This window comes from Sedimentibacter sp. MB31-C6, assembly GCF_035934735.1.
Taxonomy (GTDB): Bacteria; Bacillota; Clostridia; order Tissierellales; family Sedimentibacteraceae; genus Sedimentibacter.
On record NZ_CP142396.1, the window covers coordinates 1 to 57,671 of the forward strand.

Here is a 57,671-nt window from a genome sequence, read left to right on the forward strand (position 1 = left end):
ATGAAACACGCTAAAAGAGTTTTATTCTTTATTTTTTTTATTACAGTATTATTTATAGCTGTTTTTTTTGGTTATGATTTAAAAACCAATCCATATAAATTTCTAACTAAAAATAATGATTTGGTTGTTGAAGCTGAAGCAAAATATATAATTCCAGGTGGTCAAACTATAGGTGTTGAATTAAAAACAGAAGGTATTTTAGTGGTAGGATTAGCTGATATAGTAAATACTGATAAAGTTTCTACTTCACCAGCAAAATTGGCTGGTATGCAAATTGGAGATAAGATTTTAAGTATTGATTCTATTAGATTTGAAGATGCAGAAGATATTATAAAATATACTGAAAGTAAAGGAATTAAAGATTATTCAATAACATATGAAAGAGAGGGTAAAATATACAATTGTAATATTACACCTGTGCAAATATATAAAAGCAATGAAATAAAGTTTGGATTTTGGGCCAGAGATGATATTGCAGGAATTGGTACGGTAACATTTGTAGATCCTGAAACAGGTAGATTTAGTGCAATTGGACATGGAATAGCTGATGCAGATACAGGTAAATTAATAGACATAAAAACAGGAGTAATTTCAAAAGCAAATATAACAAGTATAAAGTTAGGCAAAAAAGGTGAACCGGGTGAAATTATTGGTTATATATTAAGAGACGAAAAAAGTCTTGGAACCGTAGAAAATAACACAAATTTTGGTGTTTATGGAAATATTAATAAAAATGGTATGAATTATTTTAAAAATGACTTAATTGAAGTTGGATCAAAAGAGGAAATGACTTTAGGTCCAGCAGAAATATATTCCTGCGTTAATAATGAAACTAAAATATATAATATAGAAGTTACTAAAATATTTTATCAAAATAAACCTGATGAAAAAAGTTTTGTGATAAAAATAGTAGATGATGAACTCTTAGGGTTAACTAATGGTATAATTCAAGGAATGAGTGGTTGTCCTGTGGTTCAAAATAATAAAATTGTTGGAGCTGTTACACATGTTTTTATGAATGATCCTACAAAGGGATATGGTATATATATAGAGTGGATTTTTAATGAATTTAATAGTAATGAAAAGCTTGAAATATAAAAAAACGCAGTTTTCTTCAAATATCCGTATATTTTTGTATAGCAATAATATATTATTTATAAAGGAAGTTAAAAATAGTTTTTATTTAGAAAAAATACTATTATAATAGAATTTTTTAAAGGATTTAAATTATTTTTAGAAAAAAAAAGGGTTTTTTATATTTTAAGCGTATAATATAAGTGAGCAATTAATTTATTATTAGGGGGAAAAAATGATAAAAAAGGTTAATGTTGTAATTGCGGACGACAATAAAGAGTTTAGACTTATTTTAAAGGATTTCTTGATGAGCAAAAATATGTTTGATGTTGTAGAAATGGCAGAAGACGGAATAAAAGCCATTGAGGCTGTAGAGGAATATGAGCCAGATATATTAATATTAGACATTATAATGCCTCATCTAGATGGATTGGGGGTGTTAGAAAAACTACACAAAAAGGAATTGAAAAAATATCCGAAAGTAATAGTTTTATCAGCTGTTGGACATGATAAGGTTACACAAAGAGCAATTAATATGGGAGTAGATTATTATATAGTAAAACCATTTAATTTTGAATCATTCGCAGAAAGATTGATTCAGATATCTGAATTTGAAACATCGAGAGTTCAAAGTAAAAATCAAGAAATAGCATATAAGGAAAAAGTTAGTGCAGAAGTTAGTTTAGAAGTTAAAATAACTGAAATTTTGCATGAAGTTGGAGTTCCAGCTCACATTAAAGGTTATCAGTACCTGAGAACATCTATCCTTGATGTAGTTAATAATATTGATTTATTAGGTGCCATAACAAAGGAATTATATCCTATGATTGCTAAAGAATATAATACAACATCTAGTAGAGTTGAAAGAGCAATTCGCCATGCTATAGAAGTTGCTTGGACTAGAGGTAAAATTGAAACTATTAACAACATATTTGGATATACAATTCACAACAATAAAGGTAAACCAACTAATTCAGAGTTTATAGCAATGATAGCTGATAAACTTAGATTAGAACAAAAGGTATCTTAAATTCTAATAAATAAAATTATATGCATACTCCTTGTTTTGACTATAAAACAAGGAGTTTTTAAAAATAATCAATTTGTTAAATAACTTGACAAAAACATTTATTATTATTACAATTAAGCAGATACTATTAAACTATTGAATAAAATTAAATGGAATTGCATATGGATAGGAGGCAATTTTGAATAAAGAAATAACTGTAAAAAGCGAAAAAATTTTTGAAGGAAAAATACTTAACTTAAGAATTGATACAGTTGAACTAGAAAATCAAAAATATGCAAAAAGAGAAATAGTTGAACATAAGGGAGCCTCTGCTATAATTGCATTAACTGAAAAGAATGAGATAATTTTAGTTCGACAATATAGAAAAGCTGTAGAAGACTTTTTATATGAATTGCCGGCAGGCATAATCAACTTAGCAGAAGAACCAGAGGAATGTGCAGCACGAGAACTGAGGGAAGAAACAGGTTTTGAAGCTAAAAAAATTACAAAAGTCTTTGAATTTTATTCTTCACCTGGGTTTTCAAATGAAAAAGTTCATTTGTACATGGCAGAGGATTTAACATATGTATCAACTAAATTTGATGAAGATGAATTTATTGAAATATCAACATTTAGTAAAGAAGAAGCAAGGAAAATGTTAGAGACCAATAGTATTACTGATAGCAAGACTTTATTAGGATTATTATATTGGTTAAATTCATGATAGTACGAATTAAATCTCCTGTACAAGCATATTATTAAGTAAAGCTTTCAGGAGGTTTTTTTTATGAATAGAACATTAAAGAAGTTAATTTTCTCAGAAAAAAAAAGATTATTAACTCTTGTTGTTATTTTTGTAATAGCACTTATGCTTTCTGCATTAATTTTTCTTGTAACAGAGCATGATAATTTTGCAAGTATTAATTATTTAAGCATAAGTAAAATGACGTTAACAGAAATATTTCTAAAAACTTTGAAAAAAAATTTAATTTATTTTATATCTATTATTCTACTTACTTGTATTGGAAAAAGTAATATTATTAATGGTTTATTTGGACTAATTTCAATTTACTACGGATTATCAGTTATATATATGATTAGAGCTATGCAATTTAATAAAGTCTACTTCATATTTATATTTACTGACTATTTTATTTTCTTCCCACTTCTTTTTTATTTTACATATATTTCAAGCTCTGTATCAAAATATACAAAAAAAACAAAAAATGTAGAGACTATTTCACATAAATTTGATATAATTATATCTAGTTACATTAAATTATCATTTATATATATAGGGATTATTATTGCATATAGTTTTAGTTACAGTTATTTTATTTTATTATTAAGTAGATTGTTGGTGAGATAATGAATAATTATATTGAAATTTACAAAAGATATCTAAATTCTAAGAATTTAAGCGTGAATACTGTGAGTTCATATATCTATGATCTGAAAAGTTTTAACAACTATTTAGAAAATAATTATTATATCGAAATTATTAATACAAAAAAAGCACAAATATTAACTTACCTTGTTGATTTACAGAAACAAGGTAAAAGCTCATCAACTATTGCAAGAACAATTTCTGCATTGAAAAATTTTTTTAATTATTTAAAGATGGAGAAAATTATTATTGAAAATCCTGCTATGAGTATACATAGCCCTAAACAAGTTAAGAAAATACCATCTATTTTGTCCGAGAATGAAATAAACATTTTGATGAATCTACCAGATATAAACACTTTTAAAGGAAGTAGAGACAATGCTATATTGGAACTTTTGTATTCATCAGGTATTAAAGTTACAGAATTAATAAACATCAATACTAAAGATGTAAATTTAAATGCAGGAATAATTACTATAAAAGGTGCTAAAGAACGTATACTTCCATTAAGCAAATATTCAAAGAAAGCCATTATTAATTACATAAACAATTTTAGAAATAATAAATGTAAAGAAGATAATGATTTCTTATTTATTAATATATATGGAGGTTCTATTTCTCGTCAAGGAATTTGGAAAACACTGAAATTTTATGAAAAGCAAATGGATTTGAATAAAGAATTATCTCCACAAGTATTGAGAAATTCTTTTGCCGTTCATTTGATTTCCCACGGAGCAGATCTTTGCACTGTACAAGATCTACTTGGTTTAACAAGTTTAGGGGCAACACAGAATTATATGCAAAACATAGAATATAAATCACTTGAAGTTTTTGAAAGAACATTTCCAAGAGCATAGATAAAACATAGATAAGGAGTAGACAAATGATAAAAAGAGTAATTTTAATAGTTTTAGACAGTGTCGGTATAGGAGAATTGCCAGATGCTGCCCAATATGGTGATATCGGTAGCAATACAGTAAAAAATATTTATAAAAATATAGACGGTTTTGCTTTACCTAATTTAGAAAAATTAGGGCTTTTAAATATCGAAGGTCTAAAAGAAATAAAAAAAGCTGATGAATTTGACGCAACAGTTGGCAGATGTAATGAGAAATCAAATGGAAAGGATACAACTACGGGTCATTGGGAAATTAGTGGTATAGTATTAGACAAACCATTCCCTACATACCCTAATGGTTTTCCTGATGAAATAATTAAAGAATTTGAAAGCAAAGTTGGAAGAAAGACAATAGGCAATTATCCAGCTTCTGGCACAGAGATAATTAAAATATTAGGTAAAGAGCATATAGAAACTGGAAAACTTATTGTATATACTTCCGCTGATAGTGTATTTCAAATTGCAGCCCATGAAGATATCGTTCCTTTAGATGAGTTATATAAAATTTGCGAAACAGCTCGTCAATTACTTAAAGAAGAGCACGGTGTCGGAAGAGTTATTGCTAGACCTTTTATAGGAACAGATGGGAACTTTGCCAGAACAAAAAATAGAAAAGATTTTTCCCTAGAACCTCCAAAGGATACAATGCTTGATTATCTTAAAAAGAATAACAAAGAAGTTTATGCTATAGGAAAAATCGAAGACATTTTTGTAAATAGAGGAATTACGCAATCTAATCACACAACAAATAACAATGATGGAATTGAAGCTACTATATCTACAATTAAAAAAGATTTCGAAGGATTAATATTTACAAACCTTGTAGACTTCGATATGATTTATGGTCATAGAAACGATAAAGAAGGTTATGCAGAAGCTTTGAAATATTTTGATAATAAATTACCTGAAATAATTAATGCTTTAAATAAGGATGATATATTGATAATAACAGCTGATCACGGATGTGATCCAACTACTGATAGTACAGATCATTCAAGAGAATATATACCTTTAATAATATATGGAGATAAAATAAAGGATAACAATAATATAGGAACTCTTGATACTTTTGCTTGCATAGGTAAAACTATACTAGACTTTTTTAACATAGAAAATAATTTAGAAGGCTACAGTATCAAGGGAAATATTTCGGACATTTACTAGGAAATAGACTAATACACTAATATTTCGACAAAATCTTATATTGTTCAAGCTCAATACAATCTATTGATTATTTAACAAAAAAACACTTATTAAGTAATATTTACTTAATAAGTATATATAAAAAGAATATGGTTATTATAATTCGTAAAAGGAGGTAATTTTATGAAGAAAAAAATAGCCATATTGTTTTTTTTAGTGGTACATATAATGAGTACCTTGACATTTAATGTGTATGGAGCAGAGGCAGAAAATCTGCAATCTAAATCTGCAATTTTAATAAATGCAGATGATGGTCAAGTGCTTTTTGAGAAAAATAGCAATGATAAAATGGCCCCTGCAAGTATAACAAAAATAATGCTGTTAGTATTAATTTCAGAAAAACTGGACAGCGAAGATTTGAAATTAGAGCAGGAAATGACTATATCAGAAAATGCAGCTGGAATGGGTGGGAGTCAGATATACTTAGAAGCATATGAAGTTCAAACTGTTGAATCTATACTTAAAGCAATATGTATGCGTTCAGCAAATGATGCTTCTGTAGCAATGGCAGAATTCATGTATGGCTCTGTTGAAGGTTGTGTTAAAGCAATGAATGATAAAGCACAGGAGCTCGGTATGACAAATACAAAATTTATAAATGTAACTGGTTTACCCGAAGAAGAACACTTAACAACTGCTCATGATATAGCAATAATGACAAAAGAGTTACTGAAATATAATTATGTAAACGAATATTTGCTAACTTGGATGGATTCAGTTTATGTAGGTAAAGAAAAAGATTCTGAGCAAGTTTTAGTTAATACAAATAGACTTATAAACAATTACGAAGGTCTTATTGGTGGTAAAACTGGTTACACTACAGAAGCTAAATACTGTCTTTCAGCAGCAGCTAAAAGAAATGATACTACTTTAATCGCAGTAGTCCTTGGCTGCGATAATACAAAAATTAGATTTAACGAAGTCTCCCAACTTCTAAATGAAGGTTTTGCTAATTATAAAAATCTATTATTTCATAAAAAAAATGAAATCATTACATCTTCACCTGTTTATTGCGGAAAAGAAGATACATTTAATTTAATTAGTAAAGAAAATATTTATTATTTCACTAATAGTGATTGCAAGATGGAAGATTTTAATTTAGAATATATTATAGATGAAAATTTAAAAGCACCTTTAACAATAGATTCTCCTGTTGGCAAAGCAATACTTACAAAAGACGATCAGATTTTAGGTGAATATGAACTTTACCCAGAAAAAGAAATTGTTAAAGAAGGATTTTTCAAATTTTATTTTAATAATATAGTAAAAAACATCATTGAGTAAGGTTAAAATATTAAAACAGAGGTATTAAAATGGATTATTCCGTTAATTTAAACATGTTCCAAGGTCCTTTTGATCTTTTGTTTCATTTGATTGAAAAAAAAGAAATTGATTTATACGATATACCTATATCAGAAATAACTGAACAATATTTAATTTTTCTTGACCAAATGAGACAATTCAATATGAATATAACAAGTGAATTCATTCTAATGGCATCTACCCTTATCGAAATAAAGTCAAAAATGTTACTGCCTCAAAAAGAGAAAAATGAAGATCCTAGATTAGAACTTGTTAATAAATTATTGGAATATAAAATATTTAAAGAAGTAACAGAAAAATTAAAGGAATATGAAAGTGAAAGTAGCTATTATTTTTCTAAACCAAAGGAAGAAATGGCAATTTCCTCTGATGTGAAAATTGAACAACTTTCATTAAATGAAATTAATATATACGAGTTATATAATATTTATATTTCTTTAATTAAAAATCAAAACTTAAAGATTGAACATGAAAGTAATTTTAAAATATATCGTGAAAATTATAGTGTTAAAGATTGTATAGAAGAATTAACAAACATTATTAAAAAAAATGGTCGTGTTTCATTGTTCAATACTTTTAAGAATAAAGGTATTATTACAAGAGAATATGTAATAACATCCTTTTTAGCAGTATTAGAACTTTCAAATAAACAAGGAATTAAGGTATATCAAAATGATACCTATAGTGATATATTGTTAATTGCTACTTAGAGAGGAAATGTTATGAATTTAAAAAGTGTGATTGAAAGCTTACTATTTGCATGGGGTGAACCATTAAATATTAATGAAATGTCTAGAATATTAAATTCTAAAACTCATGAAATAACCAAAATAATAGATGAAATGATAAATGAATATCATATCGATAAAAATAGAGGATTAATCATTAAAAGGTTCGGCAATTCTTATCAGCTAATCACTAAAAAGGAAAATTTTGAATATATACAAAATTTGCTGCAGACAACGGTTAATAAGAGTTTGTCTACTGCCGCAATGGAGACCTTGTCGATAATTGCATATAAACAACCAGTTACAAAGGTTGAAATTGAACTTATTAGAGGCGTAAAATGCAGTCAAGTTATAAAGGGCCTCTTAGATAAAAATCTTATTAAAGAAGTTGGAAGATTAGATAAACCAGGAAGACCTACAATATACGCTACAACAGATGATTTCTTAAAGCACTTTGGTTTAAAATCGATTGAAGAGCTTCCTGCCTTAAAAGTTGAATTTGAAGGAGATAAAGAAGCAACATAAAACTATGTTGCTTTTATTTTATAAAATGGGAATATTGATTTCTATTATAATATTAATCGGGGGATTGTTTTTTATTTATTTTAATATAAAAATTAATTTTAAAGCTTTTACCACATATTCATATATATGTATTTCTATTGATATAGTAATTCTTAAAAGGAAAATAAATTTTAAGAAAAAGTTATTTTATAATATTCTTATTAGAAAATTATTTAAAAATGAAAAAAAAGATACTATAGAAAGATACAAAAACTATATGAATTATTTGAAATACTCAAAATACATTTATAAAATGTTCATAATCAAAAATATATATATTTATACAGAATGTTTAGATGATTATAATTCTTTTGTAATTGAATTTGATATTGTAAATAATATTTTGAAAAGATCTTTACTTAATGGATAATTCGGGACGCATACAATGCGTCCCCTACAATATGATGGGTAAGATAATTCGGGACGCATACAATGCGTCCCCTACAATATGATGGGTAAAGTTATAATTATGTTCATTTGGGGCATACTGTACTTAATTAAAATAAATATTAGGAAGGACATTTTATGAGTAACGATATTCAAAGTATAATAAAAACAACACTTGACAATATTAATAACTTAACAGAAAATGAAAAGCTTATTAGCAGTAAAATTACATATGATGATACAAATTATCTTGCTATTTCAAAACTAAATATGAATTTTGTAATTGGAGGAAGCGACATTGATAAAAAATTTCGTTCCGTTGATCTTAAACCTTTTGCAGGGGCCGCTTATGTGAATCTACAACTAAACCCTCAAATACTAATTTATGAAACTAAAGAAGATGACATAAGGACCATCAATATTAATAACGAAACTACTGCTGGCGACTTGACGTCGTCTATATTGAACATAATGTCATTCATAAAAGAAGTAAGGGAGAAAAGAGATTGTGAAACAAAAGAGTATTAAAATATTTGTAACTTCATTTATATTGTTTTTTTTATCAAGTAAATTTATTATTGCAGAAGGAGTACCTGATATATGGGCACAATCATTTATAGCTATAGATGCTGATTCAGGTAGAATTATTGTATCTAACAATGCAAATAAAAGGCTTCCTATGGCTAGTACCACGAAGATTATGACAACAATATTATCGATAGATAACATAAATAATGTAAATGAAAAATTTGAAATACCTGAGTCTTGTGTTGGTATTGAAGGTTCGAGTATATATTTAAAGCCTAAGCAAATAGTTTCTTTTATAGATTTATTATATGGAACAATGTTGCGCTCTGGTAATGATGCAGCTTTAGCATTAGCTACAATAACTGGAAAAAATGATGCAGAAAATTTTATAGACATGATGAATGCTAAAGCCAAAGAATTAGGTGCATATAATACAAACTTTGTCAATCCAAATGGTCTCCATGATGACAATCATTATACAACAGCATACGATTTAGCAATAATAAGTCAATATGCTATGAAAAGTGATTTATTCAAAGAGATATCATCAGCAAAAAAATATAAAGCAAATAGTTTAAATACAATTTTATATAATAAAAACAAGGTTGTTCATCAGTATAAATATGGCAATGGTATAAAGATAGGTTATACAAGAGCAGCTGGCAGGTGCTTAGTGGCTTCTGCAGAAAAAAATGATACAGAAATAATTGTAGTTCTTTTAAATGATAATAGCTGGTTTAATGACAGCTATAAAATATTTGATTGGGCTTTTGAAAATTATAATAATTATAGCATAGTTGAGAAAGGACAATATGTAGGAAGTACTAATGAAGGAAAACCTGTTTTTACAGACAGTAATTTTAGCTATTTATTAACTGAAGAAGAAAAAACACAAATTAAATTTAAATCAAATATAACAACACCACATATTATAAATGGTAATAAAACAATTAATTATGGAACATATAACATATATTTAGGAAATGATTTAATTCATACTGGAAATTTGATTAGTAATTAACTAATACGTTCATAGAAAAGATTTGTGCTACTGCACAAATCTTTTCTATGATTATCCATCCTTCATTACTCGATTGATTATATATTTACAATTAATAGAAAATGAAATATAATAGAAGTAAGAAAGTTAACAGGTAGGTATTATGGGAAAAATAAGACTGCAAAAATTTATAGCAAACTGTGGTGTTACATCTAGAAGAAAAGCAGAAGATTTAATTGTAAATGGGAAAGTTAAAGTAAATGGTGTAATTATTACAGAGCTTGGAACAAAAATCAACTCAACAAAAGACATAGTTACAGTAAATAATGATATAATTATGGAAAATAATAATTTCATTTATATTAAATTATACAAGCCTGAAGGCTATATAACTACTGTAAAAGATCAATTTGCCAGAAAAACAGTTATTGACTTAATTTCAATTAATGAAAGAATATATCCAATAGGTAGATTAGATTATAACACATCTGGTCTATTGTTATTAACAAATGATGGGGACTTTGCAAACAAACTTATGCATCCTAAATTTCATATAAATAAGACATATGAAGCAGAGGTAAAAGGATTAATCAAAAAAGAAACAATTGAAAAATTAAAAACTGGTGTTACTATTGATGGATATAAGACAGCACCTGCAATGGTTAAAGTTATAGGAAACTCACATAATAAATCGAATGTTCAAATCATCATTCACGAAGGTAAAAATAGACAGGTTAGAAAAATGTTCAATGCTGTAGGACATAACGTTATTTCATTAAAAAGAACAGCTTTTGGTAAAATTAACCTTGATAATTTATTACCAGGTAAATGGGAATATTTAAGTAATGATGAAATTAACTCCTTCGGATAAAAATTAGAAATCAAATAATAAGGAGGTTTCGTATGGAAAAAAATAAGTACGGCAAAATCGTTGATTTTGTTCATATGCTCATAAATACAAGTTATGGTGGCAAGAAAAATCTTCAACTTGTTGATGCAACCTGTGGTAATGGATTCGATACTTTGTTTTTAAGTAAAATTGCTGGAACAACTGGTCATGTGACTGCATTCGATATACAGAATCAAGCAATAGAAAGAACACAATCCTTATTAGAATCTAGTATAGATTATATTAATTATAAAATAATTAAAGATTCCCACGAAAAAATAAATATATATATAAAAGATAAAATTGATATTGCAATATTTAATCTAGGTTATCTACCTTTTTCTGATAAAAAAATTACTACTAATCCAGATATAACATGCTTAGCTATTAAAAATTTACTTCCACTGTTAAATAATGACGGACGAATCTTTATAACTACATACATATATCATGACAATGGTCAAGAAATAAATGAAATCAATTCTTTTTTAAAAAAATTAAATAAATCAAATTACAATGTAATCAACGTGAAACTCATTAATAAAGAAAACTATCCTCCTGAATTATTTATAATAGAGAAAAATGCATGATAGAAATATTACATATCATGCATTTTTTTATGATATTTATATAATATACAGCTTTGAAAACGTTTTATTACCAAAAAACTGCAGTTAATGAAGTTTATCTTGCATAGTGAAAAATATTTTGAAATTATTCTTGCAAAAAAAAATATCTGCTGTATAATGAACTTGTTAAAACAAATATTTTTGGAGGGTATATATGGCTAATAATAAAAGTCTTGTTCAAAACAAAGACTGGTGCAAGGGATGCGGTGTTTGTGTTGGTTTTTGTCCTAAACAAGTACTTAAGATTGAAAACGAAAAAGCAGTTATCGCTTATCCGGATGCCTGCATTTATTGTGGACAATGTGAATTAAGATGTCCTGACAATGCAATTTATATAATAGGGGGTAATAAAGATGAGTAGCGAAAAAGGATATAAATTACTACAAGGTAATGAAGCTTGCGTTGAAGGAGCTTTAGCTGCAGGAATGAAATTTTTTGCTGGATATCCAATTACACCTTCTACTGAGGTTATGGAATTATCTGCGCAAAAATTACCTCAATACGGTGGAAAATTCATTCAAATGGAAGATGAAATTGCAAGTATGGCAGCTATAATTGGTGCTTCTTTAACTGGATTAAAATCTATGACAGCAACAAGCGGTCCCGGATTTTCTTTGAAACAAGAAAATTTTGGATATGCTGTTATGTCTGAAGTACCATGTGTTGTAGTAAATGTTCAGAGAGGTGGTCCAAGTACAGGCCTTCCTACTTCTCCAGCCCAAGGTGAGATTATGCAAGCAAAGTGGGGTACTCATGGAGACCATCCTGTTATTGCATTAACTCCTGGTTCAGTACAAGAAACTTATGAAATGACAATTGAAGCTTTTAATTTAGCTGAAAAATATAGAACACCAGTTATAATGTTAATGGACGAAACAATTGGACATATGAGAGAAAAATTAATATTTAAAGACCCTTCTGATATAAAAATAGAAAATAGGAAAAAACCAAATTGTAAACCAGAAGAGTATTTAGCTTATAAAGCTGATGAGGATATGATTCCTCCAATGGCAAATTTTGGTGAAGGATACAGATATCATGTAACAGGTCTTACACATGATGAAACAGGATTTCCAACTAATAATAACGAAATATCAGGTGAACTTATTAAACGACTTTCTAATAAAGTTAATAATAACATTGATGATATTGCTTATTATGAAGAATATAAATTAGAAGATGCAGAAATTGTAGTTATAGCATTTGGCGGAGTTTCAAGATCTGCTAAAAGTGCAATAGATGAAATGAGAAGTCAAGGTATGAAAATTGGTTTATTTAGACCAATAACTATATGGCCTTTCCTTGAAACGCAAATAAATTCAGTTGCTGATAAAGCTAAAGAAATTTATGTTGCTGAAATGAACTTAGGTCAATACTTCTATGAAGTTGATAGAGTAGCCGGAAAAAAATGTCCGGTTAAAAAAATCAACAAAGTTAATGGAGAATTAATCACTCCTAAAGAAATAATAGATGCAGTTAAAGGAGGTAAATAATAATGAATACTAATTGCAGCGATATAACACAAAATTATTACCGAGTAGATAAATTACCTCACATCTGGTGCCCTGGATGCGGCCACGGCACATTGGTGAATACTGTTGTCAGAGCAATAGACAAGCTTGGATTAAATAAAGATGAAGTTGTAATTGTTTCAGGTATAGGATGTTCTTCAAGAGCTCCAGGCTATCTAGATTTTAATACTTTACACACAACACATGGAAGAGCATTAGCATTTGCTACTGGTATTAAACATGCTAATCCAAAACTACATGTTATTGTAATAATGGGTGATGGAGATAGTTCTGCTATAGGAGGAAACCACTTAATTCACGCAGCTAGAAGAAACATTGATATTACCACTATAGTATTTAATAATAATATTTATGGTATGACTGGAGGACAGTATTCTCCAACAACACCATATGGTGATTTTGCTACTACAGCTCCGTATGGAAATATTGATAAACCTTTTGATCTTTGCAATCTAGCTAAAGGTGCTGGTGCTACTTATGTAGGAAGAGGAACAGCTTATCATGCACCATTAATGCAAAAACTTATTGAAAACGGCCTACAGAATAAAGGTTTTTCATTTATAGAAGGTATAAGTCTATGCCCAACTTATTATGGAAGAAAGAATAAAAAGGGTGACGTAGTAAATATGCACAACTTCTTAAAAGATAATTGTGTAGATAAAAAAGTGGTAGACAAAGTTCCTGAAAAAGGTGAAAATAAAATAATTATCGGTGAGCTTTATAAAGAACCTAAACCAGAATACACAGAAAGTTACAAGGTAATTATTGACAAATTTCAAGAATAAAAAGGAGAAATTAATATGTTTCAAAAAATAGAAATGAGATTAAGTGGCTCCGGCGGTCAAGGTGTTATACTTGCTGCAATTATATTTGCAGATGCTGCTATTGAAGATGGGTTTAATGCTATACAAACACAGTCATATGGACCTGAGGCAAGAGGAGGCGCAAGCAAAGCAGAAGTTATTATCAGTAATGAAGAAATAAAATATCCAAAAGTAATGAAAGCTAATATATTATTATCATTAACTCAAAAATCTTATGATAAATATGTTGCATCTTTAGACAAAAATGGTATACTAGTAGTTGATGAAAGCATTAATGTTGATGAAAATGTTCCATATAAAATATATAAACTTCCAATATTAGACATTGCTCAAAATAAAATTGGAAATCATATGGTTGCAAACATTGTATCAGTAGGGGTACTGTATTCATTATTAGGTGAAAATACTATTAGCATGGAAACTATGAAACAATCTATTATTAATAGGGTTCCACCTGTAACAGTTGATAAAAACATTAAAGCTTTCGAAGAGGGTATAAAACTTATTCGAGGATAATTTAAATAAACCTATTCTTGGATAATCGGGAATAAAACTTATTTAAGGATGATTTAATGAATAATAATACTGATTTAATTAACTTAATAAAAAGCAACTATTACAAATTCAGTAAAGGCCAGAAACAAATAGCACAATTTATTATTGATCATTATGATAAGGCTGCCTTTATGACAGCTGCTAAAATAGGCGAGACAGTTGATGTAAGTGAATCAACTGTTGTCCGATTTGCGGTCTCAATAGGATATTCTGGGTTTCCAGAACTTCAAAAAGCATTGCAGGTATTAATTAAAAATAAGTTAACAACCGTCCAAAGAATAGGTCTTGAAGAAGATTCAGGCAACGATACTGATAAACAACAAAAAAAAATTATTAAAAACGAACTTACAAATATGCGTAATTTATTAGATAATCTAGATACTGATGCTATTGATAAAGCTGTTGATATTATTTTAAATGCAAACAAGGTATACATACTTGGTCTTAGAACATCCTTTACCTTAGCTAATTATCTTGGATTTTACTTAGATGTAATCCTTGATAATGTTAAGGTACTAAATAACAGTGGTGTAAATTCTCTATATGAAGAAATTATAAGAATTAAGGAATCTGATGTTTTAATTGTTATAAGTTACCCTAGATATTCAAAAAATACTCTAGAAGCAACTGAATTTGTTAAGGAGCATAATGCTAAGATAATTGCAATAACAGATACTGAATCATCACCTCTTTATCCTATATCAGATGTATCCATATTAGCTAAAAGTAGCATGGTTTCATTTATAGATTCATTAGTAGTTCCAATGTGCATACTAAATAATTTAATAATTAGTATAGGAATGCAAGAAAAGGATGAAATTGTAGAATATTACAAAAAGTTGGAACAATTATGGGACAATCATAGTATATACCAACATGATTAAATAATATAAAAAGGACAGATTTCAATATCTATCCTTTTTTGTATTTAATTTTTCAATATATGAATTTAAAAATATTTTTGTTGTTATATTTTTGAATTTGTAATATAATAATAAAGTATTTATGGAATAATATGAAAGGAACATCAAGAATAATGATTATTGCAATAGATGGACCTTCTGGAGCTGGCAAAAGTACTGTTGCAAAGCTTGTAAGCAAAAAACTAGGTTTTGAATATATAGATACTGGAGCCATGTATAGAGCGTTGGCTTATAAAGCTTGTAAAAATAATGTTGAAATTAATGAAAAGAATTCAGAAAAATTAGTTAATAATACTAATATTGATTATTTTAATAATAGTATTTACTTAGATGGAGATAATGTTGATAATTACATAAGGGATGAAAATATATCCAAAGCTGCTTCTAAAATTTCAGCTCTTGAAAATGTTCGTATAAAAATGGTAACCCTTCAGAGAAATATAGCCAAAAATAAAAGTGTAATTTTAGATGGACGAGATATAGGCACCCATGTTTTTCCTAATGCTAATTATAAATTTTTTATAACTGCTTCAGTTGAAGAAAGAGCCAAAAGACGATATAATCAATTAAAGAGTGAAAATTTTAATGTTGATTATGATAATATTTTAGCTGATATATTTAAAAGAGATGAAAATGATACTAATAGAGAAATTTCTCCACTTAGAATAGCTGATGACGCAATTATAATAGACACTACTGATATGAAAATTGAAGATGTTGTAAATTATATCATCAATTTCATTGGAGGAAATACATGTTATATAAAATAATAGTAGTATTACTTAAAATTTTGGTTCATATTATATTCAATTTGAAAATTTATAATTCTGATAAAATTAACAATATAGAAGGAAGAATTATAGTTTGTAGCAATCATATTTCAATAATTGACCCAGTAATTTTAGCTATATCTTTAAGACGACAAGTTCATTTTATGGGTAAAAAAGAATTATTTGAAAATAGGTTGTTATCATATATATTTAAAAAGTTAGGAGCATTTCCAGTAGATAGAGAAGGAGTTTCATTTTCAGCAATAAAGAATTCTCTTAATGTTTTAAAGAACGATGGAATATTAGGAATATATCCTGAAGGAACGAGGGTTTCAGAAGGTTATAACGAAAGTAATGCAAAACCTGGAATAGCGATGATAGCCAATAAATCTAAATCTAAGATAATCCCTGTATATATTAAAGGACCTTATAAATTCAGAGGTAAAATTGAATTATATTTTGGAAATCCAAAGGATTACTTTAATAATACAACAGAAAAAGTAAATTCTGAAAAATATGCTGAAATAGGTAAAGAAATATTAAAGGATATTTATAAATTAGAAAAGACAGGTAAAACAAATGTATATTGAAAAATCAAAGTACACAGGTTTTTGCTCTGGAGTAAAGGTAGCTATTGAAAAAGCAAAAAAAACACTAGATAATGAAAAAAAGCTTTACAGTCTTGGTGAAATCATACATAATAAGGATGTAGTTAATGATTTAGAAAATAAAGGATTAAAGGTTATAGAAAAACCTCCAAAACTAAATGATGCCAAACTATTAATAAGATCTCATGGAGTTGGCAAGAATATTATTGATATATTAAATGAAAACAATATTGAAATAATTGATGCTACCTGTGTAAAAGTGAAAAAAATACATAAAATAGTTGAAGAATTCAAAAACAATCATTACAATATAATAATTGTTGGAGATAAAAACCACCCTGAAGTAATAGGTATATTAGGTTGGTGTAATAATGAGGCGGCGATTATTGACAGCTCAGAAGAATTATTAAATTTAAATATTAATCCTTTAGAAAAGTATTGTCTTGTGTCTCAAACAACATTCAATACAAACATATTTAAAGATATATTAAATACTATTAAAATGAATAATTTTACGAACATTGTTACTTTCAATACTATTTGTGATGCAACAAAAAAAAGACAAGAAGCTTGCTTAGAACTAGCAGCAAAAAGTGACGTAATGTTAATTATTGGAGGAAAAAATAGTTCAAATACAAAGAAACTATATGAATTAAGCAAAAAAGCTTGTATAAATACATTTCATATTGAAAATTATAGGGAAATTCCTTATAAATATATTGATAAAAATACTAAGGTGGGAGTATCAGCAGGAGCATCAACTCCTGACTGGATAATTGAGGAGGTTATTAAAATGTTGGAAAACCTAAATACTAATGAACAGAATGAAAAAGAAGAACAAAGTGTAAATGATGAACAAATTGGAACAATGCATGAATTGTTCGAGAATTATGGCGGAGTTTCAAATATCAGAACTGGCCAAACAGTAAAAGGTACTGTAATTTATGTAAGTCCTGAAGCCATATCTGTGAACATAAATTATAAATCTGATGGAATTATTACAAGAGAAAATTATTCTATTAATGAAATAGAAGATTTAACTCAAGAAATAAAAGAAGGAGATGAAATAGAAGCTTTAGTTATCAAAATGTCAGATCAAGATGGCAATGTTGTTTTAACTAGAAGGCCTATTGAAGAACGTAAAGTTTGGGAAGAGTTAGAAAAATTCAGAATTGAAAATACTATACTTGATACAACAATTATCGAAGCATCTCAATATGGAATTTATGGAAAAGTTAAAGGAATAAAAGGATTTATTCCAAGAAATCAAATTTCTATAAATAGAAATGTAGATCCATCAGAATATGTTGGCAAAAACCTAAAGGTTGTTGTTTTAGAAACTAAAAATAATAAAAGAGGAAGAAAACAAAACCAATTAATACTATCTTCTAAATATATAGAAAAAATTGAGAAAGAAGAAAGAGATAAAAAAGTATGGGAAAACATCCAGGAAGGTGAAGTATACGAAGGAACAGTTAAAAATATTCAAGATTATGGTGCTTTTGTAGAAATAAATGGCATTGATGGATTACTTCACATTACTGAGATTGCATGGACAAGAATTAAACATCCTTCTGATGTTTTAAAAACAGGAGATAAAATCAACGTTAAAGTTAAAAGCGTAGACAAGGAAAACAAAAGATTATCTTTAAGTTACAAGGCAACAGTAAAAAGCCCATGGTCTTCATTCCTTGATAAATATAAAAAAGGTGATGTAGTTGATGGAAAAGTAACAAGAATAGTGGATTTCGGTGCTTTTGTAATGGTAGATGATATTGAATGCTTGTTGCATATAAAAGATTTAGATTGGGCTAGAACTGAAAAAGTAACTGACGTGCTTAATGAAGGTCAAGATGTAACAGCAAAAATATTAAATATATCTAAGAAAGACAAAAAAATAAGTCTTGGGTTAAAGCAACTTGTTGAGCATCCTTTTGATCAATATGCTAAAAATTTAAAAAAGGACGATATAATACAGGTTGAAGTAACACGTATTTTATTAGACGGAGTACATGTAAAAGTAAACGAAAATATAGACTCCTTTATGCCTATAAATAAAGTATCTAATGAAAAATTAAGAACACCTGCTCAAGTTGTAAAAGTTGGTGAAATAAAAGATGCTAAAATATTAGGCATTGACATGAAAAATAAAAAACTTAACTTAACATTTATATTAGAAGACAAGAGTGATGAATTTTCAAATAATGATACCCCTGTATCTTATAAATCTGAAGAAACAAACTTTACAATTGGAGAATCCATAGGTAATGCTCTTGAAGACTTGTTAAAGTAATAATAAATATTAAATCCTATGAAGTTAGATCCTATGATCTAACTTTTTTTCCATCAAAATAAATTTAGGAGGTTACTTGTGATAAAAGAATTTTTACTTGATTTATGTTCAAATCAATTTGTTTCTGGAAATGAATATATTAACGGAAATATATTAATAGATAATTTTCAACCATATACAGATTCCTATGAAAAGGACAAAATAGGAAGCTATATATTCAAATCAAATGGAACTAATAATAAAAAAATAATGCTCTCAGCCCATATTGATGAAATTGGATTAATGGTAACAGGAATTCTAGATGATGGATTTTTAAGATTTACATCAGTTGGGGGCATAAATCCTGCTTCATTAGTATCTCAAGAAGTTATTGTTTACGGTAATAGTGAAGTTTATGGAGTAATAGGAATTAAACCACCTCATATAACCTCGGATGAAGAAAGAAAAAAGCCATTGCAAATAAAAGATTTATTCATTGATACAGGTTATTCTAAGGAAAAATTACAAGAACTTGTTTCAGTGGGAGATTTTGCAGTCATTAAAAGAGACCCAATTGCCTTACAAGGAAGTAGAATTTCTGCTAAAGCTTTTGATGATAGGGCATGTGTTGCTGTAATGCTTGAAGTTGCAAAAGAACTTAAAAAAATTTCTCATAAAAGTAATATATACTATACAGCTTCAGCTCAAGAAGAAACTGGCTGTAGGGGAGCAACAACAGCTAGCTATAAAATTAATCCCGATATAGGTATAGTATTAGATGTTGGATTTGGTTCAACACCAGATCTTCCACCTGAAACAGCAGACCTTGGTAAGGGACCTGTTGTAGCGTATGGAGGTAGATTGAATTCTAAACTAACAAAAAAATTCATTGAAGTTTGTAAGAAATACAATTATAAAATTCAATATGAAGTAGCTCCAGCAGCAACAGGCACTGACACAGAATCATTACAAATTAACAGAGAAGGCATTCCTTGTATCCTTTTGTCAATTCCTCTGAGATATATGCATACATCCGTTGAAACAATTGATTTTAAAGATGTAGAAAATACAGGAAAAGCAATTGCTCGTTTCATAAATGAAATTGATAATTCTGATTTGGAGGAAATATTATGTTTTTAAAAGAATTAACACAACTTTCCGGCGTATCAGGAAATGAATATGAAGTTAGGAACTTTATAAAAAATAAATTAGATGAAATAAACTGTGAATATTATATAGATAAAATAGGTAATTTAATAGCACACAATAAAGGTAGAAAAAACAAAACAATTATGATTTCAGCCCATATGGATGAAGTAGGTTTAATAGTATCAAATATCGATAAAGATGGTTTTATTAAATTTCAAACTGTAGGTGGCATTGACCCTAGAGTTTTAAATTCTAAGATAGTAGAAATTGGTGATAAAAAAATACCTGGTGTAATTGGTTCAAAGGCAGTACATCTAATGACTAAAGAAGAAAGAGGTAAAACAATACCAATCGATAAACTATACATTGATATCGGTTCTGAATCAAAATCAGAAACAGAAAAATTAGTAAACATTGGAGATTATGTTTCCTTTAAAAGTGATTATGTTGAATTTGGTGATAATTTAATAAAGGCAAAAGCGTTAGATGACAGAGCCGGTTGCAACGCAATTTTAGAACTTTTAAGCATGAAACTTAATATAGATTTTTATGGTGTGTTTACTGTAATGGAAGAAGTAGGTTGCAGAGGAGCATATACTGCTGCTTATGCTTTAGAGCCAGATTTAGGCATTATTATTGAAGGAACAATTTGTGCAGATATGCCTGAAATAGAAGACAGCTCTAAATCAACAACTATTGGTAAAGGGGCAGCATTATCAATTATGGATAAATCTACAGTATACGATATAGATTTCGTTAGATACGTTGCTAAATTAGCAGAATATAATAATATTTCATACCAATATAGAAAATCTACTTCTGGTGGAAATGATGCAGGAGCCATACACAAAACTAAAAACGGTGCAAAAACAGTAGCAATTTCAGTTCCTTGTAGATATATTCACTCACATGTAAATGTTGCTAGTAAAGAAGATTATAAAAGTGTTATAGAACTAACAAAAGCTGTTTTATTAGATCAATAAATAAGGAAAGAAAGGGGAATAAAATGAAATTTAATAGTGATTTAATTAAAAATCTATCTGATTGTTTTTCACCATCGGGCAGAGAACAAAATGTACGTGAATTAATTATAAATGAAATAAAAGATTATGTAGATGATTTTAATATAGATTCTCTTGGCAACCTAATTGCTAGAAAAAAAGGAGCTGGTAAAAAAATAATGTTTTCAGCTCATATGGATCAAATAGGATTGATTATAACCCATGTAGATGAAAAAGGCTTTTTAAGTTTTTCAAATGTTGGTGGACTTCAAGCAAAAGAATTATTAGGTCATCGAGTGATATTTAACAATGGTCTTGAAGGGGTAATCTGTTCTGAGGAAGTAAAAGATAAAGATAAACTTACGATGAGTAAATTATATATTGATGTAGCTTCAACATCCAGTGATTTTGTAAAAAAGAATTTCCAAATAGGGGATATGTGTGTTTTTAAAACAGACTTCTACGAAAATGAAGATTGTATAATATGCAAAGCAGCTGATGACAGAATAGGATGTTATATTTTAATTGAAGCAATTAAAAACCATCCATCAACTGATAATGATATATATTATGTATTTTCTGTACAAGAAGAAGTTGGAACAAGAGGTGCTAAAACAGCTGGATACAGTATTAATCCTGATTTAGCAATAGCCCTTGATATAACAGCAACAGGCGACTCCCTAGATAAAACAAAAATGGATGTTAAATTAAATGGAGGAGCAGCTATTAAATTAATGGATAAGTCTCTTATAACACATCCAGAAGTTAAAGACTTGCTCACAAATTTAGCAAAAAATAATAATATTAAATATCAATATGAAGTTTTGGAATTTGGTGGAACAGATGCTGGTGCAATCCACTTAACAAGAGAAGGTGTCCCTAGCGGAGTAATTTCTATTCCAACTAGAAATCTACATACATCAGGAGAAATATTCAACAAAAATGATGTAATTGAATGTATTAAGTTAGTAATAGCAGTAGTGAAATAAACATTACCAACAAAAAAATAGACTCTTAAGCTATGTATCACTTAAGAGTCTATTTTTGAATCATTATTACTTAAAATTTATACTTCGTATTCTTTAAACTTAATCCAGCCTCGTTTAGATAGATATTTTAAATATGTTATCAATCTATACATTTCATTATTGACATCTTCTTTATATTTTTCTGACATAAGTTTTGCAATATCATAAATAGTTCGTTCACCATCTATATACTTCCATACTGTTGAACATCGTTCATCTAAATTTAAATTAGTAATAGATTTTCTATTTACCATCCAAGCTAAAAATTTTTTAATTGGATCTATAGTTTTTAAACATAAAACAACTTTACCATCTTCCTCTTTCCAGTCATTAAGTTTAATTTCTGGCACAAATAATGCAAAATTATGTTTTGTATCTATATCTTTATAAAACACCTCTTGATTCTTCATCATAAATCATCCTTACTATTTAATTGAAAATCTAAGCATTTTTGTTTCTTTTAATTGAGAACAAATAAATCCATAATCCTAACAAAATAAACATTATAAACGAAAACAAATCACTCTGTGTTATATTTGTTAAAAATCCTTTACCAAATGCAATATTTATATTAGATGCAACCAAAGCTGCTACAATTATTCCCATTAAAGCATCACCAGCAACTAACCCTGATGCTAAAAGTGTTCCTTTTTCAACAACCTCATCTCTTCGCTTTTTATCTTTGCCAAATCTTCTTTCAGCAATTTCTCGTATTATTCCACCAACTAAAATGGCAGCATTAAGAGTTATAGGAAGATAAATCCCTAAAGCAACAGGCAATATTGAAATTCTAGCCATCTCACAGAATATTGCAATAGCGGCGCCTATAATTATTAATGTCCAAGGAAGTTGAGCAGTCATTATTCCTTCAACAATCATTTTCATTAAAGTTGCCTGAGGTGCAGCTACTTCTGCAGTTCCTATTCCATAAGCAGATTCAAGCATGTTAATTACAAAAGCAGCAAATGCTCCAGCTATTGAAAGAGCAATAAACATACCTAGCTGAACATTCTTAGGAGTACCTCCAATTATAAATGTAGTTTTTAAACTTTGTGCAGTTCCACCTGCCACTGCTATAGCTACACAAACAACTCCACCTATTGTAATACATTTAGTCATATATTCCTGTGAGACACCACCAGTTATTTTAATTATTGTAGTAACAAAAAGCATAGTTGCTATAGTCATACCAGATACTGGATTATTAGATGCTCCTATTATACCAACCATTCTTGCAGATACAACAGCAAAGAAAAAACTAAATACAACTGCCATTAGCCCACCTAATATTCCTCCATTTATTATTGGTAAAAGCCATGTTAATCCAAAGCCAAATGCTGCTGCTAATATAACCCATAAAAGAGGTGCTTCTAAATCGATCCTGCTTACTTTTTTATTTTCACCAGTTCCAATCCCACTAATAGCTTGTTTAAAGCTTGTTACAATTGTAGGAATAGATTTAGCTAGGGAAATAAAACCTCCCATTGCAACTGCTCCAGCACCAATATATTTAATATAATCGGCCCAAATTTCAGTAGCACTCATTTCAGATATAATTTTTGTTGCGGGGAATAATGGATCAGTCAAGCCTACTCCTAAAAATTTAATTAATGGAATAAGAGCAAACCATGCTATTACAGAACCACCAAACATAAGTAATGACGCTTTAGTGCCTACAATAAAACCAACACCTAAAAGTGATGCTAATGTATCAAATCCCATCATTGTTCCTTGATAGTTTTTAATAATATAAGTAGCTTGCTCTCCCCATAATGCAAATCCACCTGAAAATAACTTGTATCCAGCTCCTACACCAAGACCTGTCATTACAGTTTTAAATCCCTGACCACCTTCACTACCAGTAACAAGAACTTCAGCTGCAGCCATACTTTCTGGGTATACTAAATTACCATGTTCTTCGACTATCAAATATCTTCTTAAAGGAGTAATGAAAAATACTCCCATAAGTCCACCTATAATGGTTACTGTAATAACTGTAAAAATACTCAATTGTAATCCCCATAAAATTAATGCTGGCAAAATAAATATAACTCCTCCAGCAAGAGATTCTCCCATAGCAGCTAACGATGCAACTACGTTGGCTTCTAATATATTGTTTCTTTTAAACATGCCCTTTAATACCCCGGTTGCTATTATTGCACCAGGTATACCTGCTGAAATTGTCAACCCAACCTTTAAACCAAGGTATGTATTAGCTGCTGCAAAAAGACAAGCTAGTATAATACCTAGTATAATAGAATAACCTGTTGTTTCTGGCATTGCCATTGAAGTTGGTACAAAGGGAACATAATCTTCACCTCTTATATCACCATAAGCTGTTGATGATAACTTTTTTCCTTCTTTACTCATAATTCAACTCCTATTGTCAAGTTTTCTTGTATTATTTTACTATTTCATATTTTTCATTAATTTTATTATAAATTCCCATAGATTTTGAACGGAAGTTATGCTAATATGTTCATCGGGAGTATGAACATCATATAAATTTGGTCCAAAACTAATCATATCAACATCAGGCATTTTTTCCTTTAAAAGACCACATTCTAAACCTGCATGAATAGCATCTATTTTTGGTTCTTGTCCTTTAATCTCTTTATATGTTTCTACACAAAGGTCTCTTAATTTTGAATTCGGTTCAAATTGCCATTCTGGATAGTCAGAATCATTTATTAATTCGGCTCCAATTAATTTAGATAATGTTTCTATTCTATCCAATATTTCAACTTTTAATGTTTTAACAGAACTTCGAACGGCAGATTCAAAAGTTACTTTATCTTCATTAAATATAATAACGCCTAAATTTAAACTACTTTCAACCAATCCTTCTATATCTTTACTCATTGTTTGAATACCATTAGGCATTAAGTTTAAAAAATTGATTATTTTAACAGTAATTTCAGTTGTTAAATGTTTTTCTACTTTAACTTCTGTGATTTCTAATTTGACATCTGGATCTTGTACCCTTAATTCCTTTTTAAATATATCAATAGTATTATTAGCAATTAATTTTAATTTTTCTATGTTTGTATTTTCTGTAGATAAAATAACTTCAGATTCCCTTGGAATAGCATTGTTTTTAGCGCCGCCACTAATATAAGCAATGTTAAAATCAATTTCTTTATTAATTGAGTTTAGTAATCTTCCCATAAGTTTATTAGAATTTCCTCTTTGCTTTATTATTTCCATTCCAGAGTGTCCGCCTCGTAATCCTTTTATTTCTAATTTTAACGCAGAATTACTTGTATTTTCCCACTTATTTTTAATATGGACATAATTAGTAGCTCCTCCGGCACAGCTTACAAAAAATACTCCTTCTTCCTCAGCATCAATATTTAATAATGCTTTACCATTTAAATGTTTCGGGTCTACAGCATTAGCACCATACATTCCTGTTTCTTCACCAGTTGTAACTAATATTTCTAAAGGTGGATGTGGTATATCATTAGAATCAAGTAATGCTAAACCAAAAGCTACAGCAATTCCATTATCTGCACCTAATGTTGTGCCATTAGCATATATATAATCATCTGTGATTCTAAGTTTTAATGGATCCTTTAAAAAATCATGATTAATATCTTTATTTTTTTCACAAACCATATCCATATGTCCTTGTATAATAACAGGAGATAACCCTTCATAATTTGAGCTAGCTGTTTTTCTAATTATTACATTTAACTCACTATCTTGTATAACCTCTAAATTTCTTTCTTTAGCAAAATTCACCAAGAAGTCACTTAAAGCTTTTTCATTACCTGAACCATGAGGTATTTTAGTAATATCTTCAAAAAACTTGAAAACTTTTTTTGGCTCTAAATTTTCTAAAACTGCCATTTTGTTAACACACCTTTCAGTCTTAATATTGTTTAGTTTATTTAAATAAACTTTATACTTAATATTCCTACAATTAAAGCAATTATTCACTTAGAAGAAAGCCGAAGTTACTACAAGTAAATCTCCAGCATTTATAATGGTATTCTTTGCAATAAAGCAATGAAAAAGAATTACCTACAATGCAAATAGTACATAGATATTCATTGTAACGATTACTTATTTATAGTATAATAATAAATAGACAATACAAATAAAAAGATAAGTTACTTGATATAAATTAGGAGGTGGTTAATTGTTTGATAATTTAAGATACTCTAGAAATAGGGAACTTATAAGTACAACAGAACAAGAAAAGTTAGCAAACTTTACAGTTGCTGTTGTTGGTCTAGGTGGTTTAGGCGGACATATATCAGAACAACTATCACGTCTCGGTATCGGAAAACTTATTTTAGTAGATGCAGATAAAGTAGATGATAGCAATTTGAATAGACAAATATTTGCAACTGAAAAGAATATTGGTCAATTCAAAGCAGAGGCTGCAAAAGCGCGTTTAACAAACATTAATTCAAATGTTGAATATAATTGCCGTGTAGAATACTTTGATGAAACAAATGCAGAAAAAATACTTTCTGGAGTAGATATAGTAGTAGATGCTGTAGACAATATATCATCTAGATTTTTATTACAAAAAGTTTGTAAAAATCTAAAGATACCATTTGTACATGGCTCCATTGGAGGCTGGTATGGCCAAGTAAGTTTTATACTGCCTGGCGATGATACTCTTAACCTTATATATCCAGATGATAATGTTGTTGGCGTAGAAAATAATTTAGGTAATCCAGCGTTTACACCTGCATTAATAGCTTCTATAGAAGTAGCAGAAGTTTTAAAATATTTACTAAATAAAGGGGAACTTTTACATAATAAAATGCTATTTGTAGATTTACTTCAACATGACTATATGATAATTAAATTAAAATAAGCTTTTATAAGACATACGATAAAACAATGAGATAATAAGTATAATTTAATAATTATTTCCTAAATAAGAATAATATCACAAATTATAGAAATAATATAATTTGTGATATTATTTAATTTGGAGGTAATATGAAAGTAGGAATTCCACAGGGGTTGCTGTATTATAAATACCATCCCTTTTTAATTACGTTTTTTAGTGAATTAGGTGCTGAAATAATTACATCAGTTAATACAAATAAAGAAGTTTTAGATGCAGGAGTTAAATATTGTGTAGATGAAGCATGTTTGCCTATAAAAATATTTCATGGTCATATTTCTTTTTTAAAGGATAAATGTGATATCATTGTTATTCCTAGATTGATGCAACTCCACAAAAATGAATATATATGTCCGAAATTTTGTGGTTTACCTGAAATGGTCTTAAATAGTATTCCAAATATGCCCAAAACAATAACAGCGCCGATTTATGCTTCATCAAAAAGAAAGTTATATTATTGGGCAAAAAGTTCTGGTAAACTTTTCACAAAAAACAATTTAAAAATTAAAGGTGCTTTTATGAAAGCATTAGACAAACAGGAAAAACATAAAACAGGTATAAATGATAAAAAATACGAATTGAAAGTTGCATTATCAGGTCATCCATATAATATTTATGACAATTATGTAAATATGAATGTAATTAAAAAACTTAACAACTTAGGTGTAGGCGTTATAACAGAAGAATATATGGATACTAATTTAATAAACACTGAAGCAAAAAATCTATATAAAAAACCATTTTGGACTTTTGCTAGAAATAATTATGGTTTTACTGTTAATGCATCTAAAAATAAAGAGGTAGGTGGAATTGTATATATTTCTTCTTTTAATTGTGGAATAGATTCCGTAATTGTTGAATTAATAAAAGACAGAATTTGTGATTTCCCTTTTTTAATTCTTAAAATTGATGAACAAACTGGAGAAGCTGGAATCAACACTAGGTTAGAAGCTTTTGTTGACATGCTCGAAAGGAGATATGAAATTGAAAGTAACATTTCCACAAATGGGTAATATTTATTTAGCGGCTAAAGTCTTATGTGAGGGTTTAGGAATAGAATATGTTATTCCACCCCAGAATAGCAGAAATGCTTTAAATATTGGTTCACTTCATTCTCCTGAGGAAATGTGTTTACCTTTCAAGATTATGATTGGCAATTATATTCAAGCTATAAAACAAGGAGCAGATACTGTTATACTAACTGGTAGCTGTGGACCATGTAGATTTGGTGAATATTGTGAATTACAGATGAACTTATTAAAAAAACTAGGGTATAATTTGGAGTTCATAGTAATAGATATGCCTAAAGATATTGGAATAAAAGAATTGTATAAAAGGATTACAAGATTCTCTTTAAATAGCAAAAAATCTAAATATAAAAAAACAAAAGCATTATTAGATGCGATTAAAGTAATGAATTTAATGGATGATATTGAAGCTTCAGCACATAATTTAGCAGGTTATGAAAAAATAAAAGGAAATTGTAAATCTTTATTAAATAATTGCAAAACAGATGCTTTAAAATGTAAAAGCCCTTTAGAAATGATTAATCTATTAATAGATTATAAACATAAAATAAATCACATTTCTATTGATATTAATAAAAATCCTTTAAAGGTAGCAATAATAGGAGAGATTTATACTGTTATTGAACCTTTTTCTAATTTATGTATTGAAGATAAGCTTATGGATTATGGTGTTTCTACAAAAAGAAAACTTACTCCAAGTTGGTGGATTAAAAATACTGCTTTAAGTCCAACTAAACTTAATTCTATAGATATCAAAAAAGGATCTAAAGAATATCTGCCACTTTACATAGGCGGCCATGCTAGAGAATGTATTGGTGAAGCTGTTTTAGCTTACGAAGATAACTTTGATGGTGCTATTCAAATATTTCCAATGGGATGCATGCCTGAAATAGTATCTAAATCAATTTTACCAACAATATCAAAGGATAAAGACTTTCCAATTATGTCCTTAGTTGTTGATGAAATGACAGGAGAAGCAGGTTATATCACTAGAATTGAAGCTTTTATAGATTTACTAGAAAGGAGACAGAAAGATGTATTACTTAGGTGTTGATGTAGGTTCGGTAAGTACTGATCTGGTTATATTAGATAATTCTATGAATGTTATTGAAAAAATTTATTTAAGAACTAGGGGGAACCCAATAAATGCTATTCAAGAAGGTTTTAAAATTTTAAAAAATAAATATAAAGGAATTGAAATTAAGGGAGCTGGAACTACTGGAAGTGGAAGGCAAATAGCTTCAACTATTATAGGAGCTGATACAGTAAAAAATGAAATTACTGCTCATGCAGTTGCTGCTTTAGATAAAAACAAAAATGTAAGAACCATAATAGAAATTGGCGGTCAAGATTCTAAAATAATTGTAATAAAAAACGGAGTAGTTTCTGATTTTGCAATGAACACTGTATGCGCTGCCGGAACAGGCTCATTTTTAGATAGGCAAGCTGAAAGATTGGAAATACCAATAGAAGAGTTCGGCGACTATGCTCTTAAAGCTAACACTTCAGTACGAATTGCAGGTCGTTGTGCAGTATTTGCTGAATCAGATATGATTCATAAGCAACAGCTTGGATATAATAAATGTGAAATTATTAGAGGACTTTGTGATGCTTTAGTAAGAAATTACCTTAACAATATTGGTAAGGGAAAGGAAATTCAACCTATAGTATTTTTTCAAGGCGGTGTTGCTGCAAATAAAGGAATGAAAGATGCCTTTGAAAATGCTTTAGGTTTTGAAGTATATGTTCCTGACAACTATGGTATGATGGGAGCAATTGGGGCAGCAATCATCGCAAAATCATATTCAGAAAAAGCTAAAAAAACAAAATTTAAAGGATTTGAAATATCAGATAGTGATATTAAGTCAAAAAGTCATGAATGTGAGGGTTGCTCTAATAAATGTGAAGTTGTTAAAATTTACGAAAATAATAATATTATAGGATATTTTGGAGATAGATGTGGCAAATGGAGTAATAAATTAATTAAAATTAATGAAAATTTATTAGCTTAGTTCTTATATCCTAATCCAATATTCTGTAGGGGACGCATTGTATGCGTCCCGCGATTTGCAGTCAATGCAAACCCTACAACTTTCCTCTTATTTTTGGTACTGGCATTCGGAACAATATATGTGATAAAGGTTTCCATTCAAATGGAAACAATGGCCATGTATACTTTTTAGCATTTTTAAAGGAACTCGTATTGTAAGTAATAATAAAAATTACTAATAATCCTATAAAAAATCCTATGCCATTAAACAGTCCTGTTAATACAAGTAGAAATAGCCTGAAAATTCGTATTGCCATTGCGAATTCCAAACTAGGTGTTGCAAAAGTTCCAATTCCTACAAGCGCCATATAAAGTACAGTCTCCGATACAAAAAAACCAACTGTGACTGCAAGTTCACTTAATATTAATCCTCCAATTATACCTAAAGAAGTAGTTAATGCACTAGGTGTATGTATAGAGGAAAGTCGCAGTAAATCAAATCCAAACTCAAGTAAAATAAACTGAACAAATAAAGGAATAGTACCAGATTCCTTTGGCCCAATAAAATTTAAAAAGTAGGGGATATACTGAGGATTATTAACTAATAAAAGCCATAGCGGAAGAAGTATAAAGGCTGAAATCATTCCTAAAAAGCGTATCCAACGCAAATAAGTACCTACTGCGATATTTTGATAATAATCTTCAGCATGTTGAGTAAAATGAAACATTGTAACAGGCAATAACATAACACTTGGAGATGTATCAACTATAATCGCAATATGACCTTCCATTAAGTGAGATGCTACAACATCTGGTCGTTCCGTAAATTTAGCTTGGGGAAGGGGATTATACCAGTGTTTTTTTATTATAAGTTCTTCTAAGGTTTTTTCAGCCATTACTAATGCACCTACATCAACACCATCTATTTTATCCTGAATTTCTTTTAGAAGTTTTTCATCTACCATATCTTTAATATAAGCAATAACAACATCTGATTGAGATCTTTTACCAACACTTTTTATTTCAAATATTAGATTAGGATCTCTTAATCTTCTACGAATTAAAGCTGTATTGAATATTATCGTTTCTACTAAACCGTCGCGGGAACCTCTAGTAACCTTTTCTAATTCAGGCTCCGAAGAACTACGTACAGGATAAGATCTGGAATCAATAATTAATCCTTCATCTTCACCATCAATTATAAGCGCTGAAGCTCCAGATAACACAGCCGATTCCATTTGTTTTATATTTGTAAAGGTTTCTACTTCGATATATCCTATTTTTTGTTTTAGTAATAATGTTATTATATTTTTTTTATCAATATCTTCTAATTGCAAAGGTTGGAGTTCTTCTAAAATATAAAGCATAATATCATCCTTTGCAAAGCCGTCTATAAAAACTAAATACGCTTCTCTTTGCCCAATAATTAATTCTCTTCCTATAATATCAAAACTTTTCTTTATAGGAAGTCTTTGTTGAATAATATCTTTATTCTTTTTAAGGGATTTGTTTAATTTGATATTCTCAAAAGTATCCATGTTCACTCCTATAAGTTAATTATTTATAGACTTCCCATTTATACTTTTTGTTATACTAAAAAAGACTGTTTACTTTTAAGTAAACAGTCGCTTTAATTATTCAACAATTACATCATTAACATTAAGTGCTTCTACCAATTCAATGTCTTCATAACGATCTTGAAAACTCCTCAAGGCATATTGATTTGTAAAAAGCAATACCGGTCTTTCATAATGATCAAAAACAAGCATACATCTAGAATTTTGATATTTTTTAAGACTATCAGAATCTTTTGTTTTAACCCATCTTGCAACAGTAAAATCTATATTTTCCATTCTAATTTCTGTATTATATTCATTTACTAAACGATATTCAAATACTTCGAACTGGAGAACACCTACAGCACCTAAAATGACTTCATTATATTGGTTTTTATATACTTGAATAGCACCTTCTTGAGCAAGTTGTTCTACACCTTTTTGAAAGTTTTTTCCCTTAAGAGAATTTTTTGCACTTACACGGCTAAATAATTCTGGAGGAAAAGTAGGTAAGGGTTCAAAGTTAATTATTTCTTTTCCTTCCATTAAAGTATCTCCAATTTGGAAGTTACCAGTATCATAAATACCTATTACATCTCCAGCATAAGCTATATCTACCGTTTCTCGTTCATTTGCCATTAAATGTGTTGATTGACTTAATTTCATTTGCTTTCCTGTTCTAGCTAAAGTTACATTCATACCCCTTGTAAATGTTCCTGAACATATTCTCATAAATGCTAATCTGTCTCTATGATTTGGATTCATATTGGCTTGGATTTTGAAAATAAATCCAGTGAAAACATCATCTGTAGGAGTTACTACACCAGTTGTAGTTTTTCTTGTAGTTGGTGGAGGAGACATGCTTAGAAAATGATTTAAAAATTCTGTTACACCAAAGTCTGCTAGTGCAGATCCAAAAAAAACTGGTGATAATTTACCTTTTTTTATTTCCTCTATATTAAATTCATTTCCAGCACCATCTAAAAGATCCATTGCATCTCTTAAAACTTCTAAATTACCTGGATTTAAAATACCATCAAGTTTAGTTGAATGAACCCCATCATCGTCTAGCTTAATTTCTAATTTTTTTCTGAATAAATAAACTGTATTATTTAATCGGTCATAAACACCTTCAAATTCCTTGCCAGCACCTATAGGCCAAGTAACTGCAACCGATGGAAGTCCTAAAACATCCTCAAGTTCCTGTGTTAAATCAAGGGGATCCATTCCATGTCGATCTAACTTATTAATAAATGTGAAAATTGGAATACCTCGCATACTGCATACTTGAAATAACTTTTTAGTTTGAGCCTCTATACCTTTAGCAGCATCAATTACCATTACAGCACTATCTACTGATGTTAAAATACGATAAGTATCTTCACCAAAGTCATTATGACCTGGTGTATCCATAATTGAAATTACTTTATCATTATATTCAAATTGCATTACAGAAGAGGTTACAGAAATACCACGTTGTTTTTCTATTTCCATCCAATCAGACTTTGCATATTTAGAATTTTTTCTTGCCCTAACACTTCCAGCTTCACGAATAGCGCCACCATGCAATAAAAGTTTTTCTGTTAATGTTGTTTTACCTGCATCCGGGTGAGATATGATACCAAAGATGCGTCGTTTATTTATCTGCTCTTTATTTGTCATGAAATTTCCTTTCTCGTTTATTATCTTCTAGTTTTTCTACCTTTCGTATTTTACATCATTTATGTGAAAATATAAAGTATAAAATATAATTTTTTCAGAAGTTGAATAGAACGTAATATATCTATCTTACCTTATAACTCAATAATTGTTACTTTCTTATAGTTTATAGTTAAACTAACGTTGTAAAATTAAGCATTTTTATATTGAACTAATCTTTATTAAGTGATATAATATTTTGAATATAACAAGGTAAAATAATGTCTTACGCCACTATACGTGGCAAGTACTAATAAAATGTTTTAAATAGAAAGTTGGAGACTAATGAGCAATAAAAAAGATATAATCAATATAAACAAAGATACAAATTTAACAAGCGAAAAAGTTATTAAATTAAAAAATAATAACGAGCAATATTTTATATTAAATGGGAAAAGGAAAACTTATCATATATTAACTTATGGATGTCAAATGAACGAACATGATTCAGAGAAAATTGCTGGAATGTTATCATCAATAGGATATGATGAAACTTCTGATGAACACAATGCTGATTTAGTGATTTTTAATACATGTCTTATTAGAGAAAATGCAGAATTAAAAGTGTTTGGGAAATTAGGTGAAGTAAAGGGATTAAAAAGAAATAAACCTGATATGATTGTAGCAGTATGTGGATGTATGATGCAAAAAGAAGAAATTAGAGATAAGGTTCTAAAATCATTTTCTTTTGTAGATATTATCTTTGGTACAAATACAATTCATGAACTACCGAATTTAATTTATAATGTTGAAGTAAATAAAAAGAAAAGTGTAGATATAATTGATAATTCAGACCTTATTTTTGAAGATATGCCTAAATCAAGAAAGTTTAATTATAAGGCATTAGTTAATATAACTTATGGATGCAATAATTTTTGTACTTATTGTGTAGTTCCATACGTAAGAGGAAGAGAAAAAAGCAGAGAACCAATTGAAATAATTAATGAAGTTAATGCCCTTGCACAAGAAGGCTGTAAAGAAATTACTTTATTAGGTCAAAATGTTAACTCTTATGGTAATAATTTAGAGAATAAGTTTACATTTGCTAAGTTATTATATGAATTAAATAAAATAACTGGTATAGAACGCATTCGATTTATGACGTCCCATCCAAAGGATTTAACGGATGATTTAGTTATGGCAATTAAAGATTGTGACAAAGTATGTAACCATGTACACTTACCTATACAAGCAGGAAGTAATGATGTTTTGAAAAGAATGAATCGTAAATATACTAAAGAGCATTATCTTGAACTTGTTAAAAAGTTAAAGTCTGCAGTACCTGATATTGCAATTACAACTGATATAATCGTTGGTTTCCCAGGGGAAACAGAAGAAGACTTTCAAGAAACTTTAGATGTAGTCAAAAAGGCAGAATATGATTCAGCTTTTACATTCTTATATTCAATGAGAGAAGGAACCAAGGCTGCATTGATGGAAGATCAAATACCTGATGATATTAAACATAATAGATTTGACAGATTATTAGAAGTATTATACCCAATAGTTCTAGCAAAGAACGAAGGATGCATTGGTAAAGTATATCCAGTTTTAGTTGAATCAATAAGTAAAACTAGTGATAACTTCTTAACTGGTAGAACAGAGCATTTTAGACTTGTACATTTTAAAGGTAGCGAAGATTTAATTGGTCAAATGGTAAATATAAAAATCACTAGTGCAAAAACATTCCATATGGAAGGGGATATAGTAAAAGATAAATAAACTATATCCAGCCATTAAAAAAAGGAGTTGTATTATGGCAAAATATACACCTATGATGGAACAATATCTAGGAATAAAAGAACAATACAAAGATTGTATACTGCTCTATAGACTTGGAGATTTTTATGAAATGTTTTTTGAAGATGCACTTATAGCGTCTAGAGTTTTAGAAATTGCCCTTACAGGGCGTGATTGTGGACAAGAAGAAAGGGCTCCTATGTGTGGAGTACCACATCATGCAGTAAATAATTATATACCAAAGCTTATAGAAAATGGCTACAAAGTAGCAATATGTGAGCAAGTTGAGGATCCAGCTACTGCGAAGGGTATAGTGAAAAGGGATGTAGTTAGAGTCGTAACACCTGGAACTGTAATTGAACAAAGTATGCTTGATGAAAAAACTAACAACTATTTATGTTGTATATATATTGCGGAAGGCTTTGGCATATCATATGTGGATGTATCAACTGGAGATTTATATGTAACAGAAAATATATCATTAAGTGACTATGCTGTTAATAGTAATAAGAGATATGAACTATTAAATGGAGAAATCAATAAAGTAAATCCTTCTGAAATTATTTCAAACAAACTTACAGGTGATGAAATTATTGACTCAAGAATTTCAATTACTGATATTTTAAAGTTTACAGAATATAAAAATATTATATTAAATCACTTTAATGTGGTATCATTAGATTCCTTTGGAATATCTGATAATATAAATGCTATAATTTCATTAGGCATGCTAATTGATTATTTAAATCAAACACAAAAAACTTCATTGGAGCATATAAATAAGCTTCATTTTTATAATACTGGTGAATACCTTCATTTAGATTCTAGTACTAGAAAAAACCTTGAACTAATTGAAACTATTAGAGGTAAAAAGGGTCAAGGAACGTTATATCATGTATTAGATAATACTATGACTGCAATGGGTGGAAGGAAATTAAAAAAATGGATTGAAGAACCTCTGAAGAATATTACTAACATAAATAATAGGTTAGATTCTGTTGAAGAGTTATTTAATAATGTTATGGCATCAAACAACATAAAAGAGTACCTGAAAAATGTTTATGACATTGAACGATTAATTAGTAGGATAGTTTATGGTAATTGTAATGGTAGAGATTTAGTTGCATTAAAGCAGTCAGTTTCAAATTTACCTGATTTAAAAACAGAAATATCAGAATTAAAATCAAAAATGTTTTCTAATATATGTGATAACTTCGATACATTAAGAGATATCTATGACATAATCGATAAATCTATAGTTGATGAACCTCCTATTTCAATAAAGGAAGGTGGAATTATTAAAAGAAACTATAATGTTGAACTTGATGAAATAATAGAAATATCAATTAATGGCAAAAATTGGATTTCACAACTTCAAAATGAGGAAAGAGAAAAAACAGGTATTAAAAACTTAAAAATTGGATATACAAAAGTATTTGGCTATTATCTAGAAGTTACTAAATCTTATTTAAAAAGCGTACCCGATAATTATATTAGAAAACAAACACTAGCTAATTGTGAACGATATGTAACTCCTGAACTAAAAGAAATGGAAGCTAAAATTTTAAATGCAGATGAACAGGTAATGAAACTTGAATATGATTTATTTCTAGAAGTAAGACAATATATAAAAAGTCAAGTTACTAAAATACAAGAAACAGCCCATAATATAGCAATTATTGATGTACTCAATTCTCTTGCAATTGCTGCTGTTAAAAATGACTATACAAGACCGGTAATGAATAATAACGGATATATGAATATTGTTGATGGAAGGCATCCTGTTATAGAAAGAATAATTAAAAACGAACTGTTTGTTCCAAATGACACATATATAGACAATAAAGAACATAGAATGTCAATTATAACCGGACCAAATATGGCGGGTAAATCCACATATATGAGACAAGTTGCATTAATAGCTCTCCTTGCTCATATTGGAAGTTTTGTTCCAGCAAAATCTGCTGAAATATGCATTTTAGATAAAATTTTTACTCGTGTTGGAGCTTCTGATGATTTATCTCAAGGTCAAAGTACCTTTATGGTTGAAATGAGCGAAGTTTCAAATATTCTTAACAATGCTACTGAAAACAGCCTTTTGATTTTAGATGAAATTGGTAGAGGTACAAGTACCTATGATGGCCTTAGTATAGCTTGGAGTGTTGTAGAATATATAACTAAAAAAATTAAGGCAAAAACATTGTTTGCTACTCATTATCATGAATTATCAGAACTTGAAAGCAAATTAAAAAGTGTAAAAAACTATAGAATATTAATTAAGGAAACTGATGATAAAATAATTTTTTTACGTAAAATAACTGAAGGTAGTGTTGATAGAAGTTATGGAATTCAAGTTGCAAATTTAGCCGGACTTCCAGAAGAAGTAGTTTTTAGAGCTAAGGAAATTTTGAAACAATTAGGCGAAAGTGACATAACAAAACCTTTTGCCAAAAATAAAAAAGAAAGAGTATCTGATAAATTTCAAGTTTCCATGTTTGCAGAAAACCCTATAGTGAGTAATAATGAGGAATACAAAGATTTTGCTGAAATTATTAAAAATATAGATGTAAATAACTTAACACCAATCAAAGCATTAACTTTATTAAACGATATAATAGAAAAAGCAAAGCATATTTAATAAGAAGGTATTAAAATGGCTAAAATACATTTGTTAGACAATGATACAATCAATAAAATAGCAGCAGGAGAAGTAATAGAAAATCCTAAATCAATAGTCAAAGAACTTATTGAAAATTCCATTGATGCAGAAGCTGATGAAATAATTGTTGAAATAAAAAAAGGCGGAAAAGGCTTAATACGAATATCAGATAATGGTAAAGGAATAGACAAAAACGAAATAGAAGAAGCTTTTAAAAGACACTGCACTAGTAAAATTAAATCTTCTGACGACTTAAATTACTTGTTTACTCTAGGTTTTAGAGGAGAAGCTTTAGCAAGTATTGCTGCCGTTTCTCATGTTAATGTAATTTCTAGAACTAATAATGATACATATGGTATAAAGCTTGAAATTAAGGGTGGAGAAGTTATAGTTAAAGAAGATATTGGATGTCCTGTGGGAACAACAATAACTGTTACAGAACTTTTTTATAATGTTCCTGCTAGAAAAAAATTTTTAAAAAGCGATGCATCTGAAAGTAGCCATATTAATGAAATAGTAACTTCCTTAGCTCTAAGCAAAGAAAATATATCATTTAAGTATATTAATAATAGCAATGTTGCTTTTAAAACACCGAAAACAAATAATTTCATAAATACTATTTCTAGTCTCTATGATAAAGAACTTTATAATTCATTATTAAACGTAAATTACAAAAATGATATAATTGAAATTACAGGATATACAACGAACTTAAATTATTACAGAGGTAATAGAAAACATCAGCTAATATTTGTAAATGGTAGATATATTAAGCACAAAAGAATTAACTACTTTATAGAAGCAGCTTATAATACTTTGCTGCCTAAAAACAAATATCCTGCATGTTTTTTAAAACTTGAAGTTGAACCCGCATTAATAGATGTAAATGTTCATCCTGCTAAAACAGAACTACGGTTTCAAAATGAAGAACTTATTTTAAATGAAGTTAAAAAATCAATATATAAGGCTCTTAACTCTGCTAATATAATTAAAGAAATTAAAAAAGAAACTTTCCATGAAAAATCTAAAAAAACAAATGTAAATAATTCTATTTTTGATAATAAAAGTGTTGAAAATACTTTACATATAAATTATGATGATTTAAACAATATAGATAATATTAAATTTACAGAAGTTAACTACAAAGTAGATAATGATATTAAAAATAAAAATATATTTGAAGAAGCCATTGAAGATTCAATAAAGAAAGATGAAAATTATAAAACACTTGAAGATAATTGTATATCAGAAGGTGAAGGTGATACCCAAATATATTTGTCAACAAAGGATAAAGATAATAAAAAACAACAAATACTTATTGAAGAAAATATAATTGAAAAAATACCAGAACTTTCAATTATCGGTGTAATAATGGACACATATATAATATGCGAAAATAAAACAAAAAAAGAAATGTATATGATAGATCAACATGCTGCACATGAAAGAATAAATTACGAAAAATTTTTATATCAATTTCAAAATAGTGAAATTTTAAAACAAGAACTAATTGTTCCAGAAGTTATAAATTTATCCTATGAAGATTTTTCTATAGCAGCAGACAATGAAAATATTTTTGAAAACTTAGGTATTTCTTTTGAAAAATTTGGTATTAATGCTATACTGATAAGTAATATACCTGTTATTTTTAGTAATACTAATATAAAGGAATTATTTTATACGATTCTTGATTCTATAAAAGGAATTAGTAAATCAAATATACAAATTGATAAAATTATAAAGAATGCATGCGTACAATCAGTAAAATCAGGAGATAAATTACATACTCTTGAAATTAAAAAATTAATTGAAAATTTAAGAAATACTGATAATCCTTACACGTGTCCACATGGTAGGCCTGTTATAATTAAAATGTCAAAATATGAAATTGAAAGAATGTTTGAAAGAATTCAAAGTTAATGAATAAAGGATTAATAAATGAATAATAAAATAATTGTTATAGTCGGTCCTACAGCGGTAGGAAAAACCTATGTTTCAATAGAATTAGCAAAAAAATTAAAAACAGAAATAATATCGGCAGATTCAATGCAAGTATATAGAGGAATGAATATAGGAACTGCAAAAATCATAGAAGAAGAAAAACAAGGAATAGTTCATCATATGATAGATATAATTAATCCTGATGAAAACTATTCAGTTTCAGATTTTAAATTCGAATCAGAAAGAATAATCGACAATGTTCTTTCAAAAAATAAAACTCCAATTATAGTAGGGGGGAGCGGTTTATATGTTAATTCATTAATATATGATTTAGATTTTGGAAATGCAAAATCTGACACGAAAATAAGAGATTACTATACGTCATTTTATTATGAGCATGGTAAGGAAGCTTTATATAATAAGTTAAAAGACGTAGATCCTGAGTCTGCAGAAAAAATACATAAAAATAATGTAAAACGAGTAATGCGGGCGTTAGAAGTACATGATATTACAGGTAAGAAATTCTCTGAAATAAATACTGATATAAGAAAATATAGCGAAAAGTATGAACATCTTTTAATTGGATTAAGTATGGATAGAAAAATCCTATACGAAAGGATAAATCAACGAGTAGAAAAAATGTTATCTGATGGTCTAATACAAGAAGTAAAAACACTTTTAGATAAGGGCTATCATAAGAATCTAGTTTCAATGCAAGGAATAGGATATAAAGAAATTATTGATTATTTAGAAGGTGAAACCAACCTTGAAGAAGCTGTGAAAATATTAAAACGAAATACAAGGAGATTTGCCAAAAGGCAATTTACCTGGTTTTTAAAAGATCCAAACGTTAAGTGGTTTCAAATTGGTGATGTTAATGAAATCGATAATATAATTGAAGAGATATTCGAATATACAACTATAAAGAAAAAAATAAAATAAGAAAGGAATTAAAATGAACCCAATTAATTTACAAGATTCTTTTTTAAATAATGTGAGGCGCGGAAAAACAACAATAACTCTATTCTTAAATAATGGATACAAACTTACTGGTACTGTAATGGGTTTTGATAATTATGTTATAATGATTGAAACAGACAAAGGTCAACAGCTTGTTTATAAACACGCAATAACATCAATTTTACCATATAAAAAAGTGAAAATATTCAACAATGAAACTAATGAAACTATAGAAGAAGAAAAATAGGAGAATATATGTTAACAGAAGATATATTATGTAAACAATTCGGTATAAGTAAAGATGTATTTAACTATGTCGCAAATATTGAAAAAAATATTAAAGATAAATACTTTAAAAAAATCGAACTGGTACGAGAGTATAATCAATATAAAGTTATAAATGCAATGCAAGAACATAATTTAGATTATACTAATTTTTATTGGAATACAGGTTACGGTTATGACGATATTGGAAGAGAAAAAACAGAGAAAATATTTGCTTCGGTATTTAATACAGAAGATGCATTAGTAAGACCTTCTATAGCATCAGGAACGCATGCTTTATATTTAACACTTTCATCCATATTACAATATGATGATGAAGTAATAGCAATATCAGGCAAGCCATATGATACGCTCCTTACTGTATTAGGAGAAGAAGGTAACGAGCCAGGTAATCTAAAGGAAAGTGGAATTAAATATAAGGAGATACCATTATATAATAGTGAAATTGATTGGGAAAGAGCAATCAAAGAAATTACCATGAAAACTAAACTACTTATGATTCAAAGGTCAACAGGTTATAGTTTTAGGTCAGCATTAACTTTGACAAAAATAAAAACTGCTATTGATAAAATACGAGAAGTTTATCCAAATATATACATAATGGTTGACAATTGTTATGGTGAATTTATTGATGATATCGAACCTTCAGATGTAGGTGCTGATGTAATTGTAGGATCACTTATTAAGAATCCCGGAGGAGGAATAGCTCTTTCTGGTGGTTATGTGGCTGGTAAAAAGGAAATAATAAATCGTGTAGCTAACCGCTTAACTGCGCCTGGAGTTGGAAAAGAAATTGGACTTACATATGGTACTACAAGAAATACTCTACAAGGATTGTTCTTTGCACCACATATAGTCAGTGAAGCTCTGAAAGGAGCCATACTCTTTGGAGGTGTTTTTAGTTCATTAGGATACGAAGTTACCCCAACTTTAGATGATGAAAGAAGCGATATAATTCAAGCGATTAAATTCAATAACAAAGATATGGTTGTTAAAATTTGTGAAGCAATTCAAAGTTCTTCTCCTGTAGATGCTCATGTAGCACCAATGCCATGGGAAATGCCAGGATATACAAACCAAGTAATTATGGCTTCAGGAGCTTTTATATCAGGATCATCAATAGAATTAAGTGCAGATGCTCCTATGAGAGCTCCATATATTGCATATATTCAGGGCGGATTGTTCTACGACCATGCTAAATTAGGAGTAATGCTGTCTCTACAAAAATTGCTAGACTTTGATGACATTAAAAATAAAATTCATCTAAAATAAACTTATTATTAACTTACAAAAATATTAGCTTAATATATAATATAATTTAAAATAGGTAGTTATCTGATTCATCCTCAGCCAACTACCTATTTTTTATATTAAAAATATTTAATTTAATTCTATTAATATTTTCTAACTACAGCTTTTACAACTCCTAATATGTATGGTTCTTTAATTAAAATTGGGTCCATTGAGCTATTTTGAGGTTGTAACCTAATATGATCCTTTTCTTTATAAAACGTCTTAACTGTAGCTTCATCTCCAATTAACGCTACAACTATATCACCATTATCTGCAGTGTTTTGAGAATTTACAATCACATAATCACCATTTAGAATTCCAGCTTCAATCATACTTTCGCCTTTAACTTTTAATACATAGGAATCATTATTACCTACAAAATCAATAGAAATAGGAAGAGTATCATCAATATTCTCAACTGCAAGAATAGGTGATCCTGCAGTAACTGTTCCTATAATAGGAACATTAACAATTTCTTTTTTAGGCATATTGCAACATATGTCATCAACATCTATTAATTCGAGAGCTCTTCTTTTATTTGTTCCTTTTTTAATATATCCTTTTTTTTCTAAAGTATTTAAGTGAGCATGTACTGAAGAAGTAGAACTTAAACCAACAGCCTTACATATTTCTCTTATAGATGGAGGATAGCCCCTAAAAGTTAATTCATCCTTTATGTATTCTAATATCTTTACTTGCTTATCGCTTAAGCCTTCACAATTCATTCGTCCACCTCTTTTGTTTTCCTTCATTTTAACACATTTATATACAAAAATCAAACATTTGTTTGTAAAAATTGTAAAATATGTATTGACTTCGAACTAATGTTCTGTTACAATTATTATAGAAAATATGTTCGAGGTGGTAATATGATTATAATGAATAAGTATAAAGTAAATAATATGAAAAAATTCAAAAGATTTATGTTCATAACAATATTATTAATTAGTATATTGGCCTTTACATTTATTATGACTTTAAATGCATATTCTAAAGATATACCTCAATTTGATTATGTAAATGTAAAAGAAGGGGACACCTTATGGTCTATTGCATCACTTTATACCGACAATAGAGAAATAAGAGAAATAATATATGAAATTTCAATTGTAAACGATATACATAATGCTTCAATATACCCAGGCGATATAATTAAAATTCCCTTACATTAATATATCATATATAATAACTAATCGAGTTTTTCTTGACATTTTAATTAATGGCTAATATAATAATATCAAGGTAGATTTTAAATAGGAGATTTTATGTTAGAGAGTGTATCAATCCAATAGATTAATTTAATAGTAAATGAGCAAAGTAGTTTAAACACAAGTGATGTTAAAAAAACATCCTTGTTTTCATTCGCTTATTTATCATGTCTATGGAAGATACACGCACTAATATTATATATGACAATTATTTTATTGTATATATAATTAATTTTCTTATATATTCTGGAAAATATAGAAAATATAGAAAATATAGCTGTGGATATCCGCAGCTTTTTTTTGTGCGACAAATATATTATAAATCTACCTTTTATTCTTTCATAGTTTAGTTTATTAAAAAGAAAGGGAAAAAATGAACAATAATACTTTTGAAAAATTACAATATGAAGAATTGAAAAATAACGTAAAAGAATTTTGTGTAAGCACTTTAGGCAAAAACTTGATTAACAAACTAAAACCTTCTTCAAATATCCAAACTGTGAAAAAAAGACTCATAGAAACAACAGAAGGAAGAAGAATTGTAGAAAGCTTCAATGTGCCATTACAAGGAATTGTTAACATTGATAATATAGTTGCAAATTTAAATAAAGGTGCTATACTAACTCCAGAAGCATTAAATAATGTATCTGACTTTTTAAGAGGTTGCAGAAAAGTAAAACTATTTATGGAAGATAAGAAATTCTATGCTCCTACATTAATGAGTTACAGTTATTCTTTAAAGGAATTAACTAGTATTGAAGATGAAATTAATACTTGTATACACAATAATTCTGTAGATTCTAATGCAACAAAAACACTAAAAAAAATAAGAAAACATATTGAAAATACTGAAATTAAAATAGAAGAAAAGCTAGAGAGTTTTTTAAAATCAGATAAAAATAAAAAATATATTCAGGAATTTTTTATAACAAATAGAAATGGAAGATTTACAATTCCTATTAAATCGTCTTATAAAAATCAAGTAGATGGAATGATTGTAGATACTTCTTCTACTGGCTCAACAGTTTTCATCGAGCCTTCAATTATTAGTAAATATACATCAGAATTATTACAACTTAAGGCTCAAGAATCTGATGAGGAATATCAAATTTTATCATTTTTAACTGGATTAGTTAAGGATTATATAGACGAAATAACAAGAAATATAGAAGTAATTGGTATATATGATATGATATTTGCTAAAGCAAAATACAGTATCGAAATTCAAGGAATTTCGCCAATTATAAATGATTATGGCTATATTAATATTATTAACGGTCGTCATCCATTACTTAAAGGCAATATTATACCTTTAAACTTTTCCATTGGAAAAGTTTATAGAACACTTATTATTACTGGCCCTAACGCAGGTGGAAAAACAGTTGTGCTGAAAGCTGTTGGTTTATTAACATTAGCAGTGCAATCAGGCTTTCACATACCATGTGATGAAGGTTCAAACATATCTATATTTAATAGTATTTTTGCTGATATTGGAGATGATCAAAGTATTGAAAATGCGTTAAGTACATTTTCATCTCACGTTAAAAACTTAGCTGAAATCATTAATAAAACAAATAAATCAACCCTTTTGCTTTTCGATGAAATAGGTAGTGGAACTGAGCCTAACGAAGGTGCAGCTTTAGCAATATCTATGCTAGAAGAAGTATATCACAAAGGAGCAATTACTGTTGCAACAACACACTATGGCGAAATTAAGAACTACACTTTGAATCATACTGATTTTGAAAATGCAGCGATGCTTTTTGATAATGAAACATTAGAGCCTTTATACAAATTACAAATTGGAAAATCAGGGAAAAGCAATGCTTTGTGGATTGCAGATAAAATGGGAATAAACAACAATGTAATTAAAAGAGCTAAAAGTTATATTGATACTAAAGTTTATGATTATAGTATTGTTGATAAAGGTAAAGTTAGAATTGAAAAATATATTTCTAATAATGATATTTCATTTACCTATGAAATAGGAGATAGAGTATATTTATCTGAATATAAAGACTATGGTTTAATATATAAATCAAAAAATGAATTTAACAACGTTACTGTTCTTTATAATGATGACTTCATAGAAGTTAATATAAAACAAATTAAATTACAATATAAAGCCAAGGATTTATATCCTTCAGATTATGATTTAAATACTCTTTTTACAAGTTTTGAAGATAGAAAATTGGAAAAAGATATTGCTAGAGGATCCAAAAAAGCTCTGAAAAAACTTATGAAAAAGGAAAGTAAATAATTGAAAAGCCAAGCTCTTACATTATTAATACTAGAGCTTGGCTTAATAAATACTTTTAAATATCATTTAAAGGATTATGTTTAACAGCTTCACGTAATTGTTTTTTATCTATATGCGTATAAATTTGTGTAGTAGATACACTTTCATGACCAAGTAATTCCTGAAGTGCTCTAATATCTACATTACCATACTGATACATCAAAGTTGCAGCAGTGTGGCGCAATTTGTGAGGAGAGTAGTGCTTGCCAGATAAACCGGCTTCATTTAAGTATTTACAAACCATGTGTTGAACACCTCTTTGAGTGAATCTAGTTTTACGATTACTTAAAAATAGCGCGTTTTCATGGCCAGGCTTTGAATCCGGTTTTACAGCAAGATAATCTTCAATGGCTTTTACACAGGCATCATTCAAGTAAATTGTTCTTTCCTTGTTACCTTTACCTACAACAGTTAATGTATCACCTTTGATTTTATCTATATCAATACTTATTAGCTCTGATAATCGAAGCCCACAATTTAAAAATAATGTAATTATTGCAAAATCACGTTTTTCATTAGCCCCATTAATAGATGTAAGTATATCCTTTGATTCATCTAAAGACAAAGCTACAGGTAAACGACTGTTTTTTTTTGGAGTTTCTAAGTCAATGGCAGGATTTTCAGAAATTAACCTAACAATGGAATATAAATATTTAAAAAAAGAGCGAAGGCATGCAATTTTTCTAGCCTTAGTTCTATTAGAATTATTCCTTTCTCTGTCCATAAAAGCGATAAAAGCATGAAGGTCCATAATTTTAATTTTTTTTAAAATATCTAAAGTAACTAAGTTAATATCTATATCATCAAAAACGTCAATCTTAGAACTTAATTTATATCTTACTACTATAAATCTATAAAAGGTTCTTAGGTCAAGGAAGTATTCACTGACCGTTTTTTCTGATCTGCCTTTAATAGATAACATATATTCTAAAAAATCACTCATTGGAGGAGGGCATAGGTCATTATAATTCGTATACATAATATTCTCCTTGGATAAATTAAATTGTCGCAAAATCTTTATAATTAAATTATATACAAAAATGGGAAGAAAGACAAGCCTTCAAAAAAATAAAAATCAAAGTCTTTGTTTTTATTTTTGTTAAAATTATTAAACTTTCTGATATAGTACTAGAAATATCCAAATAGTTTTGATACTAATGGTATAAATGGTCAATTAATGAAATAACTTTCGTTAAAACGCATTTTAAAGCCTCGTTTTTTTTATCTGATTTTCTATTTAATGTCATTAAAAACTAAAGGTATAAATAGTCGTTTGATAAAATAACTTTCGTTAAAACGCATTTTAAGGCGTCGTTTTTACAAAGACTAGCAATTAGCCATAGAAAACTAAACCTATATAATTAATGTGTGAAAATATATATTTTATATAATTAATTGCATAATATAATTATAAATCAATATAAATTAATCTATAAAATAAATTAAACCATCTAAGACAAATTAATTTATATCATCACAAAACCTGTTTTTATATTAAAATGACTAAAGTTAACAAAATAGTGAAATTTGAACTATTTTAAGGGCTCTTCTCTCAAATTAATGGTTTTATGTCGCAAAATAGATATTTTGCGACATAAAAATTTTATATTTATAGAGAGATTTTAACATCTCCCTTTCAATTTAATAGCTTTTTTATTTATATTTAATAAGCTTACTGCTTCATATTAAAATTCTTTATTCTTATATATTGATAATGAAATCAAAACTGATATTGAAAATAATACTAAAGCAAATACGGGAGATAAATATATTATTAATTTAAGAATTTCTGCATCAAAAGATGGCATTTCAAGTCCTAATTTAGACAATATCACTATGATTCCTGTTGGAGCAAACAAAACTATCATCATTAAAATACGCCCTTTTTCCACTCCAAATTTAAATAGGATTGATATTTTCCTTAATCGAATACATTTCATTTTTATTATCTTTATCTAAAATTGTAATTATTCCTTCGTCTCGATTTATTAAATCTAGAATAAGTTTTATAGTTGTACTTTTGCCAGCTCCATTTTCTCCAATAAAACCCATTATGCATCCTTTAGGCATGCCAATATTAACATTGTCTAACTTAAAATCTTTATATTTCTTTGTTACATTTTCTAATTTCAATGCATATTCCATAAGTTACTCTCCTTCATAAAATAAAGTCAACATTTCTATTAATTCGTCTAGCTTTATCCCACAATTATAAGATAATTTAATAATTTCCTGCATATGATTTTCAATTTCCTTCAGCTGTTGCTCTTTAATTAAATCAATATTCCGGCTTGCAACAAAACTTCCTTTTCCGGTAAAGGAAACGGTAAATCCCTCTCTTTCAAGTTCTTCATATGCTCGTTTTGTTGTAATCACACTGATTCGCAGCTCTTTTGCCAAAAGCCTCATTGAAGGCAGCGCATCTCCTTCATTTAATTCGCCCGAAATAATAAGTGACTTTATCTGTGAAACAATCTGTTCATAAATAGGTTGACCGCTTGAATTACTAATTATTATATTCATCTTTACCACCATCTATAATGTATATATTCATTATACACATTATAGATGCTTTGTCAATAAAAAATTCTATAATAGGTGAAATAATTTCTATATTGTTTAAATAAATCATAATTGTTTAAATAAATCATAAAAAAAGGCGTTACGCTGATTTCTCAATGCAACAACCCTGTTTTGTTAATTATCATATCAACTAGATAATGCGCTTATTTAAACTATATTCATACTTCTTTACCCTTGTCATTTTATATTATTCATCTCATATTCTACAGTTACCAAAGCTTGAACAGAGTATGAATTGTTTACTTCATCAGAAAAATCAAATGTAAGATTTTATGCCTAACTAATTATTTTTATTTACAAGTTCTATAGCCTCTTTGCCGGTCATATGTTCAATTTTAATTTCAATTAAACAAACTCTGTTCCATTCTTTAGTAATTTCTAGTTGTCCCTCTTTAATATAATCCGGTGAATATTTTTCTACTAAACTCTCTAGGGCTTGTCGTCTATCTGAATCCTCTGTAAGAATCCTTGCCCTACCAAATATAGAAACACTTCTAAAATGAGTAGTAAATGTTTCTTGAATTACATCATCTTTCTCTATTACTGAAAAAGTCACTTTATCATTTTTTACTATACTATCAATTTTATGTCCTTGTTTTGCACTATGTATATATATCTTACCATCTTTATAAGTATAACTTACAGGAACAGTATATGGATAACCGTCATCACCTATTACTCCTAGCACACCAGATGTACATGACTTTAGAATATCTACAGTCTTTTCTTCCGCTAACAATTGTTTTTTTCTTCTCATTTCTCTAAACATAATAATTTCTCCTCTCTTAATGGTAGCAGGTTCTATTCTCTCCCGAATCAATGTACCCACACTATAATTGTAACTTATTTCCACATTTAATGCAATCATGTAATTTTCTTCCGAGCCATAAAATCCATACCTCTTTATAATTACTGTTGCAATTGATATTTCCGGTAATATATAAACTTAGAAGCTGAAGAAGCGTAGCGACTGAAGCTTTAAAAATTTGCTCGGCGTCTTACTTATTTATACTATATAATGCAATCAGACACTGTGGACTTTTTATTGTATCCCTATAGCTTGACTATTTGCTAGGAGTCCTACATACACACAACTAAAGATTCCAACAATGATTTAAAGGTCCTCTTCCCTTTCCTATATTTAATCCTGCTTTTAAAGCACCTGTAATATACTCTTTTGAATTTTGTATACTTGTCTTAATATCATAACCCTCAGCCAAGTTACAAGCAATTGCTGATGAAAGTGTACATCCTGTTCCATGAGTGTTTTGACTTTCTATTCTTGTTTGTTCGTACCACATAAACTTTCCATTACAATATAACAAATCATCACTGCTGAAAGTTAAATGCCCTCCTTTAATAAGAATATAACCTGAATAACTTTCTGATATTTTAACTGCAGCTCTCTGCATGTCTTCCTTGCTCTGAATTTCAAAACCACATAGCACCTGAGCTTCTTGAATATTTGGCGTTATTACAGTCGCCAGAGGTATTAATTTGTTTATAAGCATTTCAATTGAATCATCCTTGCAAAGTTTACTTCCACTTGTAGCTACCATTACCGGATCAAGAACTATTTTTTTTGCTTTGTATTGAATAAGCTTATCGGCGATAACTGATATTATTTCTTTATTTGAAACCATACCTATTTTAACTGCATCAGGATATATATCAGTAAAAATCGTATCCATTTGCTTTGATACAAATTCTGGCGAAGATTCAAATACACCATATACTCCGGTTGTATTTTGAGCAGTCAATGCTGTTATAACACTCATACCGTAAACTTTGTGACTATTCATAGTTTTTAAATCTGCTTGGATACCTGCTCCGCCACTTGAGTCAGATCCGGCTATTGTTAATACCTTTTTCATTTTTTCACCTTCATTCTATTATTTTCTTTGTTAATTTTATAAGTTCAGATGCAGCATTTCTAATATTGTCCTGTGCAAAGATTGCTGATATCACAGATATACCAGATATATCTGTACCTGTTAGTTCAAGTACATTATCTTTTGTTATTCCTCCAATTGCAACAACAGGTACATTAACTGATTTACATATGTTCCTCAGTGTTTCAATTGAAACACTATCAGCATCAAGTTTTGTTGATGTATTAAAAACTGCTCCAACACCAATGTAATCCGCTCCGTTTTGTTCAGCCTTAACCGCCTCTGCCACTGTTTTCGCTGAAAGGCCAATTATTTTGTCATAACCTAATTTTTGCCTTGCTGTTATAATTTCTTCATCACTTTGTCCTATATGCACACCGTCTGCATTAACTAAAACTGCTATATCTACATTGTCATTTATGACAAATGGAATATTATATTTGTCAGTTACTTTCTTCACTTCTTTGGCTGTTTTTAAAAATTCTTCTAAACATAAGTTTTTTTCTCTTAATTGAATGAACGTTACTCCTCCTAATATTGCCTCTTCCACTATTTCAGGAAGTGTCTTACCATTTAACCATGTCCTATCTGTAATTGCATATAGAACTAATGATTTATTATTTAATTTCAAGTTTTGCACCTTCTTTCAGTATTTGAACATCTAGTTTACTAATATAATCTATTAAATGAGCCTTTAATAAAGATGTTCCATCGTCATTCTTTTTCATTTTTTCATAAGCAAGTTCACCACATAGTCCCATGGAACATACTGCAGCTGCTGTGGCTTCTAAAAAATTGCTCTTGTTGGCTCCGCAATAAGCACCAACTATAGAAGAAAGCATACATCCTGTTCCGGATATTTTACTCATCAAAGGATGTCCGTTTCTAATCAAATATGTTTTTGAACCATCTGTAACAATATCTATGGCACCAGTAACAGCTACGATTACAGAAAGTTTTTTCGCTAAAGATTTAATATATTTTACTGCTCCTTCTATATTGTCTTCGTTTAATGAGTCATCTTCATTTGCATCCACACCTCTTGTTTTATTTATGTTAGCCTTTCCTACTGTTTTTATTTCTGACATATTACCTCTTATAACAGTAAATTTCACTTCTTCTAATAGCTTAAAGGTGGTTTCTGTTCTAAGCTTAGATGCACCTGCTCCCACTGGATCAAGTATAACGGGAATACTTAGCTCATTTGCTTTTTTCCCAGCCTTAATCATAGACTCAACAGTCCTTGAATTTAATGTTCCTATGTTAATAACCAATGCATTGCATATTGATGTAATTTCTTCAACTTCTTCTATATCATCAGCCATGATGGGAGAACCTCCGCAAGCTAACAATATATTTGCACAATCGTTAACTGTAACATAATTTGTAATATTGTGAACCAAAGGTGTGTTGTTTTTAACATTTTTTAAAACTTCTGAAAACATATTAAATCTCCTGCTTATTAGATTTAAACTAAAAATGGGATTTACCAACATGTGGTATATCCCATTCACTTTCATAAACAGTTCCCTCCGTTGGCATTATCCAAATCAGGTACGGTCGAAACTTACAGTTTCCTCTCAGCCTATTCATAAGCTCCCAATATTTAGTTTATCTAAATATATCACTGTTTATTATTCATGTCAAGTTCGTTTACCAACGACTTTATACTATCAAACATCTTTATTTTCTTTAATGTTTTTATAAGCAACAATCCAAGCATTGCTCCCATGAAAGATGATGGAAGAAATAATGGAATATAAGTAAAAATCGAACTTTTCGGTAATCCATAAAATAATCTCATAAATGGATACGAAATAATAGCACTAATTATTCCAGTACCTATTACCTCTCCTAATACTGCCCAATATAATTTTTGAAATCTTTTGTACAGTAGGCCTGAAAAGTAAGCTCCCACTATAGCTCCGATAACCGCCAATATAGGTCGTCCATTTAGTATCATTCTCAATATTCCAATTATCAGTGCACATACAAAACTCCAAGCTGGTCCCAGAAATACAGCAGCTATTACATTTATAAAATGTTGAAAAGGTGCCATTCCAGGAATCCATACAAAAGTATTTAGTACATAACCCATACATGCCAGCAATGCTGTAAAAATTTTTTTTTTTAAAATAATACTTTTACTTTTTATCATTTTATCTCCTTTTTTGTTATTTTTATTAGATAGGATTATAGAAAAAGGCACGAAAAGAAGATTACACCCTCGGTGGTGTACCCCTTTTTATGCCTTTAACATAAAACATTTCATCTTGTTACTGTAAAATTGTTTTGTTCAGAAAATTATACGTTGAAACTTGGTGACTTTATTTTATTTATTATCACACATAAAATTAATGTAATAACTATTACTGGAACTGTACTTCCAATAATAATATCCATGTTTAACAACATTCTATATATGGCAAATCCTATAAGCCAAATAATAAAGTTTTTCTTATTCACGGACTTTTTCAGATTATCTTTTTTTAGAATATAGTAATCTGCAATCAACACTGCAATCATAGGAGAAAACACTGAGCCTATTAACAATAAGAAGTTTTCAAATTGTTCCACAGGCAATAAAATTGCAGTTACAGTGCCAACAATACACACCAGTATAGACATGTATTTTTCAGATAGTTTATTGTTAATTGTTTTTAAACTTACTCCTGCAGAATAAACATCTAAAAAAGTGGTTGTAACTGTTGAAAACAGTATTATTAGTACTCCAAGAATTCCAAATCCTGCCTTATACATGATAATAGCAATATCACTTTCACCAGTAAAAATCGCTGCTCCTAAACCGATAGTATACATAAATACACTTCCAAAAAAATATGTAATTACACTTACTTTTGTTGCGATTAATGGATGCTTTGCATCCTTGGTATAATCCGAGATCAAAGGTAACCAAGAAAGAGGCATTGCTATAGACAGTTCTATTGCTGCACCTAAACTCAATTGCCCATTAATATGTGTTAATGGACCTCCTTTAAAAACTGTGAAACCTAATAAAATTGTTAAAATAAACAATCCTCCCACGGCAACAACATTAACCTTCTCCAAATTTTTAGGACCAATAATCACCCATGCAAGAATTACTGCTCCAATTATACTGCATAACAACAAATTAGTATGCGTATCAATAGTTGTGTTTAGCATAATACTCATTGCTCTTGCACCTTGTATTATCATTACTGAAGTCCATCCCATAAGCTGTAGAACATTAAGCAGTGCAAAAAAATTTCTTCCTCGATTCCCAAATGATAATCCAACTGATTCCATTGAAGATTTTCCACTTTTAGCACCTATCATTCCAGCAAAAAACAGAAGAACACACCCTATAATGTGGCCAACTAGTATAGCAATAAACCCTTTTGCAAAACCAAGAGATGAAAATAATGTTCCTGTAAAAATTTCCGCAATGGATACTGATGCACCAAACCACAATAAACCATTGCTAAATGTTGATGTTTTGTAACTTTCCATATTTCTATCCTTTCTAATAAAAATGGGATATACCAACAATGTGGTATATCCCATTCACTTTCATAAACAGTTTCCCTACGTTGGCATTATCCAAATCAGGTACGGTCGAAACTTACAGTTTCCTCTCAGCCTTTAAAAGCTCCCGAATTATTTAGTTCTGTTAATTTAATATATCATTGATTCTTTTTTGTGTCAAGTAATATGTATTGTAAAGTAGTATTTTGTCAAATTTAATCTATTTCCAAAGTAATATTTCCAACTAATATGTAGACTCACTTTAGTATTATAAGAAAGAAATAGATATTTTTACTACTTATTTGGATTTTCCATTATACCTATGAATAGTGGTATTCCTGTTGTAACATCTACTATTCCATATAAAAATGGCCTATCAAAGACAACCTTTGAAAGTTCTGCAGGCATTGATGTAGTTTCCATTTCTACTGATGTTACCGCAGATGCTTCAGTTCCTTTTTCATCAACCTTTATAAATGTTTTATGTTTTACTTCACTGATAAATAAATCTTTTGTTAAATCTTCTTTCATCAGAGAAAAATCTGCATTACTATAATCAAAAGGAATTTCCATTCCTAAATTAACCAACTCATTTACCAAACTGTCTTCATAGCTGCTTTCAAATTTTGGTAATGATAGTTCTATATTTTTTATTTTTTTGCTGTTTATCAATTTTATAAAATCTAAAGCTGACAGACTGTTTATCATTTCTTTAGGAGTTTGATCTTCTTTTGGCAATAATCCAACAAAAGCAAACTGTTCATCTAAGTATGGCAATACAACTCCAGTTATGCCATTGCTTTCTACACAATCTATATTCCCTCTTCTATTCATGAAATCTGTTTCAACTTTACCAGTTGGTGCATTAAAAGTCTTCTTGAATGTTTTACTGTTTGCAAATTGTTCTTTCCAGTCTCCTTTAAAATAAATAGCGTTAATTAGATACATCATTGTGTTCTCATCTATTTCTCCAACTATTTTATCAATAGTATCATTCGTTGCTTCTTTAACCCAATTATTAATCTCATCAGATGCATTCCTATCACTAAAATCTAAACTTTTTACATATGCAGAATAATAATCCGCATTGGTTTGCAAAAATTTTTTATTTGCTTTAAAACCTTCTCTATACCAAATTGAATTATCAATTGAAAGCTCAGCAATTCTATTATCTGACATTAATGAAACCATCCAGTCACTTAATCCTAAATTTAATTCTTCAATTGTAATGTCTTCTACTTTTAAAGCATCTAGCATTTGCTCTTTAGTATCACCATTAGCTCCATTTAATGTCATAGCTAATGCAAAATAAATAGATGGTGCAGAAATCATTATATTACCTTCATTGTTGGAGCTTTCTTTAAAGAAGTTCCAAGTAAAATTCAAAATAGCTTGGTTTAATTTTTCTTCCATTTGCTCTGGTATCCTATCTTCATTGTTGGATACAATTCCCTTCATTAAATCATTAGAAACATTTAAGCATCCTGTTAAAATCATTGTTGATATGAGCAATAAACATATTAGTAATCTAATTTTACTTTTCATGCAAAAAACCTCCCTTTAATATTTTAGACGATTTCCATACAGCAATGTTCCTAACTATTAAATATATAGATAAGTTGTTACTTAAGCATCTGATTATTTTTGAAAAAATCCTCCCAAGGATCTGGACCACTAATCCTTAAAAGCGCATCATTCATATTGATACCGTCAGGGGCAACTTTATTAAGCTCATCCCATCTAATGGGCATTGTTACTTTGGCTCCTTTTCTAGCTCTTAGAGAATAGGGAGCAATACTAGTAGCTCCTCTGGCATTCCGAATCCAGTCGATGAATATTTTGTTTGTACGCTTAGATTTTCTAACATTACTTGTATATCGCTCTGGCCACTTATGCTCCATTACTTCTGCAACTTGCTTTGCAAAGTCATGAAATTTTTTCCAAGTGACCGACGGTTTTAATGGTACAACTATATGATACCCTTTGCCACCACTAGTCTTAAGGTATGAATTAAGTGAAAGTTCATCAAGAATACTCTTTATATCCTCTACGCCTTTACGTACCCTGCTTAAATCCATTCCTTCATCTGGATCCAAGTCAAATACCATCATATCTGGTCTTTCAAGCTGATCAACACGGCTTCCCCAAGTATGAAACTCCAGTGTACCCATTTGTGCTTCAGATATAAGACCTAATATATTCTCAATATAAAAGTAATCTTCTGCCTCTTTATTACTGTTAATAAGAGGTATTGTAATTATACCTTTGCTGCCTAAACCTGGATGTTTTTTATAAAAGCAATTCTGTGACACGCCTTTAGGACAACGAACAATACTTAATACCCTATGACCCACATAGGGAAGCATTCGTTCTGAAACCTTTGAATAATAACGAATTACATCTTCTTTCGTAATCTCAAGGTCATTAAATATTATCTTATTAGGACTTGATATTTTCACCCCTTCAATAACAAGGTCCTTTGAATTAATTTTAACAGGTTTTTTAACTTCTTGTATAGTTGATTGAAGCTCTATCTTACCCACAGCTTTTTCTCTTTTTATTTCTTTAGGATTCTTATCAATACGTAAACCTTTAAAGCTTGCTTGCCTTAATAAATTTTCCTTAGTCCATTCGGCAAACTTAATTTCAGCAACTATTTTAGGCTCAAGCCATGTAATGTTTTCGTTGGATTTAGATTTAGGAATAAGTACAAAAGGAGATTCAGTTTTTTTTAAGTTCTCAAATTTATCTTCAAGTATTTTCATGTCAGATTCGCTAATACCAGTTCCTGCACGTCCTGCATATACTAATTTATCTCCCTCATACACACCAAGGAGAAGTGAACTTACCCCCTTAGTTCTTTTATCAGAAAGCGAATAACCTCCGATAACAAATTCCTGCCTTTTGTCGCATTTAAGCTTTATCCAATCGCCATTCCTTGTTCCACTATAAATTGAATTAGCTTTTTTTCCTACTATACCTTCCATGCTTGCTTCACAGGCTGCAGTAAAACTTTCATTTCCGTATCCATTGACATAACGGCTGTAGTATAAATTTTTTGGAGCATCTCTCATCAAATATTCTAACTTTTCTTTTCTAGCAATTAAAGGATGGTTTCGTAAATCCACTCCATTTAACGCAAGAAGATCAAATATAATATATGTAAGATTTTTTACTTTTTTACTTTTAAAATAGTTCTGTAATGCCTGAAAATCCGTTTTACCGTCTTCATCAGTGATAACTATTTCCCCATCTAGAACCATAGCCCTTCCTTTGGCCAAGTCAATGAGAGCTGAAGCAATATCATAAAAATGCTTTGTATAATCATTTCCGTTTCTAGTTATTAACCTTGCACTGTTCTCTTCCACAAATGACACAATTCTGTAGCCATCATATTTCAATTCATAGAGCCAGTCCTCTTCCTTGGGAACCGACTTAACTAATTTAGCTAACTGAACCTCAACATTGTTAAAGGGATTTTTAGTAATTTTTTCATCTTCGTCTTTTTCAATTTCAATCATAGTTCGTCCGGTCCTTATACTAGTAATAAATTGGGATATTCCGTCATCATTTTTTACATGCTCATCTTTTTCCTTTAATAGAAGCCAATTATTCTTAGTTTCACCAGCTTTAATTTTTAATCGAATTAAAGCCCATCTACCCTTTAACCGTCTTCCTTTTAGGCCAAACTTTAGCATTCCATCACTGATACCTTCTTCCACATTACAATGAGGTTCCCAAAAACCCTCATCCCAGAGCATAACTACCCCTCCACCATATTGCCCTTTTGGTATAGTACCTTCAAAATTTCTGTATTCTAAAGGGTGGTCCTCTACTTGAACAGCCAACCTTTTATCATAACTATTATAAGAGGGGCCTTT

The 57,671-nt window shown here is 29.1% G+C and carries 54 protein-coding genes and 1 riboswitch (1 of these 55 running past the window's edge); of the genes, 36 read left to right on the plus strand and 18 right to left on the minus strand.

The window, feature by feature from the left end; genetic code table 11:
• The 24 genes from spoIVB (at position 1) to U8307_RS00120 (ending at position 22,242) form a co-directional block, all read left to right on the plus strand.
• Entirely contained in the window at positions 1-1,098 is a 1,098-nt protein-coding gene (gene spoIVB / locus U8307_RS00005; protein WP_326909024.1) for a SpoIVB peptidase, read from the plus strand.
• A 211-nt stretch (positions 1,099-1,309) separates the two neighbouring features.
• Positions 1,310-2,104 carry a sporulation transcription factor Spo0A gene (gene spo0A, locus U8307_RS00010; RefSeq protein WP_326909025.1) on the plus strand — a complete coding sequence of 265 codons (795 nt, stop codon included), beginning with the start codon at positions 1,310-1,312 and terminating at the stop codon, positions 2,102-2,104.
• A gap of 175 nt (positions 2,105-2,279) precedes the next feature.
• The gene (locus U8307_RS00015) at positions 2,280-2,807 is read left to right on the plus strand and encodes an NUDIX hydrolase (RefSeq protein WP_326911625.1); all 528 of its coding nucleotides are present in this window, start codon (positions 2,280-2,282) and stop codon (positions 2,805-2,807) included.
• A gap of 63 nt (positions 2,808-2,870) precedes the next feature.
• Positions 2,871-3,452: a hypothetical protein gene (locus U8307_RS00020; RefSeq protein ID WP_326909027.1), complete on the plus strand. Its 582-nt coding sequence runs from the start codon at positions 2,871-2,873 to the stop codon at positions 3,450-3,452.
• Positions 3,452-4,327, plus strand: a complete 876-nt coding sequence (locus U8307_RS00025; RefSeq protein WP_326909029.1) for a tyrosine-type recombinase/integrase — start codon at positions 3,452-3,454, stop codon at positions 4,325-4,327. The genes U8307_RS00020 and U8307_RS00025 overlap by 1 nt, the downstream gene beginning before the upstream one ends.
• A 26-nt stretch (positions 4,328-4,353) precedes the next feature.
• Positions 4,354-5,532, plus strand: coding sequence for a phosphopentomutase (locus U8307_RS00030; protein ID WP_326909031.1), 1,179 nt, complete (start codon positions 4,354-4,356; stop codon positions 5,530-5,532).
• A gap of 162 nt (positions 5,533-5,694) precedes the next feature.
• Positions 5,695-6,855 carry a D-alanyl-D-alanine carboxypeptidase family protein gene (locus U8307_RS00035; RefSeq protein WP_326909033.1) on the plus strand — a complete coding sequence of 387 codons (1,161 nt, stop codon included), beginning with the start codon at positions 5,695-5,697 and terminating at the stop codon, positions 6,853-6,855.
• Between the two features lie 29 nt (positions 6,856-6,884).
• A complete protein-coding gene (locus U8307_RS00040) occupies positions 6,885-7,604 on the plus strand; it encodes a segregation and condensation protein A (protein ID WP_326909035.1) in 720 nt (239 codons plus the stop codon).
• 12 nt (positions 7,605-7,616) lie between these two features.
• On the plus strand, positions 7,617-8,147 hold the full coding sequence (gene scpB, locus U8307_RS00045; protein WP_326909037.1) for an SMC-Scp complex subunit ScpB: 531 nt from the start codon (positions 7,617-7,619) through the stop codon (positions 8,145-8,147).
• A gap of 564 nt (positions 8,148-8,711) precedes the next feature.
• On the plus strand, positions 8,712-9,101 hold the full coding sequence (locus U8307_RS00050) for a hypothetical protein (protein ID WP_326909040.1): 390 nt from the start codon (positions 8,712-8,714) through the stop codon (positions 9,099-9,101).
• Positions 9,082-10,122: a D-alanyl-D-alanine carboxypeptidase family protein gene (locus U8307_RS00055; RefSeq protein ID WP_326909042.1), complete on the plus strand. Its 1,041-nt coding sequence runs from the start codon at positions 9,082-9,084 to the stop codon at positions 10,120-10,122. Before U8307_RS00050 ends, U8307_RS00055 begins: the two co-directional genes overlap by 20 nt.
• A 142-nt stretch (positions 10,123-10,264) precedes the next feature.
• Positions 10,265-10,972: a pseudouridine synthase gene (locus U8307_RS00060; RefSeq protein ID WP_326909044.1), complete on the plus strand. Its 708-nt coding sequence runs from the start codon at positions 10,265-10,267 to the stop codon at positions 10,970-10,972.
• A gap of 32 nt (positions 10,973-11,004) precedes the next feature.
• A complete protein-coding gene (locus U8307_RS00065; RefSeq protein WP_326909046.1) occupies positions 11,005-11,580 on the plus strand; it encodes a tRNA (mnm(5)s(2)U34)-methyltransferase in 576 nt (191 codons plus the stop codon).
• 193 nt (positions 11,581-11,773) lie between these two features.
• Positions 11,774-11,980, plus strand: a complete 207-nt coding sequence (locus U8307_RS00070) for a 4Fe-4S dicluster domain-containing protein (RefSeq protein WP_326909047.1) — start codon at positions 11,774-11,776, stop codon at positions 11,978-11,980.
• Positions 11,973-13,112 carry a 2-oxoacid:acceptor oxidoreductase subunit alpha gene (locus U8307_RS00075; protein WP_326909048.1) on the plus strand — a complete coding sequence of 380 codons (1,140 nt, stop codon included), beginning with the start codon at positions 11,973-11,975 and terminating at the stop codon, positions 13,110-13,112. Before U8307_RS00070 ends, U8307_RS00075 begins: the two co-directional genes overlap by 8 nt.
• A 2-nt stretch (positions 13,113-13,114) precedes the next feature.
• Entirely contained in the window at positions 13,115-13,936 is an 822-nt protein-coding gene (locus U8307_RS00080; RefSeq protein WP_326909050.1) for a 2-oxoacid:ferredoxin oxidoreductase subunit beta, read from the plus strand.
• Between the two features lie 15 nt (positions 13,937-13,951).
• Positions 13,952-14,491 (plus strand): 2-oxoacid:acceptor oxidoreductase family protein, encoded by a 540-nt coding sequence (locus tag U8307_RS00085; RefSeq protein WP_326909052.1) that lies wholly within the window; start codon positions 13,952-13,954, stop codon positions 14,489-14,491.
• A 56-nt stretch (positions 14,492-14,547) separates the two neighbouring features.
• On the plus strand, positions 14,548-15,414 hold the full coding sequence (locus U8307_RS00090) for a MurR/RpiR family transcriptional regulator (protein ID WP_326909054.1): 867 nt from the start codon (positions 14,548-14,550) through the stop codon (positions 15,412-15,414).
• 131 nt (positions 15,415-15,545) lie between these two features.
• A complete protein-coding gene (gene cmk, locus U8307_RS00095) occupies positions 15,546-16,223 on the plus strand; it encodes a (d)CMP kinase (protein WP_326909057.1) in 678 nt (225 codons plus the stop codon).
• On the plus strand, positions 16,208-16,813 hold the full coding sequence (locus tag U8307_RS00100) for a lysophospholipid acyltransferase family protein (RefSeq protein WP_326909058.1): 606 nt from the start codon (positions 16,208-16,210) through the stop codon (positions 16,811-16,813). The genes cmk and U8307_RS00100 overlap by 16 nt, the downstream gene beginning before the upstream one ends.
• A complete protein-coding gene (locus tag U8307_RS00105; protein WP_326909060.1) occupies positions 16,803-19,124 on the plus strand; it encodes a bifunctional 4-hydroxy-3-methylbut-2-enyl diphosphate reductase/30S ribosomal protein S1 in 2,322 nt (773 codons plus the stop codon). The genes U8307_RS00100 and U8307_RS00105 overlap by 11 nt, the downstream gene beginning before the upstream one ends.
• Before the next feature lie 78 nt (positions 19,125-19,202).
• A complete protein-coding gene (locus tag U8307_RS00110; protein ID WP_326909062.1) occupies positions 19,203-20,243 on the plus strand; it encodes a M42 family metallopeptidase in 1,041 nt (346 codons plus the stop codon).
• Positions 20,234-21,235, plus strand: coding sequence for a M42 family metallopeptidase (locus tag U8307_RS00115; protein WP_326909064.1), 1,002 nt, complete (start codon positions 20,234-20,236; stop codon positions 21,233-21,235). Before U8307_RS00110 ends, U8307_RS00115 begins: the two co-directional genes overlap by 10 nt.
• A 23-nt stretch (positions 21,236-21,258) precedes the next feature.
• Positions 21,259-22,242, plus strand: a complete 984-nt coding sequence (locus U8307_RS00120; protein ID WP_326909065.1) for a M42 family metallopeptidase — start codon at positions 21,259-21,261, stop codon at positions 22,240-22,242.
• A 77-nt stretch (positions 22,243-22,319) separates the two neighbouring features.
• On the opposite strand, the gene U8307_RS00125 is transcribed toward U8307_RS00120, so the two are convergent.
• Genes U8307_RS00125 through U8307_RS00135 form a run of 3 tightly spaced genes read right to left on the minus strand, consistent with a single transcriptional unit; the run spans position 22,320 to position 26,133 of the window.
• Positions 22,320-22,694 (minus strand): PqqD family peptide modification chaperone, encoded by a 375-nt coding sequence (locus U8307_RS00125; protein ID WP_326909067.1) that lies wholly within the window; start codon positions 22,692-22,694, stop codon positions 22,320-22,322.
• Positions 22,695-22,722: 28 nt separating this feature from the next.
• Positions 22,723-24,651 carry an OPT family oligopeptide transporter gene (locus U8307_RS00130; protein WP_326909069.1) on the minus strand — a complete coding sequence of 643 codons (1,929 nt, stop codon included), beginning with the start codon at positions 24,649-24,651 and terminating at the stop codon, positions 22,723-22,725.
• A gap of 39 nt (positions 24,652-24,690) precedes the next feature.
• Positions 24,691-26,133, minus strand: coding sequence for an aminoacyl-histidine dipeptidase (locus U8307_RS00135; protein ID WP_326909070.1), 1,443 nt, complete (start codon positions 26,131-26,133; stop codon positions 24,691-24,693).
• 292 nt (positions 26,134-26,425) lie between these two features.
• On the opposite strand from U8307_RS00135, the gene U8307_RS00140 reads away from it, so the two are divergent.
• From U8307_RS00140 to U8307_RS00155, 4 genes are all read left to right on the plus strand, one after another.
• A complete protein-coding gene (locus U8307_RS00140; RefSeq protein WP_326909072.1) occupies positions 26,426-27,115 on the plus strand; it encodes a HesA/MoeB/ThiF family protein in 690 nt (229 codons plus the stop codon).
• Between the two features lie 128 nt (positions 27,116-27,243).
• A complete protein-coding gene (locus tag U8307_RS00145) occupies positions 27,244-28,164 on the plus strand; it encodes an acyl-CoA dehydratase activase-related protein (protein ID WP_326909074.1) in 921 nt (306 codons plus the stop codon).
• On the plus strand, positions 28,136-29,233 hold the full coding sequence (locus U8307_RS00150) for a 2-hydroxyglutaryl-CoA dehydratase (RefSeq protein ID WP_326909075.1): 1,098 nt from the start codon (positions 28,136-28,138) through the stop codon (positions 29,231-29,233). The genes U8307_RS00145 and U8307_RS00150 overlap by 29 nt, the downstream gene beginning before the upstream one ends.
• Positions 29,214-30,191, plus strand: coding sequence for an acyl-CoA dehydratase activase (locus U8307_RS00155; protein ID WP_326909077.1), 978 nt, complete (start codon positions 29,214-29,216; stop codon positions 30,189-30,191). Before U8307_RS00150 ends, U8307_RS00155 begins: the two co-directional genes overlap by 20 nt.
• A gap of 73 nt (positions 30,192-30,264) precedes the next feature.
• Here U8307_RS00155 and U8307_RS00160 read toward each other — a convergent pair whose 3' ends face one another.
• Positions 30,265-31,707 (minus strand): spore germination protein, encoded by a 1,443-nt coding sequence (locus U8307_RS00160; protein ID WP_326909079.1) that lies wholly within the window; start codon positions 31,705-31,707, stop codon positions 30,265-30,267.
• Between the two features lie 96 nt (positions 31,708-31,803).
• Positions 31,804-33,387, minus strand: coding sequence for a peptide chain release factor 3 (locus tag U8307_RS00165; protein ID WP_326909080.1), 1,584 nt, complete (start codon positions 33,385-33,387; stop codon positions 31,804-31,806).
• A 321-nt stretch (positions 33,388-33,708) separates the two neighbouring features.
• On the opposite strand from U8307_RS00165, the gene miaB reads away from it, so the two are divergent.
• From miaB to U8307_RS00195, 6 genes are read left to right on the plus strand one after another with little or no spacing between them, the layout of a single operon-like run.
• Positions 33,709-35,145: a tRNA (N6-isopentenyl adenosine(37)-C2)-methylthiotransferase MiaB gene (miaB, locus tag U8307_RS00170; protein ID WP_326909082.1), complete on the plus strand. Its 1,437-nt coding sequence runs from the start codon at positions 33,709-33,711 to the stop codon at positions 35,143-35,145.
• A gap of 34 nt (positions 35,146-35,179) precedes the next feature.
• Positions 35,180-37,801, plus strand: a complete 2,622-nt coding sequence (gene mutS, locus U8307_RS00175; protein ID WP_326909084.1) for a DNA mismatch repair protein MutS — start codon at positions 35,180-35,182, stop codon at positions 37,799-37,801.
• Between the two features lie 15 nt (positions 37,802-37,816).
• Complete coding sequence (gene mutL, locus U8307_RS00180; RefSeq protein WP_326909086.1) at positions 37,817-39,742, plus strand: DNA mismatch repair endonuclease MutL; 1,926 nt, start codon at positions 37,817-37,819, stop codon at positions 39,740-39,742.
• An 18-nt stretch (positions 39,743-39,760) separates the two neighbouring features.
• On the plus strand, positions 39,761-40,705 hold the full coding sequence (miaA, locus tag U8307_RS00185) for a tRNA (adenosine(37)-N6)-dimethylallyltransferase MiaA (protein ID WP_326909088.1): 945 nt from the start codon (positions 39,761-39,763) through the stop codon (positions 40,703-40,705).
• A 13-nt stretch (positions 40,706-40,718) separates the two neighbouring features.
• Positions 40,719-40,970: an RNA chaperone Hfq gene (hfq, locus tag U8307_RS00190; RefSeq protein WP_326909090.1), complete on the plus strand. Its 252-nt coding sequence runs from the start codon at positions 40,719-40,721 to the stop codon at positions 40,968-40,970.
• Positions 40,971-40,978: 8 nt separating this feature from the next.
• The gene (locus U8307_RS00195) at positions 40,979-42,280 is read left to right on the plus strand and encodes a methionine gamma-lyase family protein (RefSeq protein ID WP_326909092.1); all 1,302 of its coding nucleotides are present in this window, start codon (positions 40,979-40,981) and stop codon (positions 42,278-42,280) included.
• A gap of 122 nt (positions 42,281-42,402) precedes the next feature.
• On the opposite strand, the gene lexA is transcribed toward U8307_RS00195, so the two are convergent.
• Positions 42,403-43,026 (minus strand): transcriptional repressor LexA, encoded by a 624-nt coding sequence (gene lexA, locus U8307_RS00200; RefSeq protein WP_326909094.1) that lies wholly within the window; start codon positions 43,024-43,026, stop codon positions 42,403-42,405.
• Positions 43,027-43,170: 144 nt separating this feature from the next.
• Here lexA and yneA point away from each other — a divergent pair, with 144 nt between their 5' ends.
• Positions 43,171-43,473, plus strand: coding sequence for a cell division suppressor protein YneA (yneA, locus tag U8307_RS00205; RefSeq protein ID WP_326909096.1), 303 nt, complete (start codon positions 43,171-43,173; stop codon positions 43,471-43,473).
• Positions 43,474-43,882: 409 nt separating this feature from the next.
• Positions 43,883-45,769 carry an endonuclease MutS2 gene (locus tag U8307_RS00210; protein WP_326909098.1) on the plus strand — a complete coding sequence of 629 codons (1,887 nt, stop codon included), beginning with the start codon at positions 43,883-43,885 and terminating at the stop codon, positions 45,767-45,769.
• Positions 45,770-45,824: 55 nt separating this feature from the next.
• Here U8307_RS00210 and U8307_RS00215 read toward each other — a convergent pair whose 3' ends face one another.
• The 12 genes from U8307_RS00215 to ligD form a co-directional block, all read right to left on the minus strand.
• Positions 45,825-46,787 carry a tyrosine recombinase XerC gene (locus tag U8307_RS00215; RefSeq protein ID WP_326909099.1) on the minus strand — a complete coding sequence of 321 codons (963 nt, stop codon included), beginning with the start codon at positions 46,785-46,787 and terminating at the stop codon, positions 45,825-45,827.
• A gap of 706 nt (positions 46,788-47,493) precedes the next feature.
• Positions 47,494-47,679, minus strand: a complete 186-nt coding sequence (locus tag U8307_RS00220; RefSeq protein ID WP_326909101.1) for a hypothetical protein — start codon at positions 47,677-47,679, stop codon at positions 47,494-47,496.
• A 28-nt stretch (positions 47,680-47,707) separates the two neighbouring features.
• Positions 47,708-47,953, minus strand: coding sequence for an ATP-binding cassette domain-containing protein (locus tag U8307_RS00225; RefSeq protein WP_326909102.1), 246 nt, complete (start codon positions 47,951-47,953; stop codon positions 47,708-47,710).
• 3 nt (positions 47,954-47,956) lie between these two features.
• Positions 47,957-48,331, minus strand: a complete 375-nt coding sequence (locus U8307_RS00230) for a GntR family transcriptional regulator (protein ID WP_326909103.1) — start codon at positions 48,329-48,331, stop codon at positions 47,957-47,959.
• Positions 48,332-48,671: 340 nt separating this feature from the next.
• On the minus strand, positions 48,672-49,160 hold the full coding sequence (locus U8307_RS00235) for a pyridoxamine 5'-phosphate oxidase family protein (RefSeq protein WP_326909104.1): 489 nt from the start codon (positions 49,158-49,160) through the stop codon (positions 48,672-48,674).
• Between the two features lie 325 nt (positions 49,161-49,485).
• Positions 49,486-50,265 carry a bifunctional hydroxymethylpyrimidine kinase/phosphomethylpyrimidine kinase gene (gene thiD / locus U8307_RS00240; RefSeq protein WP_326909105.1) on the minus strand — a complete coding sequence of 260 codons (780 nt, stop codon included), beginning with the start codon at positions 50,263-50,265 and terminating at the stop codon, positions 49,486-49,488.
• Positions 50,266-50,275: 10 nt separating this feature from the next.
• Positions 50,276-50,923, minus strand: coding sequence for a thiamine phosphate synthase (gene thiE, locus U8307_RS00245; protein ID WP_326909107.1), 648 nt, complete (start codon positions 50,921-50,923; stop codon positions 50,276-50,278).
• Entirely contained in the window at positions 50,901-51,728 is an 828-nt protein-coding gene (thiM, locus tag U8307_RS00250; protein ID WP_326909109.1) for a hydroxyethylthiazole kinase, read from the minus strand. Before thiM ends, thiE begins: the two co-directional genes overlap by 23 nt.
• 179 nt (positions 51,729-51,907) lie before the next feature.
• Positions 51,908-52,441, minus strand: a complete 534-nt coding sequence (gene thiW / locus U8307_RS00255) for an energy coupling factor transporter S component ThiW (protein ID WP_326909111.1) — start codon at positions 52,439-52,441, stop codon at positions 51,908-51,910.
• A gap of 146 nt (positions 52,442-52,587) precedes the next feature.
• Positions 52,588-53,775 carry a putative hydroxymethylpyrimidine transporter CytX gene (cytX, locus tag U8307_RS00260; RefSeq protein WP_326909112.1) on the minus strand — a complete coding sequence of 396 codons (1,188 nt, stop codon included), beginning with the start codon at positions 53,773-53,775 and terminating at the stop codon, positions 52,588-52,590.
• A gap of 54 nt (positions 53,776-53,829) precedes the next feature.
• Positions 53,830-53,931: riboswitch (TPP riboswitch) on the minus strand.
• A gap of 153 nt (positions 53,932-54,084) precedes the next feature.
• Positions 54,085-55,335 (minus strand): serpin family protein, encoded by a 1,251-nt coding sequence (locus U8307_RS00265; RefSeq protein WP_326909113.1) that lies wholly within the window; start codon positions 55,333-55,335, stop codon positions 54,085-54,087.
• A 77-nt stretch (positions 55,336-55,412) separates the two neighbouring features.
• Positions 55,413-57,671: the 3' portion of a DNA ligase D gene (ligD, locus tag U8307_RS00270; protein WP_326909114.1), read on the minus strand. 183 nt of this gene lie beyond the right edge of the window; 2,259 of the gene's 2,442 nt are visible here — the last part of the coding sequence; its start codon lies off the right edge, out of view; the stop codon is at positions 55,413-55,415.

Coding starts and splice junctions, on each gene's coding strand:
- spoIVB (WP_326909024.1), top strand. CDS start 1: ATGAAACACGCTAAAAGAGTTTTATTCTTTATTTTTTTTATTACAGTA.
- spo0A (WP_326909025.1), top strand. CDS start 1,310: ATGATAAAAAAGGTTAATGTTGTAATTGCGGACGACAATAAAGAGTTT.
- U8307_RS00020 (WP_326909027.1), top strand. CDS start 2,871: ATGAATAGAACATTAAAGAAGTTAATTTTCTCAGAAAAAAAAAGATTA.
- U8307_RS00025 (WP_326909029.1), top strand. CDS start 3,452: ATGAATAATTATATTGAAATTTACAAAAGATATCTAAATTCTAAGAAT.
- U8307_RS00030 (WP_326909031.1), top strand. CDS start 4,354: ATGATAAAAAGAGTAATTTTAATAGTTTTAGACAGTGTCGGTATAGGA.
- U8307_RS00035 (WP_326909033.1), top strand. CDS start 5,695: ATGAAGAAAAAAATAGCCATATTGTTTTTTTTAGTGGTACATATAATG.
- U8307_RS00040 (WP_326909035.1), top strand. CDS start 6,885: ATGGATTATTCCGTTAATTTAAACATGTTCCAAGGTCCTTTTGATCTT.
- scpB (WP_326909037.1), top strand. CDS start 7,617: ATGAATTTAAAAAGTGTGATTGAAAGCTTACTATTTGCATGGGGTGAA.
- U8307_RS00050 (WP_326909040.1), top strand. CDS start 8,712: ATGAGTAACGATATTCAAAGTATAATAAAAACAACACTTGACAATATT.
- U8307_RS00060 (WP_326909044.1), top strand. CDS start 10,265: ATGGGAAAAATAAGACTGCAAAAATTTATAGCAAACTGTGGTGTTACA.
- U8307_RS00065 (WP_326909046.1), top strand. CDS start 11,005: ATGGAAAAAAATAAGTACGGCAAAATCGTTGATTTTGTTCATATGCTC.
- U8307_RS00070 (WP_326909047.1), top strand. CDS start 11,774: ATGGCTAATAATAAAAGTCTTGTTCAAAACAAAGACTGGTGCAAGGGA.
- U8307_RS00075 (WP_326909048.1), top strand. CDS start 11,973: ATGAGTAGCGAAAAAGGATATAAATTACTACAAGGTAATGAAGCTTGC.
- U8307_RS00080 (WP_326909050.1), top strand. CDS start 13,115: ATGAATACTAATTGCAGCGATATAACACAAAATTATTACCGAGTAGAT.
- U8307_RS00085 (WP_326909052.1), top strand. CDS start 13,952: ATGTTTCAAAAAATAGAAATGAGATTAAGTGGCTCCGGCGGTCAAGGT.
- U8307_RS00090 (WP_326909054.1), top strand. CDS start 14,548: ATGAATAATAATACTGATTTAATTAACTTAATAAAAAGCAACTATTAC.
- cmk (WP_326909057.1), top strand. CDS start 15,546: ATGAAAGGAACATCAAGAATAATGATTATTGCAATAGATGGACCTTCT.
- U8307_RS00100 (WP_326909058.1), top strand. CDS start 16,208: ATGTTATATAAAATAATAGTAGTATTACTTAAAATTTTGGTTCATATT.
- U8307_RS00105 (WP_326909060.1), top strand. CDS start 16,803: ATGTATATTGAAAAATCAAAGTACACAGGTTTTTGCTCTGGAGTAAAG.
- U8307_RS00115 (WP_326909064.1), top strand. CDS start 20,234: ATGTTTTTAAAAGAATTAACACAACTTTCCGGCGTATCAGGAAATGAA.
- U8307_RS00120 (WP_326909065.1), top strand. CDS start 21,259: ATGAAATTTAATAGTGATTTAATTAAAAATCTATCTGATTGTTTTTCA.
- U8307_RS00125 (WP_326909067.1), bottom strand. CDS start 22,694: ATGATGAAGAATCAAGAGGTGTTTTATAAAGATATAGATACAAAACAT.
- U8307_RS00130 (WP_326909069.1), bottom strand. CDS start 24,651: ATGAGTAAAGAAGGAAAAAAGTTATCATCAACAGCTTATGGTGATATA.
- U8307_RS00135 (WP_326909070.1), bottom strand. CDS start 26,133: ATGGCAGTTTTAGAAAATTTAGAGCCAAAAAAAGTTTTCAAGTTTTTT.
- U8307_RS00145 (WP_326909074.1), top strand. CDS start 27,244: ATGAAAGTAGGAATTCCACAGGGGTTGCTGTATTATAAATACCATCCC.
- U8307_RS00155 (WP_326909077.1), top strand. CDS start 29,214: ATGTATTACTTAGGTGTTGATGTAGGTTCGGTAAGTACTGATCTGGTT.
- U8307_RS00160 (WP_326909079.1), bottom strand. CDS start 31,707: ATGGATACTTTTGAGAATATCAAATTAAACAAATCCCTTAAAAAGAAT.
- U8307_RS00165 (WP_326909080.1), bottom strand. CDS start 33,387: ATGACAAATAAAGAGCAGATAAATAAACGACGCATCTTTGGTATCATA.
- miaB (WP_326909082.1), top strand. CDS start 33,709: ATGAGCAATAAAAAAGATATAATCAATATAAACAAAGATACAAATTTA.
- mutS (WP_326909084.1), top strand. CDS start 35,180: ATGGCAAAATATACACCTATGATGGAACAATATCTAGGAATAAAAGAA.
- mutL (WP_326909086.1), top strand. CDS start 37,817: ATGGCTAAAATACATTTGTTAGACAATGATACAATCAATAAAATAGCA.
- miaA (WP_326909088.1), top strand. CDS start 39,761: ATGAATAATAAAATAATTGTTATAGTCGGTCCTACAGCGGTAGGAAAA.
- hfq (WP_326909090.1), top strand. CDS start 40,719: ATGAACCCAATTAATTTACAAGATTCTTTTTTAAATAATGTGAGGCGC.
- U8307_RS00195 (WP_326909092.1), top strand. CDS start 40,979: ATGTTAACAGAAGATATATTATGTAAACAATTCGGTATAAGTAAAGAT.
- lexA (WP_326909094.1), bottom strand. CDS start 43,026: ATGAATTGTGAAGGCTTAAGCGATAAGCAAGTAAAGATATTAGAATAC.
- yneA (WP_326909096.1), top strand. CDS start 43,171: ATGATTATAATGAATAAGTATAAAGTAAATAATATGAAAAAATTCAAA.
- U8307_RS00210 (WP_326909098.1), top strand. CDS start 43,883: ATGAACAATAATACTTTTGAAAAATTACAATATGAAGAATTGAAAAAT.
- U8307_RS00215 (WP_326909099.1), bottom strand. CDS start 46,787: ATGTATACGAATTATAATGACCTATGCCCTCCTCCAATGAGTGATTTT.
- U8307_RS00220 (WP_326909101.1), bottom strand. CDS start 47,679: ATGATGATAGTTTTGTTTGCTCCAACAGGAATCATAGTGATATTGTCT.
- U8307_RS00225 (WP_326909102.1), bottom strand. CDS start 47,953: ATGGAATATGCATTGAAATTAGAAAATGTAACAAAGAAATATAAAGAT.
- U8307_RS00230 (WP_326909103.1), bottom strand. CDS start 48,331: ATGAATATAATAATTAGTAATTCAAGCGGTCAACCTATTTATGAACAG.
- U8307_RS00235 (WP_326909104.1), bottom strand. CDS start 49,160: ATGTTTAGAGAAATGAGAAGAAAAAAACAATTGTTAGCGGAAGAAAAG.
- thiD (WP_326909105.1), bottom strand. CDS start 50,265: ATGAAAAAGGTATTAACAATAGCCGGATCTGACTCAAGTGGCGGAGCA.
- thiM (WP_326909109.1), bottom strand. CDS start 51,728: ATGTTTTCAGAAGTTTTAAAAAATGTTAAAAACAACACACCTTTGGTT.
- thiW (WP_326909111.1), bottom strand. CDS start 52,441: ATGATAAAAAGTAAAAGTATTATTTTAAAAAAAAAAATTTTTACAGCA.
- cytX (WP_326909112.1), bottom strand. CDS start 53,775: ATGGAAAGTTACAAAACATCAACATTTAGCAATGGTTTATTGTGGTTT.
- U8307_RS00265 (WP_326909113.1), bottom strand. CDS start 55,335: ATGAAAAGTAAAATTAGATTACTAATATGTTTATTGCTCATATCAACA.